Here is a 54268-nt window from a genome sequence, read left to right as displayed (position 1 = left end):
AATATATTAAAGCCGCTTTACGGGCTTATGACGTACAGGCAATTGATACCCTAATTGGAGATATTCAGCCACCCGCATCCTTAATGCAGACTCAAACAGACAGAAAGATTGCGGAAGAAGAACGCAAGACTTACGAAGTACAGCAAATGGCGCAAACCCAACGCCAACAACTGGTGCGGGAAACAGCCTTAGCTGATATTCAACAGGAAATGGTGAAATCTGAGCAAAGCGTTCACATCGCAGAACTCAAAGCTCAAGCGCATATTAAACAAGCGACTGGGGAAGCAGAGTCTACAAAACTCCGGGCGATGGCGGAAGCTGAAGGGATTCGCGCCACAGGTAACGCTAAAGCCGAAACCTACCGTACTGGTGTGGAAGCCTTGGGGACACAAGGTTATACAGCTATGCAACTGATGCAGATTATTGGCGATCGCAATGTCCGTTTAATCCCTGATATCTTAGTTGGTGGTAGCAACGGCAGCACCAACGGTTTAGTTGATGGTTTGCTGTCAATGATTCTATGGAATCAAACCAACAAAAATGGTGAAGTTACACCCACATACCCACAACCAGTGGTGACTCAAACCCCACCAACTAACGGAACTAGTCAATTTATCGTGGACTTACCGAAAGATAAATCGTTATGAACCTGAATGGGGAATAGGGGTTTCAAACAGTAAAAGGAGTTTGAGCATCTGTTAATTTTTTAAACACTTCGTTTTCTAGTAAGTAACCCCAGTTTTATTGAGAAAACTGGGGTTATTTATTGTTCAATATCAAATTTCAGGATAACGGCCGACTTTCAAACCTGTTCCCTAATTTACTTAAGGACAATACAAAGTATCTCTTGTATCACGCCCAGTAGTCGGGTTAGTCCCTTTAGCTACCTTACACAATTTTTTGACCTCATCTGGACGCAACAGCACATCAGTAAAATCTGCACCGTCAATAATTGCGCCATCAAATTTGGCGTTAGCAGCAAATGCTCCTTCTAAAATTGCATTTGTCAAGTTAGTTTTAATCAGACGAGCTGAATCTAGGGTGGCATTTGTTAAGTTTGCACCTTCCATATTTGCCGATTCTAAATTGGCTGCAAAGAAACTCACACCCTCTAAATTAGAGTTACTAAAGTTACTCTGACGCAGATTTGCTTTGGTAAAACTAGAGTCTGTTAAATCACGCCCGGAAAAATCAGCCTCAATTAAAATTTCTTTGTTGTACTCCAATGCGGAAGCTGGAAGGGAAAAACCGACAATTGTCGTCATTCCCACTACTCCCCACAGCAATAAACTGAGTATACTAGCCAAAATGCGCCGATATTTTTGACACCCTAATCCGTTGTAAGTACGGCATAAATTGGGTATAGAAGCTAATATGCGATCGGCTACACTGGGGCGTAGCCCATCATTTAACTTAGAATTCATAACTATATCTTAGCCAATGGTGAATCCTCCTTCATCACATTATCCCGATATCGGCGACATAGGAGAAGAACTTGTAACTCAATGGTTACAATCTACAGGCTGGTTAATTTTACAACGTCGCTTCTCTTGTCGTTGGGGAGAAATTGACATCATCGCTCAATATCCTGATACCACAGAGAATGAGCTAACATCGACACTAGCTTTTATAGAAGTAAAAACTCGTAGCGGTGGTAATTGGGATAACTGGGGCAAAAGTGCCATAAATTCTAAAAAACAAGCGAAAATAACTCGCACTGCGGGGTTATTTTTAGCTAAATATCCTGAAAAAGCAAATTATTCTTGTCGATTTGATGTAGCGATTGTCAGTTGTCAGCCAATATCACAAAAAAATCTTAATTTCTCTGCAACTCAAACAGCCTTAGCGATCTCATCAGTTGCAGGCTATCAATTCCAGTTACAAGAATATATTGCAGGTGCTTTCGATGTAATTGATGAAGCTTAAAGATTAAGTAGTTTTACTATAGGCTTTGGGAATCATCCTTAAATAAAGGTTAGTAATCCCAAATCCAAAATCTAAAATCGCTATGTTCGGTAATTGGTCATGAATGAAAATTCGCGCTCAACCAAAGACCAATTACCAAAAATTACGTAACGTCTTTAGATACATAGGGTGTTAAGCCAGAGTTTCTGGACAGTAACCCAATCCTCGAACAAACTGTTGTCGAAAAGCTTCAATTTCCTCTTTTTCAGGACTGCCATGAGAAACTATCGCTACCTGATAGCGACGCATCACATCTACAGGACATTGCCCAGCTTCTAAACTCCAAAGTGCCATTTGCACGCGCATTGGTGGTTCATAGGTAATTCCCAATTCATTGAGGAAAGCCCGAATATCACCATCGTCTTGCGGCGAAATTTGCTCTTTTAGTTTGATCCTAACCACCCAACCATCTATTTGATGAATTACGGTGACGAAAGCAACGGGGATTCTAGGTCTAGCGTGCAGGTGTTGAACAACTCTGAGAGTTAGGCTGGCATTTGCCAGATAATACAAGTATTCCATCATGGTGCTTTTGGATCAAAGCCAATCCTACATCTCTATCTTCTTTAATTCCCCCACTTTCCGGTAGGGTAAATGCCCCCGTTTTGGCATGGGGAGTTTTACCCAATTTTGATTTTGTTGTGTATCTGTCACTAATTCTTGTAGTCTAGGCAAGGGATTGGGGATTGGGGACTGGGGATTGGGGATTGGGTACTGGGGACTGGGTACTGGGGAGTAATCAATACCAATATCTGAAATTAAAGATTTTGTTCCCTTTTCCCTGTTCCCTAATGACTGATGACTAATGACTAATGACTAATGACTAGTTAATCACAATCAAATGTCTAATCAAGGAACAAACGATACAAATCAAGAGCCAAACTTAGATTCTTCATTAGCTGGGTATGATTATGAACTACCTCCAGAACTGATTGCACAAAATCCTGCTGTTCCCAGAGATAGTTCTCGGTTGTTAGTAATCAATTCTCAGACTACGGGTAGTACAACAGCACCATTACATCACATTTTTCGTGATTTACCAGACATCCTGCGCCCTGGTGATTTGTTAATCATGAATGATACTAAAGTCATTCCTGCTCGATTGTATGGGCGGAAGTCAACTGGTGCAGAAGTAGAAATTTTACTTTTAGAAGAACGTCAACATAACAGTTGGTTAGCTTTAGTCAAGCCTGGAAAACGCTTTAAAAAGGGCAGTAAAATATTTTTTACACCTAGTGAATTAGGTCTTGCGTCACTTCCCAATTCTCAACTCACAGCTACGGTTTTAGAAACTGACAAAGATACAGGGGGAAGATTACTAAAGTTTGATTTGCCTGAACATCAATCTTTGGTGCAGATTCTAGATAAATTTGGAGAAATTCCGCTTCCGCCTTATATTACAGCCTCCCAAGCCGCAGATGAGCAGTATCAAACAGTTTACGCCCAACAGCCAGGAGCGATCGCAGCTCCCACAGCTGGATTACACTTTACCCCAGAACTAATTGCCAAGTTAGGCGATCGCAATATTCACCAAGCTTTTATTACACTGCACGTAGGTGTGGGAACTTTTCGCCCTGTGGAAGTAGAAGATGTCACCAGCCACCAAATGCACGAAGAATGGATTGAAGTTCCCGCCGATACAGTAGAGAAAATCCGTACCACTAAACAAAACGGTGGTCGTATTATTGCTGTAGGTACAACAGTAGTTCGTGCTTTAGAAGGTGCCGCCGCCGCTTCTGCTGATTTACAACCCTTTTGTGGCAAGACAAACCTATTTATTTATCCTGGCTACCAATGGCAAGTCGTAGAAGGTTTAATTACAAACTTTCACTTACCCCGTTCTAGCCTATTAATGCTAGTGAGTGCGCTGATTGGCAGACAAAGATTATTAAGTATATACAAAGAAGCGATCGCCTCTCGATATCGCTTCTATTCCTTCGGCGATGCCATGTTGATTTTACCAGAAGCGAAAGGAGTGATGAGTGCTGAGTGCTGAGTGATGAGTGCTGAGTGATGAGTGCTGAGTGCTGAGTGCTGAGTGCTGTTAGCGGAGGTGCGGCGTTTAGTCGGTGCTGTGTAAAAATCCCAGTCCCCAGTCCCCAGTCCCCAGTCCCCAGTCCCCAATACCCAATCCCTCACCTTCACAAATTTTTCTTCGGTGATTTTTAATTTTTCATGTAGTGGTGGGTACTCTGACTTATAAGGATTTAAACCTTCGTACAGAGATTCCATTATGTATAAACGAAATCTTGTTAGGCAGTGGTTCTGCGGTTTGTCTCCCATACCTCGCGATCGCGCTTCTCGTTGGCAAAAACCATCACTCGGAATTCTCTGTGTTGCTTCTGCTGCTGTGATGTTAGTTGCACCGACAGTTGTGAATCTACCTGCATCTCAGGTAATGGCACAAATGCAAACGCCCATTTCTCAAGATTTAGAAGCTGCTATTGCTTATCAACAGGGAGTAACACGCTATAACCGTGGTGATTGGCCTGGTGCGGAATTTGCTTTCCGTCAAGCATTACGGCGAGATCCAAGTCTGGGGATGGCGAGAAATTATCTTGGTAATATATTTCTCATTCAAAATCGCTTGGATGTGGCAGTACAAGAGTACAGTGAGGCGATTAGAATTAACCCTAGTTTGGGGGAAGCTTACTATAATCTGGGGCTGACATTGCAGCGTCAAGGACAAAAAGAAGCTGCTATTACAGCTTATCGTCAAGCTTTGGTAGTAGAACCAACCAGGGCAGCAACACAGTATAATTTGGGTTTATTGCTTTACGAACAAGGGCAATTACCAGAAGCGATCGCCGCTTACGAACAAGCGATTAATTTTGATAGTAGCGATGCTAACACCTATCATAACTTGGCGATCGCTCTGCAAGAATCTGGCAAAATGGAGGAAGCGATCGCCGCTTATCAGCAAGTTTTGAAACTAGACCCCAAAAACAGTGCAGCTTACAGTAATTTGGGTAGTTTAATGGCACTCCAAGGTCAAACAGCTGAAGCGATCGCCGTTTATAACCAAGCTGTGCGCCAAGACCCCAAAAATGCCTCAGCTTATTATAACTTAGGTGTAACTTTATACAATCAAGGCGAACTCAAAAAAGCCAGTAGTGCATTAAAACGCGCCCATACTCAATACCGTGAACAAGGGAATCTTGAACAAGCACAAAAAGCTGAACAACTAATGCAGCAAGTGGAGCAAAAAATTGCCCAACAAAAACTCCAACAACAACAAGCATCTAGTCCTCAGCCATCAACAAACCCCGCCAACAACACCGCAGAATCTAATTCACAACAACCAAGTCAATCAGATAATTCTGGCGGTACACCAGTTTCATCAGAACAGCCTGTGTCTCAACCAGATCAACCTGCTGCTACACCAGATCAAGCTGGTGGTAACGGCAAAGTTTAAAGTTGATAAAGACTTGAAGTATCCGTTTCTACTGGTCTGTCGCATTAATCTTAAAGTTTGTAGTTGGGCTTTAGCTCTTAACTTAAGCGATAAATCTCAATTACGAACTCATCATATAGGACTCATATTTGATTTTTGAACAGATACGTAGATGCGTAGGGTGTGTTAGCGACAGCGCAACGCACCTACCACCAAGGCCTTTGGTGCGTTACGGCTTACGCCTAACACACCCTACATATACTTAGATTTTTTCAGAAATCAAATCGGATTCCTATATTAAATGAGACAGACCACTAATTACGAATTACGTTAGCGTAGCGGGACGTACCACTTTGTGGAAGCAAGCTACGCGTTAGCGTCTCGGAGAGAAGTCCATTACGAATTACGAATTAGGTTGAGATTTTAAATCGGTAAGCGATTGATATCTTTATTACAACCAATCACTACCATTGCTGAACCCCGTTCCAAACGCTTATAGGGATCAGGATTAATTTGAAATTTGCCATCATTACTCACAGCTAGCAAATTTAAACCATAGCGGTTACGTAGTTGGAGTTCAGCAATAGTCTTGCCGTGAAATTCATCAGGTACAATGACTTCGACAATACTGTTATCTGGGTCAAGGTCAAATCTATCTAAGATAGATGGTTTAGTGAGTGTCCTTGCTAAAGCACAACCAGCTTCATATTCAGGAAACACCACATGATCAGCACCGACACGTTTTAACAACTTGTGGTGAACTTCACTAGAAGCCTTAGCAATTACATGAGGTACACCACCTTCTTTGACATTTAAAGTGGTGATAATACTTTCTTGAACATAGTTACCAATCGCTACAATTACTGTGTCAAACTCAAAGATTCCCGCTTCCTTTAAAGCAGCAGCTTCGGTAGAATCTAACTGGAGAGCATGACCAACTATATCTTCTGTCAATGCTGCACAGACGCGTTTTTCATCAACATCTGTTGCTAACACTTGATAGCCTAATTTATGCAGTGTTGAACAAACAGAACGACCGAAACGACCTAAACCAATTACGGCGAATTGGTGGTTATCTCTACGTAAAGAGCGAAAAAAGCCTAACGATGAAAGATTCACAATGTAATCCTTATTATCAATCCCTGTATGAGTTATTAGTCAACATTTTTACCCCTCATTACCCCGTACCCTTAACTAACCCACAAGTAAATTTTCTTCGGGATAGTGAATTCTGGTAGGTTTAGGGTCTCCTAATATAGATGACATCAGCAGTAAAACGCCTACTCTACCTATATACATGGTGATAATTAAAATGATTTTAGCTGCTGGAGTAACACTACTGGTGATGCCTGTGGAAAGTCCAACGGTAGCAAATGCTGACATGACTTCAAACAAAATTTGAATAAAATCTAGTTCTGGATCTGTCAGAGCTATCAGAATCGTGGAGATAATTACTGTAGCGATCGAACCTACCAGTACGCCTACAGCTTTTAAAATTAGAGAAACTGCTATTTTGCGGTCATATAATAATACTTCTTCTTTTCCTTGCAAAATTGATTTAGTACAACTTGTTAATACTCTGACAGTTGTGGTTTTAATCCCACCACCTGTTCCCCCAGGACTAGCACCAATAAACATTAGGGCAATTGTAATAAATAGACCCGCAGTAGTCATTTTGCCGTTGTCTATAGTATTGAATCCAGCCGTTCTAGGGGTAACTGATTGAAACCAAGCTAGCATTAATTGGTCGCCAAAACTTTTATTCCCAAGAGTTTCAGGGTTTCTCATTTCTATAAATAAAAAGGCAATTGTCCCTAAAACCAAAAGTATTAAAGTTGTGCTAGTTGCGACTTTAAAGTCTAGAGAAAAAACTAAAGTTGCCTTTTTTTTAAGAAAGCGATCGCGCAACCAAATATAGGTTTCTAAAATGACCTGATAACCAATCCCGCCAAAGATAATTAAACCAGTAATTGTAAATACAACTATGGCAGATGACTGATAGCCAATGAGATTATCTTTAAACAAGCTAAAACCTGCATTATTCCAAGCATTAATACTATGGAAAATTGCCAACCACAGCCCTTGACTCCAGCCATACTCAGGCACAAATGCAATTAGAAGTAAGAATACCCCTGTAATTTCAAAAATCAATGTTGTGGCAATAATTGAGCGGATAACTTGCGTACTACCACTCATTCCCGGCCTATCTAGGGCTTGTTGAATGGCGATTTTTTGTCTTAAATCAAACTTGCGTCCAATTAATAAAATCAAAAAGGTAGTGGTTGTCATGTAACCCAAACCACCAATCTGTGCTAACAAGGCAATAAATAGCTGTCCCCAAAAAGAAAAATAGGTACCAGGATCAACTACCGATAAACCTGTAACACAAACTGCGGATGTTGAAGTAAATAATGCCACAATGGGATCATTCCAGCTACCACTGCTAGTGGAAAAAGGCATCATCAATAAAATAGCCCCGATGGTGATGACAGCCAGAAATCCTAAACAAATAGTGCGAGAAACTGTCATAAATAATTCAAAACATCCTACGTGCAATCTTGTATCTAAGTAACATAAAACACCATTGTTATTTTAAGTAATTTGGCAAGGATTATCGTATGAGAAGATACAACGAGTTAGTTAACTTTTCCTGAGATGGTTGATGAACTTTAATTTCCCAAAAAATGAAAACTTTCTTATTTAATTAAAAGCCCACATGGTAGCCTACGGATATATTTTTTTTCATTTCTGTTTTGTCTTAACACTGATTTATTCATGAGTGCAACACTTTACCAGCGAATTCAGCAATTTTACGATACCTCTTCTGGCCTGTGGGAGCAAATCTGGGGTGAACATATGCACCACGGCTATTACGGTGTAGATGGCAAGGCTAAAAAAGACCGCCGCCAAGCACAAATAGATTTGATTGAAGAATTGCTGAGTTGGGCAGGGGTAAAAACGGCAGAAAACATCTTAGATGTGGGCTGTGGGATTGGTGGTAGTTCTTTATACTTAGCAGCTAAGTTTAATGCTCAAGCTACAGGTATTACATTAAGTCCAGTACAAGCCGCTAGAGCTACAGAACGCGCTCAAGAAGCGAATTTGAGTGATAAAAGTCAGTTTTTAGTGGCAGATGCTCAAGCTATGCCCTTTGATGACAATACTTTTGACTTGGTGTGGTCACTGGAAAGTGGTGAACATATGCCCGATAAAACTAAGTTTATGCAAGAGTGCTACCGGGTGCTGAAACCAGGCGGGACATTAATTATGGTGACTTGGTGTCATCGTTCTACGGAGGAATTACCCCTATCAGCAGATGAGCAAAAACACTTAGAAGATATTTATCAAGTCTACTGTTTACCCTATGTGATTTCCTTACCAGAGTATGAAGCGATCGCGCGTCAACTACCATTAAATAACATCCGCACGGCTGACTGGTCACAAGCTGTTGCCCCTTTTTGGAATGTAGTGATTGATTCCGCCATCACTCCCCAAGCCATATTCGGTTTACTGCGTGCCGGCTGGACAACAATTCAAGGGGCATTATCACTAGGATTAATGCGTCGTGGCTATGAGCGTGGGTTAATTAAGTTCGGCTTATTGTGTGGAAATAAATGATGGGCATTGGGCATTGGGAATAGGGCATTGGGCATTGGGCATCGGGCATTGGCTTAAATCTCCCCTGCCCCCTGCCCCGATCCCAATATCCAGTCCCCAGTCTCAATTCATACCAAATGCTGCAAACGACTTAAACGCTCTGAATAATTTTTAATCACCATCAAGGCGAACATAGGTGTTTCTTGAACAGCAAAGAGAAATCTTTTTTCGTCTAAATAGACTAACGTACAATTTGTTTTGGCGATCGCAGTATAAGTTCTCTCTTTGACACCTACTAGTACGCCAGTACCAAAAACATCACCAGTGCTAATGGTTTCTACAACCTTACCATTGACTAGTATTTCTATCTCGCCCTCCGCAATGCCATACATATATTCTCCAGAGTCGCCCTGAGAGAAAATTACTTGACCTGCGGCAAAAACTTGAGGGTCATGTTGTTTTTGAAATATACCAACTGTAATTACAGGATTTGACATAGTACATCTACATAGTTGTTAATTGTCAGTGAAAATCTGCGACTAAGCACAAAAATCACAGAGTAAAGTATACTACTTTACTGAAAGTAGGGTAGACTCCGAAAATATTATTAAGCACTTACCCAAAAACGAATTTTTGCCAATTTGGCAACCATAATATCGCTAATACTGGTATTATTTATTTAGTGCAAGGGGTGTAGCAAAAGTAGCCCCGACCGTAAGGTTGGGGTGACTTCTGCAAAAACTCCAGAAATCGATTCATCGATAACCCCTCGTCTTAGCTAGACTAAGCACTTATTTTTAGAGTCAGCAGCGATCGCCTTCCACAATACCGCTACAAGAGCCACCTAAATTCAGAATTTACACCCCAAGACCACAACCATCCCCCACACAGCATAGTTAAGAATTCGCTAAACTCTGGATATAAAGACGATCTAGGCGCAATTGGATCTAGGATCGATTTAATAAGTCCAAAAGATAACACTTTGGAGCATAGGTTTGTAGTAGACTTTAGCACTACAACATAATCTCTTATCACCATTGTTAACTTATCTAGGTATCACACGATGGAATTAACAGTTGAAAACGTTGAAAAAGTTTTGGATGAAATGCGTCCTTATCTAATGTCTGATGGTGGCAATGTGGAACTTGTGGAACTCGACGGGCCTATTGTCAAACTGCGTCTGCAAGGTGCTTGCGGTTCTTGTCCTAGTTCTACCATGACATTGAGAATGGGTCTGGAACGTCGTCTGCGGGAAATGATTCCCGAAATTGCCGAGGTTGAGCAAATCCTCTAACGGCAAAAACTCAAGGGAAATGGGACTGTGTTTTGAACGAATTATGAATACGCAGTTGAAATCATTCATAATTTATCATTATTACCCAGTCCCAAATCCTTAATCGGTTCCCATGTCTCACCCACTTTATGTAGCCTTTATTTGGCATCAACATCAGCCGTTATACAAATCTCCCAACGACGGCGTTTCGGAGTCTTCAAGTCAGAAATACCGTCTGCCTTGGGTACGTCTGCATGGCACAAAAGATTATTTGGATTTGGTGTTAATTCTGGAAAAGTACCCTAAATTACATCAAACGGTGAATTTAGTACCGTCGTTAATCTTGCAACTAGAAGATTATATTGCTGGTACTGCCTTTGATCCTTACCTGACAGCCAGCTTAACACCAACAGAACAGCTAACTCAGGCACAACAAGAATTTATCGTTCAACACTTTTTCGATGCCAATCACCATACATTAATTGACCCTCATCCCCGCTACGCCCAGTTGTATTATCAAAGACAAGAACAGGGACAGGCTTGGTGTTTAGCTAATTGGGGATTGGCTGAATATGGTGATTTGCTGGCATGGCATAATTTATCATGGATAGACCCCTTATTTTGGGATGATCCAGAAATTGCAGCTTGGTTACAGCAAGGACGTAATTTTACGTTAAGCGATCGCCAGCGCATTTACTCTAAACAGCGCGACATCCTCAGCCGCATCATCCCTCAACACCGCAAGATGCAAGCCGCCGGGCAATTGGAAGTCACCACCACACCCTACACACACCCCATTCTGCCCCTACTGGCTGATACCAACTCTGGAAGAGTTGCAGTGTCAAATATGACTTTGCCAGAGTACCGCTTTCAGTGGAGTGAAGATATTCCCCGCCATTTACGTAAAGCTTGGGAGCTATACACAGATAGGTTTGGGCAAGAACCTAGAGGTTTATGGCCTTCCGAACAATCAGTCAGCCCCGAAATTTTGCCGTATATTATTAAACAAGGATTTAATTGGATTTGCTCAGATGAAGCTGTTCTCGGCTGGACACTGAGACACTTTTTTCATCGAGATGGGGCGGGTAATGTCAAAGAACCAGAATTGATGTACAAGCCTTACCGCCTGACAACTCCAGCAGGAGATTTAGCCATAGTTTTCCGTGATCATAGATTATCAGATTTAATTGGCTTTACCTATAGTGCAATGCCAGCTAAACAAGCGGCTGCTGACTTGGTGGGACATTTGCAGGCGATCGCTAAAATGCAAAGAGAACGTCCCAGCGAACAGCCTTGGTTAGTTACCATTGCCTTAGATGGTGAAAACTGTTGGGAATATTACCCCCAAGACGGTAAACCCTTTCTAGAAGCTTTATATCAGAGTTTAAGCAACGAACCCCACATCAAACTCGTTACCGTCTCCGAATTCATTGAAAAATTCCCCCCACAGCCACCATCCCAGGAGAACAACTGCATAGTGGTTCTTGGGTAGATGGTAGCTTTACCACTTGGATTGGCGACCCCGCCAAAAACCGCGCTTGGGACTACCTCACCCAAGCTAGAGAAATGCTAGCCAGTCACCCCGAAGCCACAGAAGAAAATAACCCTGAAGCGTGGGAAGCGTTATACGCATCTGAAGGTTCTGACTGGTTTTGGTGGTTCGGCGAAGGACATTCCTCCAATCAAGATGCCATCTTCGACCAACTATTTCGCGAACATCTATGCGGTATCTACAAAGCCTTAAATGAACCAATACCGCCCTATCTCAGACAACCAGTGGAAGTCCACGCCGCACAAGTTGACCACTCACCCCAAAGTTTTATTCATCCCATAATTGATGGTAGAGGTGATGAGCAAGACTGGAACAAAGCCGGACGCATAGAAATCGGTGGCGCAAGAGGCACAATGCACGTTAGCAGTGCTATTCAGCGTCTTTGGTATGGAGTTGATCACCTGAATTTTTACCTGCGCTTAGATTTTAAAAATGGTTCTGCACCAGGGAAGGACATACCCACAGAGTTGAATTTATTGTGGTTCTATCCAGATAGAACAATGCACAATAGCCCCATTCCTTTAGCAGAAGTACCAGATACAGCCCCCTCAATTACCTGTATCATCATCACTTAGAAATTAACTTACTCACCCAATCAGTACAATTTAGGGAAGCTGGAGAAAATTATCAATGGCATCCCCGCAGCAGTCGCGCTCAAGTTGCTATAGAATCTTGTTTAGAATTAGCAGTACCTTGGGCAGATTTACAAGTTCCTCCCGATTATCCTTTGCGCTTGGTTTTAGTCCTCGCTGATGAAGGATGCTACAAAAAATATTTACCGGAAAATGCTTTAATTCCGATTGCAGTACCTTAGTTTTTTTCTTCTTAAATTAATGAGGGCTTTAGCCCTCACTACAAACATGAAAATCAACCTTTCACACAAACAACTTGCTTGAGTGTGGCTACAACTTCTACCAAATCGGATTGATTTTTCATGACTTCATCTATCGGCTTATAAGCACCAGGAATTTCATCTAAAACATCCTTATCTTTGCGGCACTCTACACCCTTAGTTTGCTCAATTAAATCATCGAGGGTGTAGACATTTTTAGCTTTATTTCTCGACAATAAACGACCCGCACCATGAGAACAAGAACAGAAACTATGTGCATTTCCTTTACCTTTGACAATGAAAGATTTTGCTCCCATTGAACCAGGAATAATTCCATAGTCTTCTTTATCAGCACGCACCGCACCTTTACGAGTAACATACACATCTTCGCCAAAATGTACTTCTTTTTCAGCGTAATTATGATGACAATTTACCTGTAATAAAGGTTTAGTTGGCTTTCCTCCTGCTAGATGTTTCTCAATGATGCGTTGGAAACGTGCCATCATCACATCACGGTTGAAACGTGCATATTCTTGCGCCCATTGTAAATCATTCCAGTAGGCTTGGAATTCTGGTGTACCAGCTACAAAATAAGCCAAATCAGGGTCAGGTAAATTATTATCTGCCATCTTTGCTAATTCTTTCGCTGTATTGATATGACACTGGGCAAGATTATTGCCAATGTTCCGCGAACCGGAATGTAACATCAGCCAAACTTGGTTCTCTGTATCTAGGCAAACTTCAATGAAGTGATTCAATTTGTTACTGATTGCTTGCTTAATTTGTTAAGTCTCCATAGTCTGAGTTCGATACTATTTCGACTTCTACTAAGCACTCTTATTGACCGTTATTGTGAGATTCCATAGAATCACAATATCACACATGAAAGTCGCAATCGATCAAGTCATTTCTGCTTGATTCTATACCTTCCTCTTCGGTATAGTTCGGAGCACACCTTCATCCTAATTTATTCTAGGATGCCCAAGTCCCTCTGCTCTCTACGGGGCGTTTTACCGCTTCCCTCGGTATTCGCAATCTCAGCTTCCACCGATTTGGACGAGTTTTGATTACTGTATTACTACAGTAAGGGGCAATCTTTTACCCCCGCCTAGAGAACCAATTTGTTTCATTGCTTTAGTTTGTAAATCTTGCACACCACGGTGCAAGTCTTGAAACTCTCGCCAATGCTGCCAATTAGTGACAGTTTTTTCTATCTCTTTATTTTCATTAAAACCTGTGGGAATGGCCGCTTCAATATCGAGTCGAATTTTTTTGAGTTTTCCTTCTAATTTATCACCTGTAAATGGTGTTTTGATTGCACACATACCACAGCCAACATCTACGCCCACAGCAGCAGGAATAATGGCTTCTTTCGTAGCAATTACAGAACCAACTAAAGCACCTTTTCCTAAGTGAACATCAGGCATTAATGCTACGTGTTTAAATACAAAAGGTAGCGATGCCACATTCTTAGCCATCTTGGTTTCTTCTGTACCCAAAGGGTGATTTGCCCAAGATAAAACAGGTGCTGGCGTATTAATTTCTAACTCTTCGTAGGGCATTTTTTTCTAAAATATTAGGAATCAAAAGTGGAAGAGAATCAGCTAACAAGTTTAAGTTACAAAATTACCTGTATTACAAATGTAATGCGTAAGGATTTGAGTGTCAACAGCAATCATCACTAGTTAAGTCTGCCAAAAAATCCAGGCATTTGCTAAATACACTACAATTTGTAAAGACCATGAATCAGCCGAAATCAAACCTATGGAGACACGTCAGAACACCATTTGGGAAAGCTTTTTATCGCCCGTAGTCCGATTTTTAATTGATGAAGAAAAATTGCAGCGTTACGCCAAAAGTATCGACTGGGAGAAAGAAAGCGAGAAGTTCCGGTGTGATGATGTGACAACACCGGCGTACTACATCAACCAAAACTTTCACGGCATCAAAAAAGGATATCTAAATCCTGGTGCTGCTGTCAGTTATGATCCCATTACCGCCTACGTCATCCCACCGAATGAAACTTGGGTGCGTCAAGCTGTAATTGATGCAGTTAAAGTCAAACCCAGACGCATACTCGATTTAGGCTGTGGTACAGGTTCTACAACTTTGATGCTAAAACAAGCTTTTCCCCAAGCTGAAGTCATCGGTTTGGACTTATCACCCTATATGCTAGTAAGGGCGGAAGATAAAGCCAAAACTGCTGGTTTGGATATCAGCTGGCGACATGGAAACGCAGAACAAACTGGTTTTCCCGATACTTCCTTTGATTTAGTGACGGCTACTTTACTTTTCCACGAAACACCAGTTGTAGTTTCCCAAACTATTCTTCAAGAATGTTTTCGCATATTGGTTGCTGGTGGACAAGTATTAATTCTCGACGGGAATCAGAAAACCTTACGTCAGCTAGACTGGTTGAATAATGTGTTTGAAGAGCCTTACATTCGTGAATATGCGGCGGATAGTGTAGATGCGCGAATGGGTGCGGTGGGGTTTGAGGCGGTGCGAACAGAAGAAGTTTGGTGGATAAATCAATTAAGTAGTGGTGTTAAACCTTTGCCTGTCACAGATGCAACTAATCAAGCAAAGGTGAGACAATATAGACCTGCAATGGATAATAATAATTTGGAGGGTTTAGAGTCTCCAGCTTTTGGCATAACGGCATGAGTTTAAAGGCAATTCTGTTTGATTTCAATGGCGTAATCATTAACGATGAACGCATTCACCTAAAATTAATCGATGAAATTCTGGTTCAAGAAAATCTGCAACCCCAAAAAGTTAAAGAGCGTCAAGCTTCTTTAGGACGTAGCGATCGCGCTTGTTTTCAAGAATTGTTCGCCAATCGTGGTAGAGTCGTGAGCGAAGAATACTTAACTCAGCTACTTCGCCGCAAAGCTGAAGCCTATGTATTGGAACTAGAGAAACTGGAAAAATTACCCATATATCCAGGTGTGGAAGACTTAATTTATCAAGCGCGCTCTCAGCATCTCAAATTAGCTATAGTTAGTGGTGCGCTCCATCAAGAAATACAGCTAGTATTAGAGCGAGCTAAACTAGCAGAGTATTTCCCTGTGATTGTTGCTGGGGATGATATCACTACCAGTAAACCCCAACCAGATGGTTATTTACTTGCACTCACACGCCTAAATCAAGAGTATCTTGATTTAAATCTAAAACCTCAAGAATGTTTGGCAATTGAAGATACCCCCGCAGGTATTCAAGCAGCCAGACACGCACAGATGCAAGTATTAGGTGTAGCGAATACTTACCCGTTTCATATGCTTCAGCGTTGCTGTAACTGGACAGTAGATTATTTAACAGAATTAGAACTAGAACGAGTCCAACAAGTATTTTCCGGCAAAGAACCACAGCCCACCGCCAGTGAATGTTAGAATGTTCTCTAAAAGCAGAGCGTTGATGCAATTGCTGATACTTTGATTAACTCAGCACGCGCAACTCAGCACTCAGCAATACTTTCAGGGGAATTAGCTCAGTTGGTAGAGCGCTGCGATCGCACCGCAGAGGTCAGGGATTCGAGTTCCCTATTCTCCATATGTACATTAAATTATTATTGTCAGTTTTAAAGAATTATTGTCCAGTTTTACAGGGTTGAACGACATAAGTTACGTATTTCCTTGGCTTTCAGCCATCGATCCAGTTTGAAAGAATTATTGTTCAGAGTTGAAACCAGTTTTAAAGAATTATTGTCCAAAATTACTAGGAAAATTATTAAGAAATATGGACTCTAATTAAAAATGTCACAAAGTCCTACATTAACATTGTTAGTCGAGAATATTTTTATAAGACTGGTGCGTTAAATCGTGCGATCGCAACGCTCCTTTCAAACCACCCTAATCAATAATTATACGATATAAAAAGGTAAAACTTAGCTCATACACAACTAAGTAACGGGACGTAAAAATTTTTGAGTAGTCAAAAAGCCTCAATCCTATAGAGCGTCAGCAAATAAGCTAGTAAGTTTATTAATCCACCGCCCACTGTGAGGGTTGTTGAAACATTCGGTACTTCTACCTCTTCGCCATCAATTACGGCACTTTCAACCCACCGCCCACTGTGAGGGTTGTTGAAACGCCCTTCACAGTTTTAATGTTGCGGTTGGCGTACACCCTTTCAACCCACCGCCCACTGTGAGGGTTGTTGAAACCCTGACTTGTCAAACGCTTATCCTCACCGTTTTCCACAGGAAATTTTGGCAAGTCTACTTAAAAGCATATTTTCTATCGCCAATAAATAAACTTTGATTCGCCTGGAGAATCATAAAATTCAGTCAAGATAAGAGTTTTAGCAATTTGGCGTATCCCTGGGGATTTTGCCCCCACTTTGACTTGCCAAAAATAAAAATTAGGGGGTGGAAGTTCGGTAGCCACCGTGACGGTATACCCGTACCCTTACTTTGTTATAAACTAAGAGGTATAAGTTCCTCGTACAACCAAAACCAAAGATTCTAGTCATACAGGCCGCTCTGTCACCCAACACCAAGCTAAAAGAGTCTGATGTCAAGAGCTAAGGTTCTGGGCTGTTTGAAACCCTAACACCTCATACTTCCCATGCGTCTCGGTGCGAGTCCTTTCTCATCTAACAGCAGCATTTGCTTACCCAAACAACTACTGCTAACAAACACTTAGATGAACGCATAGGTAGAGTTGGCAGCTACCAGGGCCAGAAAGAATACGCTGGTCAAAGCGTTAAACTAACCCATTCTGACAGTATCTAATCAAAGGGGTTGATACTGTAGCATCTTAATATGATGGCACCGATTTATTACACTTGATAATACAATATTTAGGTAGAAATTTATCTACCAACAGTATTAATTCTGCTTTGGTAAGTAAACAAGACTAAATCTCTGGCTTTCTCTTCCAGAGTGCCATAAGATGGCTGTACACCAAACTCAACACTGATTTTCAATTCGGCAGCTTTTGACTTTATAGATTGTTGAAGCCTTCTGTAGCTCCAATTGTGTATCTGGCGATTATATTCCTTGACATATAATTTTTGTGCATTGACATCACCGGGAAATTTGGTTTCTGCTTTTGCTCGAATTACACTGGTACGATTTTCCCTAATGCCTTGTAACCCAGGTAAGACAATGCTATCAGCCTGATATTCCTTAGCGACTTCCACGATTCTTTTTGCCAGTAATTTATCAACATATTCCCCTAGCTGTGACTCTCCTAGATGACATGGGGAATCTTTTTTCTGAGCTTTTTCCCTCTCCTTACGCAAATGCACTTGTTGTCTTCGTCTACGGCTTAATAGTGAAAAAGCATTGCCCAGTAACTGTTTGAGCGTTTTACATATCAGTATTTGTTGGTTAGTTACATCAACTACAGAAAGCGTTACTAACTCAACCGGATGAAAACTAACTCCAACAATTATGTTAGATTGACCTCGATAAATTGGCTTACTAGGACGAGTAAATGAATTATTAAGACGAGACAATGAAGCTATATTTTTACTGAGCTTCTTCTGTTCTTTGCTATCAATATCTTCATTGTTTCCTACTTTATCTACTTGTTTTTGAGCTTTCTTAGTTTTTTCCTGTCTTACTTCCTCTGTACCCTCTGCTGTCCATAAACGAGCATCATACGTACAATGTAGGGTTAGTTTATTTACTTTCCAGGGTTGACCTTTACCTTCCCCTTGTTGCCATAATAACTGTGCAGAACGTAGTGTAACCAAGCTACCAGAGAGTTTTTCTTCTCCCTTTTCACTTTCCTTAACAGCTTTGTAGTCTTCTAAAAAACGTTCAAAAAAATGAAGTTGGCGTTTATCACAACAAATTTTAAAATGATATTTAGACCAACCATTGAAGTAAACATAAATGTTTCCATTATCATCTTTATACCAACTTAAATCTCCATATAAATAATCTATAGGATAAGGTAATGATGCTTTTTTACTTAAAAAACAATTTATCCACTCTGAATATTCATTATTGTCTTTTGGAACTTGATTTATGAGATTATCAAATGCTTGATTATATATTTCTCCAGTTATATCTCTACCATGAGGTAATCTACTATTCTGTATCTGTTTGTTTAAGCGTTTAATCTCTACTTCTTTTTCTGTGCGCCGCGTTTGAAGCTCTGTGATATCTTCTTCTATCTCAGTAACATCATTCTGATTCTTTATCAGGTAGGTTACTGCACATCGCGTTAGAATATCCTGTGTTTCCCTATGAATTTCATACAAAATCTTAGTTACGCTTTTCGGAATGTTGTTATTGACGTTTACTTGAGATACTGAATTTTGGCTTTGTCTCAACAATTCTTCTGCTTGTCTCAGTATTTCTTGTGCTTTGCAACGTATTGTCTGTAAATCACAATTACTTTCTTCTACAAGTTCAACATCACTTTTAAGTATATTGTTGAGAAAGTATTCTTTACCTTCTTTCTGCTTCTGCCGTTTTTGGTATAGTTGAAGCCATGAGGAATAAACCTCTGTTACCAAAGAGTCTGCTGATGTGCGGAGACGACCTGACTGGTATTTCAAATCAGAATCTTCTATTAAAATTTTACGTAAATTAGTGATTTCCTTTTTAGTTATTGTGCCATTTTCTTTATAGGTTTCAAATTCTGGTTGCTCACTTACACATTTCAATAATTTAACAATTAGGGGCGTATTTTTTTGAGTCATTTCTTCCCATACTTTACGAAGTACATCTTCTGTAGCACATAAATCACAGCTTATAGTTCTTAAAATTGGGGTGGTATAAATTTTTTCAGTAGTGTGGCTCATAGTAACAACAAATCCATAGAATTAAATGTTTTTTATTTGTGCAATTAAAGTTAACTGGTGATTGACCTCCGCCAAGGCAAATTTTTGAACATGGAATTAATGTGTAGGAATGTTTTTAATCTATCACATGAACATTGCCACACATTGTTAAACATTATTTAGCCTTGTTACAAGGTTGTAAGGTTATGATGGATCGGCGACAAATCCTTTTAAAATTGATGAGCCAGAGCGATCGCGTACAAACTTCGATATACTTTCCCAAAGATATTCATGAGGCTTTGGTGAGATGGGCGCAGGAAGAAGACCGTCCCATCAGTAATCTTGTAGTGCGAATTGTTAGTAAAGCTGTTGAGGAGCGGGAGAAGCAACAAAACTCGCCGCACTAAAAGATACCTGTCGCAGATAGGACAATTTGCGAATTCCTGATATACGATATATCCTCAGCCACTACATGAGAAAAGTCTTGATGCGTGGTATGTTATTGATTCTTTGCACGATGTAAAAACTTCAAGGCAAAGTGTCAGACGGACTTAAGAACCTCTGGCAGAGTTGAGCAGGGGATATCTGTTGCAGGCTACACGAAATGGCGATTAAGAAAAGTGAACTTTATAGTTCGTTATGGAAAAGCTGTGATGAATTGCGGGGTGGTATGGATGCCTCGCAATATAAGGATTATGTACTGGTATTATTGTTTGTTAAATATGTATCTGATAAATATGCTGGTGTGGTAGATGCCCTGATTGAAGTGCCTAAAGGTGGAAGCTTTCAAGATATTGTTGCCCTGAAAGGACAGAAAAATATCGGGGAAGGTATTAACAAAATTATCGCCAACTTAGCTGAGGCTAATGATTTAAAGGGTGTTATTGATGTAGCTGATTTCAATAATACCGACAAGTTGGGCAAGGGACAGGAAATGCAGGACAGGCTTTCCAACTTAGTACGTATTTTTGAGAACCCAGCACTGAATTTTAGTAAAAATCGCGCTGATGGTGATGATATTCTAGGCGATGCCTATGAGTACCTGATGCGGAACTTTGCCACACAATCAGGTAAAAGTAAGGGACAATTTTATACTCCGGCGGAAGTCTCCCGTGTAATCTCTAAGGTTATAGGTATTAATTTAGCCAAAAGCTCAAATGATACGATTTACGACCCTACCTGTGGTAGTGGTTCTCTGTTGATAAAGGCGGCCGATGAGACAGATGTAAAAATAAGCATCTACGGCCAAGAAATGGACAACGCTACCCGCGCCTTGGCTCGGATGAACATGATTCTCCACGGACATGATACGGCCGAGATTTGGCAAGACAATACTTTATCAAGTCCTTACTTTAAAGAAGCGGATGGTAGTCTCAAAATTTTTGATTTTGCTGTGGCTAATCCTCCCTTTTCTTCCAAAGCTTGGAGTAACGGAATTGACCCGATAAAGGACAAATTTGAACGCTTTAAAGAATATGGCATTCCTCCGGCTAAAAATGGGGACTATGCTTTTTTACTGCACATGGTTCGCTCTCTCAAAAGCAACGGTAAAGGAGCAATCATTCTGCCGCATGGGGTGCTGTTTCGGGGGAATGCAGAGGCGGACATTCGGAAAAATCTGATTAGCAGGGGCATAATCAAGGGGATTATTGGGCTACCGCCGAACCTGTTTTATGGCACGGGGATTCCTGCCTGCATTATTGTTTTAGACAAGGAAGATGCTGAAAATCGCCAAGGCATTTTTATGATAGATGCCAGCAAGGGGTTTGTTAAAGACGGCAATAAAAACCGTCTGCGAGAGCAGGATATTCATAAAATTGTTGATGTCTTCAACAAACAGCTTGAGGTGGCGAAATATTCGCGGATGGTGTCGCTTCAGGAAATTGAGGCGAATGAGTATAACCTGAATATTCCCCGTTATATCGACTCTCAGGAAGAGGAAGATATTCAGGATATTGAGGCGCATCTGTTGGGGGGGATACCCAAGCCAGATATTGAAGCTTTGAGTGATTACTGGCAAGTTTACCCGACGCTGCAACAGGATTTATTTGCAGTGACGGATAGGCCAGGTTACTTGATGCTGAAAATTCCAGCTTCGGAGGTAAAATCTTGTATTTTTGCCCATCCTGAATTTATCAGCTATGGGGAAGAAATCCGCGCAGTGTTTGAAACATGGCAAGCGAAACACACACCTTTGCTGAAAGCCATCCAGGTGGGCGATAAGCCCAAGGCTATTATTCACTCACTTTCGGAAGATTTGCTGCAAGCGTTTGCGAGTAAAAGCTTGATTGATAAATATGATGTCTATCAGCACCTAATGACTTATTGGGTGGAGACGATGAAAGATGATGTTTATCTTTTGGTAGAAGATGGCTGGAAGGCGCAACTGACAGCAGTGACGAATAAAAAAGGTCATATTACAGATTATGTCTGCGAACTGATTCCGAAGGAGTTGATGATTAACCGCTATTTTCCAGCAGAACAGGCAGCAATTGAAACTTTGGAAACGAAAAAAGATGACATTGTTCGCCAGATGGAGGAATTGCAAGAAGAACATGGCGGTGAGGATGGTTTGCTGGAGGAAGTCACTAATGACAGTGGGAAAATTACTAAAGCGAATGTGAATGAACGCATTAAGAAAATTAAAAATGATGCAACTTTTGCGGATGAATTGAAGGTGTTAAAGGCTTATTTAAAGCTGATTGAGCAAGAGGCAGATATTAGTAAACAAATTAAAGTAGCGACTGAATTTTTGAATAATTATGTGTTAACAAAATACGGGGATTTAACAGAGGATGAGATTAAAACCCTGGTGGTAGATGACAAGTGGTTGGCGACGTTGAGACAGGCGATAAATTCGGAAATGGAGAGGATTTCGCAACGGTTAACACAGAGAATTAAGGAATTGGCAGAACGATATGATACACCTTTACCGCAGTTGACGAGTAGGGTGGATGAGTTGACAAGTCGGGTTGAGGGACATTTGCAGAGGATGGGTTTAGTGTGGTAACGGATCAACAGAGAGAAAACTATAAAATTTATCTTGATGTTTGTTGTCTAAATCGTCCTTTTGACGACTGGACACAAGAGCGAATCCGTTTAGAAGGAGAAGCTATTCTTAGCATTATGGAGCGCATTCGTACTGGAGAATGGCAGCTTGTTACTAGCGAAGCCATCAGCGTGGAGTTAGAGAGAATGCGTAATCTCGACAAATTGGAGAATATCTTAAAATTATTAGAATTTGCTGTGATTAGTATCAACATAGATGAAGAGGTGGATTTTCGCTCGCAGCAATTGGAAGGATTAGGTTTTGGTCTTTATGATTCTTTTCATATTGCTTGTGCAGAAGTCGCTCAGGCAGATATTTTACTTTCTACTGATGACCGATTACTGAAGAACTCACTACGGCATCAAGGTTTGTTAAAAGTGTCTGTAGATAATCCTGTAACTTGGTTGATGAAAACTTTTTTGAATTAGGAGGATAAATAAATGATGACACCAATTGAATTGAGAAAAAAAGGTTATCAGGTTTTAGTAGAAAATTTGGGTCAAGTTGACGCTATTAGGTTTTTACAACAAGCTGGATGGGGAAGCGGTGACTATACACAAGAAAGAAAGGAAATTTTAGATCAGGTGACAAGAGAGGAGTTTTGGGAAGACATTAAGCGGATTAGAAATAGAAAGGTTAATTAAGATTTTTGAATGATTAATACAGAGGATTCAGGAGTTAGCGGAACGGTATGATACGCCTTTGTCGCAGTTGACAAGTAGGGTGGATGAGTTTACGAGTAAGGTTGAGGCACATCTGCAAAAAATAGGGTTAGTGTGGTGATAGAAGAAAACATACCAGAGGGCTACCAAAATACAGAGTTAGGGATTATTCCTGATGATTGGAATGTTAGGGAATTAGGTAGTATTTCCAAAGTTGTGAGAGGTGGATCTCCAAGACCAGCAGGTGATCCAAAGTTTTTTGGTGGAATCTCTATTCCTTGGTTAACTGTAGCAGCATTGACTAATATTCCAGAGTCTTCTATATATGTTTCACAAACAATCGGATTTTTAACAGAAGAAGGTGCCAAGTATAGTAGAACATTAGAAAATGGAACACTAATCATTGCAAATAGCGGTGCAACTCTAGGAGTTGCCAAAATTCTTGCAGTAAAATGCTGTGCTAATGATGGCATTGCTGCATTTATAGACTTAAATAAAGACGCTGACAAACTATTTTTATACTATGTTTTGAATGCCAAAACCAGAGAGTTTAGGGAAGTAGTAGCAACAGGAAACGGTCAGCCAAACTTAAATACTGCTTTAATTGGTTTAACAAAAATATCTCTCCCTCCAACAATAGAAGAACAAAAAGCGATCGCCCAATCTCTCAGTGATGTCGATGCCCAGATTACAGCGTTGGAGCAACTCATCACCAAAAAGCGCAACATCAAGCAAGGTACAATACAGCAACTACTCACGGGCAAAAAACGCTTGTCCGGTTTTAGTAAGGTAACTGACACAAATGTATCAGACAATTACAATAATACTGAGGTGGGTATTATTCCAGATGATTGGGACGTAAATACTCTTGCCTCTATTACACCTCAAAATATGAAATATGCCATTGTAGATGGCCCATTTGGTTCAAATCTTAAAACAATACATTATCGCAAATCAGGTATTCCCATTATTACAAGTGGATACGTTACTGATGGATTTTTTAAGGCTGACAATTACCTCTATGTAGATACAGATAAATTTAATCAAGAAAAAAGAAGTTCTGTCAGTGGTGGTGATATTGTAATGGCAAAAATAGGAGCAAGATGCGGTGCAAGTGCCATCTTTCCAATTCATCATGAAGTAGGAATATTATCTGGAAATGCTTTAAAAATATCTGTTGATAAAACAAGACATAATACATATTTTGTATGGCAATTACTATGGAATTTATATGTAACTGGAAAAATTGAATTACTAAGAACAACAGGCGCACAACCAGCAATTTCAATTGCAACCCTTAAAAAATATAAAATACCCCTTCCCTCACTTCCAGAACAAAAAGCGATCGCCCAAGTCCTCAGCGACATGGACGCAGAAATTGAAGGCTTAGAACAAAAGCGCGATAAATACAAAGCCATCAAACAGGGAATAATGCAAGAACTACTCACCGGAAAAACGAGATTGCTATGAACCAAGTCGGACAACCAGAACGCCAAACCCAAAACCGCATCGTGCAACTATTCCAGCAACAACTAAAATATCGCTATCTGGGTAATTGGCAAGACCGACCGAACAACAGCAACATCGAAACCGACATCCTCACCGCCTTCCTGCGCGACAAACAAGGCTACAGCAACAGCCTCATCACCAAAGCCTTGTATGAACTCAACAAAGTCGCAGGCGACCAAAGCAAAGGTCTTTATGACATCAACAAAGAAGTTTACAGTTTCCTGCGCTATGGGGTGAACGTCAAAGAAGAAGCTGGCGAAAACTCCCAAACTGTTTGGTTAATTAACTGGGACGAACCCCTAGAAAACGACTTCGCCATAGCCGAAGAAGTCACCGTCAAAGGTGAAAACACCAAACGCCCAGACATTGTACTGTATGTTAACGGCATCGCCCTTGGTGTCCTGGAACTCAAACGCAGCACCATCTCCGTTTCCCAAGGTATCCGCCAGAACCTCGACAACCAAAAATCAATTTTTATTAAGTCCTTCTTCCACACCATGCAGTTTGTCATGGCAGGTAACGACACCGAAGGACTCCGCTACGGCACTATAGAAACCCCAGAAAAGTATTACCTCACCTGGAAAGAAGATACTCACAGCGATATCCCCAACCCCTTAGATAAAAATCTGTTGCAACTGTGTGAAAAACAGCGTTTTTTAGAACTCATCCACAACTTTACCGTCTTTGACTGTGGTATCAAAAAACTCTGCCGTCATAACCAGTATTTTGGCGTTAAAGATGCCCAAGATTACATCCGCCGTCAAGAAGGTGGCATAATTTGGCACACCCAAGGCAGTGGTAAAAGCCTGACGATGGTTTGGCTCACCAAATGGATTCGGGAATATAATTCTAATGCGCGTGTCTTAATTATTACTGACCGTGATGAACTCGACCAGCAAATTAAAAGCGTGTTTCTAGGGGTAAATGAAAACATCTATCGCACTAAAAGCGGTAGAGACTTAATTACCCAACTGAATAATACTACTCCTTGGTTGCTCTGCTCCTTAATCCATAAATTTGGCAGAAAGGACGGTAAAAAAGGTAAAAAAACTCAAACCCACTACGACAACTACATAGCCGAACTCAAGCGCAGTTTACCCCAAGATTTTCAAGCCAAAGGCGATCTTTATGTCTTTGTCGATGAATGTCACCGCACCCAATCAGGTGATTTGCACAAAGCCATGAAGCAAATTTTACCCAATGCTTTGTTTATCGGTTTTACTGGCACACCCCTACTTAAAAAAGATAAGAAAACAACTATAGAAGTTTTTGGTGATTACATTCACACCTACAAATTTAATGAAGCAGTAACCGATAACGTTGTCTTAGATTTGCGCTATGAAGCTCGCAACGTTGACCAATATATTACCTCACAAGACAAAATTGATAAGTGGTTTGAAGCCAAAACTCAAAACTTAACTGAATCTGCCAAAACGGAACTAAAAAGACGCTGGGGTACGATGCAAAAAGTCCTCAGTTCCAAATCACGACTAGAAAAAATTGTTGCAGACATCATTCTAGATTTTAATACTAAAGACCGCCTGCAAAGCGGTCGGGGTAACGCCATACTCGTCAGTAGCAGTATTTATGAAGCTTGCAAATATTACGAATTATTCCAAAATACTGGCTTTACAAAATGTGCAATTGTCACTTCCTATGATGCCTCTCCCCAGAGTATTAAAGGTGAAAGCACCGGAGAGGATGAACTCACCCAAAAGCTAAAGCAGTACGAAATTTATCAAAAAATGCTCAATGGTAAAACGCCAGAGAAATTTGAGGAAGATGTTAAAAAGCAATTTATCGAATCACCCGCCCAAATGAAGCTATTGATAGTAGTTGATAAACTGCTGACAGGCTTCGATACTCCCCCTACCACCTATCTTTATATTGATAAATCCATGCGTGACCACGGATTATTTCAAGCCGTTTGTCGCGTTAATCGGCTAGATGGGGAAGATAAAGAATATGGTTACATTATCGACTACAAAGACCTATTTAAAAGCTTAGAAAAATCAGTTAAAGACTACACATCTGAAGCCTTTGAAGATTATGAAATAGGTGATATTGATGGATTATTAAGCGACAGATTAATCAAGGGTAAGGAACGCTTAGAAATTGCTAGAGAAAGCATCAAAGCTCTGTGTGAACCAGTAGAACCTCCCAAAGATACAGATGCTTATGCACGTTATTTCGGTGGCGCGAACGATGAGCCAGAGCAGCGCACAGACAACCAGCAAAAACGCCTTGCACTCTATAAATACACAGCAGCTTTAATTCGAGCCTACGCCAACCTAGCTAATGACATGGAAGAAGCTGGATACACCCCAGCAGAAATCACAATTATTAAACAAGAAGTTAAATATTACGAACAGGTACGCGCCGAGGTAAAACTACGCAGTGGCGATTATATCGACTTAAAAACCTATGAACCCGCCATGCGTCACCTGATTGATAGCTATATCGGTGCAGAAGAAAGCGAAGTTATTTCCGCCTTTGACGATATGACACTGATTCAGTTAATTGTCGAACGCGGAGCTAATGCAGTTGACGCATTACCCAAAACTATCAAGCAAAACAAAGTAGCCGTAGCCGAAACCATCGAAAACAACTTACGCAAAGTCATTATTGATCAACAACCAACCAACCCCAAATATTTTGAAAAGATGTCCACCCTGCTGGATGAATTAATCCAAGTCAGGAAAGCTGCTGCTCAAGACTATCAAGCCTACTTGCAGCAAATTGTTGCATTAAGTAAACAAGTTGTTGAACCTAGCAACTCATCACAGTATCCTCAATCATTGAACTCTCCCGCTAAAAGAGCGTTATACGACAACCTAAATCAAAATGAAGTATTAGCTCTAGCGATAGACGCAGCGATTCGCAAAACCAAAAAAGATGGTTGGAGGGGAAAGACAATCAAAGAACGCGAAGTAAAAAATGCCATTAAACAACATCTAGATTCCCCAGAAGATTTAGAACGCATTTTTGAAATAGTCAAAAGCCAAAGCGAGTATTAAAATGCACCCAATAACAGTCGGTGAACTCGTCATAGACGTTACCAGAAAAGACATTAAAAACCTACACTTGGCAGTACATCCCCCAGATGGTCGAGTACGTATTGCTACCCCATTACATCTTGATGACGAAGCAGTGCGTTTATTCGCCATCTCCAAACTAGCCTGGATTAAAAAGCATCAAGCTAACTTTGCAGCACAAGAACGCCAGTCACCAAGAGAATTTGTCTCTGGTGAAAGCCATTATTTTCAAGGTAAACGCTATTTACTGAATGTAATTTATTACCAGGGAACTCCCAAAGTAGAAGTTAGAAATAATACTTATATTGACCTGTATGTGAGAGAAGGAAGTAATCAAGCGCAACGCCAACAAGTCATGATGTCCTGGTATCGACAGCAACTAAAACAGGAGATTCCCCCATTAATCGCCAAATGGCAAAAAAACATAGGCGTTCAGGTTGAAGACTGGGGGATAAAACTGATGAAAACCAAATGGGGTACTTGCAACATTCAAGCCAAACGCATCTGGCTCAACCTGGAACTAGCGAAAAAAGACAAGCACTGCTTGGAGTATGTTGTAGTTCACGAAATGGTACATTTGTTAGAACGTCATCATGGCGATCGCTTCGTAGCTTTGATGAATAAATTTATGCCCAATTGGAAATTTTACAAGGATGAGTTAAACCGTTCTCCCCTCAGCAGTTACTAAGTGCCATTGCTTGGGGGGGAGGGGATAGTCAGGGATATTTTATTTCAATTTATATTTTTAATACCCAGCCTGGGTTTGAGCTTCGATAGCAGCTAGAATATTTTGTACTTCAGCATATATTGGGGCTGATTGAGTTGTGTCTTCTAAACGAACAACCACTGCATAAGGAACAGGATTAGCATTTTCTCGACCCCACTTTTCGTATACTGCTATAGCCAGAGTGTAGAAATTTTCACTGTGTTCTTGACGATGAATCTTCCACTCAAAAACATCATGTTGTACTGTGCCTCTAGAACGTAAAGTCACGCCTAGTTGAAACCTTAACTCTTTTGGTGAATCAGCTTCACCTTCGTCTACAGATATCTCATTATTAATATCCTCAAACCCTAATTCATCTTCTTCTAAAGACATTTCCTTTTTAATATCTTCACGCTCCACATCTCCCCTAAACATACGCCACTTTAATGTTGTGCCTAAATATCTTTCTAATCCCCAACGTTGTACTTCAGGGGCATGAACTACAGTGACTGTCAAACGTTTAGTACCCCTGTCTGCTTCTACCAAGCAAACAGGTACGGGGATATCAAAGTAAGCAACAGTGTTAGGAATTATTTCTCCTTGAAAAAAAAGGATAGCTGAGTATGGGTCACAATAGGTAGCTCGATTATGATCTGGCATACCATAACCAACAATATTTAGCCAGTGTTTAGGTTGAATACTATTCATTTCGCTACGGAAATACTCAAAACTTGGCTCTTCAGGATAAGACGCTGAATTTACTATAAATGCTTTAAGTAATGGTGCAGAGATGTAGTCTAAACCAAGAGATTGCAGGTCACTAAGTATTTGTGCCAATTTATGAACTACACGAGGAGCAGCGAAGCTAGTTCCTGAGTTATGAGCAAGTGCAGGAGTAATTTGATTACTTGCCATCACTATATTAGTACCTAAATTTGTACGAATAGAATTATTTTCATCAATCAAATAGTTACCACCGAGTTCAACAAGTTCGGGTTTTATTTCTTGACTAATTCCTGGCCCACAACGGGTAAAAGGAGATGGTTGTTTTTGTTCAGCAATTGCCATTGCAGTTGCTACATTACCTGCGGCTAAAGTTGTGGCAGCTAAAGAACCAACAGTAAGTGATAAAGCAGATTGAGCAGGATCAAGAATACTTGCTTCTTCATCAACAAAGTATTTTGGGTAAGTTATTCCATCTTGCCAGTAATATCGGATTTCATTTGTAAGAATATTTCCTGCACTAATAACGAAAACTATATCTTTTTCCCTTGAAAGTCTATCAATAGTCCTCGCTATCCAAGACCGCCGAGGAACTGTTCTTTTGGCTTCCGCATTCCATTTCCTATTAATTATGCCAACTGATAGATTAAAAATTCGCACTCCTAGCGGAGCAAATGTATCCACAACTTCAATTATTATTTTGGAGAAAAGACGCTCATCTTCTAACGAATTTTCGTGATCAAGAACCCTAGCACTTGCAATCCAAACTTTTCCTTCGTTATCAGAGCCAGGATAACCATTTAAAGCATAATAAGAAGCTAAAGATGCTACTCCAGAACCATGTCCATGTTCATCATAGGGATTATCAAGAGCAGATTTTAAGAATGAACGAACAAGATCCTCACGTACTACTGGCTGGAGAAATGGATTCCCAGGAGTAACACCTGAATCAACAATACAGACAATTGGAGCATTGTCTGGTGGACTGATAAATTGTCCTAAGCTTTGAATATTGAAATTGTTATAAGTTTGAATAAAAGTCTCGAACTCTGGACGAGCATCAAACCAAAATATTTTTGTTTGCCATTTTTTATCTTCTACTAGCTGTTGAAACACTTGTCCCGTACAGCGAATCACAGCACGACAAGTTCCTTTTATTTCCTCATGTTCAAAAATATTTCCATAGGGAGGTTGTCTCAACAATTGTTCTAATTCAGCACGAATCGCTATAAGTTCTTGTCTTTGCTGATTTCTACCCTTTTCTAAAGACATTATTTCTATTTCGCAAATAATCCATTCTTGCTTAATTAGTTCATCATATTGCTCGAAAAATACTTGGCATAAACGGTCTTTAGGTTCTCCTTGCTGTATCTGATTAATAGCAGCTAAGTATTCGTTAGGAGCTTGACCTTTATTCAAATCTCCTGTGCCAAAATCTTCAACTTTTTTGAGTAAATTATCAAGCCTATCTATTTCGGGGATTATTGCTAAAGTTATGTTTTCTGTTGGCTCTGCTACAGGTTTTATTCCAATAAGTTTAACAGGTCTTTGATGCTTAATTTTTACAAATACTGACTTTCGCTCTTCATCCGGCATTTCTCTAAGCAAGTTTGCCAAAGGTTCAATTTGATTTCTTAAAATGTAAGCTATTTCTTGCCGACGAGCTAATACTTCTGGAGGTAGAGGAGGAAGACGACGACTTTTCTCAGAACGACGTTTAACTATTTCAGGTTGAATCAAAGAAAAAATCGGGAAGTCATTATTCATTAATTACTACCTCAAGTTTAGACTTCGCAGCACTTGTAGCCTTTTTATAAGCTTTGATTTGTTCCAAAATATCACTACTTTTTAGACTTTCTCTACCTTCAAGAATCATAGTCTTAACACCTTCAACAGTCACAGTTTTAATCTCAGCATATGAAAAAGAACTCATATTTTTCGATAAGTATGCAACTGAACCATCAAAATTAACTCCGTTTAGGAGAGTTTTCAGATATAATTCTCGCTCTGTTTTATCTGGCAGAGGAAAGTGAATAATGTCATCAAAGCGTCGCCAAAGTGCAGGATCAAGGAGATACTGATGGTTACTTGCAGCAATAATAACACTTTCAGTAGACTGAAATGTATCCATAGCCTGTAACAAACTGTTCACAACCCGCTTTAGCTCACCTACATCATTTGGATCATCACGGTTTTTCCCAACTGCGTCAACCTCATCTAATAACAGAACCATAGGTGTATTGTTCGCAAGGTTGAATACACGCTGAAGATGAGATGCGGTATCACCTACAAAACTAGAAATAACCGCACTCAGTTGTAACATTCCTACAGGCAACCCAAGTTCATAAGCCAGGTAATTGGCTGTAAATGTCTTTCCGCATCCGGGAGACCCCCAAAATAATAGTTTAGTCTTCGGCGTATAACCGTATCTCGCAAGTAATTTGCGCTTTCGATGTTCTTCTAGTACCCGTTCTATCTTTGCTTTAGTCTCTTGACATAAAATAATCTTTGTTGCGTCTACTGAACTTTCATGAAGAGTTATGAGTTCTTCTCCACTACGTTTATCCTTGGGTACTAATGTAAATAAGTTGCCAGAATTTTTAGCCAGTTCTCGATACGACCCCAAAGCTTTTTTTAAATCACTAGCCAAAGAATGATGGTTAGCTGCCAGTTCTTCTGCAATTAATGCCTCTGCTGCTTGATAGAAAGCAGCGTCATTGCGATTGCGAAAAGCCTGAAAGAGTTTTTTCAGTTGTTCATTGGCTACCACCATAATCATGTTAAGTTTATCAATTAGATTTTTGAACAGGTATATTTGCTCTAAGAACAATTACTTCAAATTATGTTTACTTGTTTGGATAATATACTAATTTATATTTCTTTTAATAAAGTCTTATAAAAAAGAGATTTTTTAATGAAAAGGTTTGATGATTCAGTTACATATAATTATGCCTGAATTTTAATTGAATAGTGTAATTTGCCTTAAAACATAAAAATTATAGACATTTATAAAATAATTTTCAGAATCAAGTTTCAAACACTAGGGATAAAGGTTTTTATTGGTCAGCGATGCTTTTCAGCTAATTTATAGACTTATTTAGCATCATAATTCATGAAGACGTAAAGGTTTTAAAGTAAAAGCTTGACTGAAACATAGTGAACGTCTTTGTATGGGTTCAAAATTCTAGTGATGCACCAATAATAGAAAAACTAAACACTAACGTTAACTTTAATAGTACAATTATACTATTAAAATGCTAGATACATCCCTAACCTGGGGTGTGAACTTTAAAACCTTTAGCTCATAAGGCTTCATGCAAAATATGTGCTGCTTTCTTGTCCTGGGAATCGAAACACTAGGTTCAAGAGATAAAAATTGAACAAAAGTATTATCTAATAACCTTTTTGTCGCTTTTTCATACTCCTAAAAGGCGCGTGACATTTTTGACATTCTCCATCTTCCCATAAAGCTGGGATAGCAAAACGTTCTTTGCAAAAGGGACATTCTGAAAGCAACCGTAGCCGATGTCGCTCACAGCCTGCCGTAGATTGAAACTGCCACTCTAATCGATGATATGGTTGCTCTGCATAACACGCAGCACACAAGCGTATTGGCTCTAGTTTCATTTTTTCACCCTTGGGTGGGAGCATTTTAGCAATTCGGTCGGCATCCAAGCCGATTAATTTACCAATAGCTTCTAATTCCTTTTGACTGGGAAAGGGATTAAACCGAAATTTCTCCCATCTTGCTAATACTGGGCCAATTCCTGCGGCTTTACTTAAAGTTCCAGGCGACGATACGCAAACAGCTTCGTGTCGCCTAAATCGACCGAAATAGTGACTGATACTCTCTCCCTCCTGGGGTTCGATGTACCAAGGTGGATGTACAACAACTTCTCGCTCCATAACTTACATTTAATCACTTCAAAGTCTGCCATAAACGAAGAAAACAAACCTTTTGACCAAGTACCAATGCCATCAAAGTTCAGTCGGGTATCTTGGCAGCAAGCTGGTTAAAATCTGAATGCTTAGATTTATATTCGGTAAACCGAACCTAAATATTCGGTTTACCGAATCAACCAAAGCAAGAACGCACCCAAGAACTTCAGGAATCTTTTCTCAGAGTTACCAGATATTTGCTTCTCAACAGTTGTGCTAACTAGCCCAATGTTTAACAATGTTTAATAATGTGTCACAATGTTTGTTTGCTAAAGTAGCAATACTCGAAAAAATTAATTTACTGAAGAATGCTTGATAGTTTTTGAGATATAGGAAAGTCTCTATGTCTGATATCCTCACCCAAATACCGCCAGTCGCTTTACCAGAAGTAATTCCAAGTAATTTACCTCAGCAGAAATTTTATATTGGTGAATGGGTGCGCTGGTTTCAAGTACCCAATGGCGACTTTGGTTGCATCATTGGAGTTATCTACACCCACCAAGCTAGTTGTATGGCCACTGGGTTACACTACTTGATTCTTTTAGATGAACACAGTCCTTCTCGTGAAATCTGTACCTGCGACTTCGCCTTTGAGGAAGATATCGAACCCCTAGACCAGTCATCCTTGGAACAGCTTAGGGGCAATTATGTCTGATACCGAAAAATCCCAGAAATTGCTAGAACTGCACAACCAAATGTTCATGTCCCCCCAAGACTTTAGCTACCGTTGGGGATTCGGTTATGAAGAACTAGCCAAAATCTGCTCCATCTCAAAATCCACCACATATCATTGGCTAGGTGGACAAGCCAGCCGCCGTGCTGCTGGATTACCTTACCAGAGAATTATGGCTGTCGCTGACTTTTTACTTGCCAACACGGAGGTCATTCAACCTCTGTTGGAACAGTGGCATCAGTCTCAACCGCCAAATTAATCAGTCAGTTTTTGCAAATTGACAAAACTTTTCTCTATCTCCTTGACCCAGCCAAAAAACAGATAGTAGGGTGCTTGTTATCGTCACCAGCTACCAACTGATTCATGAACCGCGCCACTCAGGACTCTTACTATCTGCCCTCTAGTATTGAAATCACAGAGAATCATGTCCTGATTTCTCGCATGGCTCTCCCGCTTCAGAATGCCATCAGCTACCTCAAACAATTTCCCCAGTCAGAATATGAAGATATTTGTCTCGATGCCTTTGAGTTGGGATTTCTCTGCTTGCAAACTACTCAAGCTCGTAACGGCAACGAATTAGTCAAGCAGCAGATGGAATCTTTATTGGTGGAATTTCACCAAGCCGTCAAAGTGATTGCTGAATCTTTCCAGCAAGAATTGGTTAGTCAGATTGGCACAGATAATGGTCAATTATTAGCCCCACTGCAATCCCAAATTAGTCAAACTTCAGCTATTCTCACAGAGAAACTCAATAGCGTCAGCACTTTGCTGACACAGGACATCGACCCTGCCAAGGAAACCTCTGTTGTTGGTCGCTTCCTTCAAACATTACGTCATTTATTAGATGCCAAACGCTCAGATTCTATTCAAGGGGCATTCAAAGCAGCATTAGCAAATGTCACTACTGAAAACGGTACTTTGGCAGTGACAGTGAGAAATGTAGTTGCTGAGTCTATCAAACCCTTGATTGAACAAGTGGAAAAACTGACTCTAGAAATCCACGACACCCAGGTGACACAACAGGTACTTCAACAGACAACAGCAAAAGGTACTAGCTATGAAGAATTAGTTGTTGGTGAATTACAAACTTGGTCAAAGTCTAATGGCATAGAGGTAGAGCATATTGGTAACGATAAGGATACAGGTGATATTCTCGTCAAGTTCACTAGTAAATCCCTAGCGGCAATAGAACTATCAATTGTAATTGAAGCGAGAAACAGACCTTCCAAGCCGTTTGGTCGCCAAGCAATTGCTCAACATTTACAGCAGGCGATGCTGCGGCGTTCTGCAAATGCAGCAATTTTTTTAAGTTATTCCCGTGAGGGACTAGCACAGGAAATTGGTGACTGGGCAGAGGGTGTGACTGAAGCTGGTTGCTGGATTGCGACAACTCAGCCATTTTTGATTATTGCGATTCGGTTTCTAGTCATTCAACAACGAGTGACTCAACTGCGTACTTATCAGTCAAAGATAGATGTGACTGTTATTGAACAGCAGCTTGAGCAAATTCGCACAGCTTTGGGACGCATCAGAACTATCAAAAAATCCCTCACAGATATTGGTAAGGGTGTGACCTTAATTCAAGCTGAGGTGGATGCTCTCAATAGGGATATTCAATCGGCGTTAAAATCTGTTGAGCAAACACTGAGTTTTGTTGGCAGTAACAGTATGGACTAAAGTCTTAGTGTTAGCCTGTAGTAAATATAGTAGTCTACAAAATAAGTGCCTCTCATCCAAAGATAAATTTTAGCTTTTGTTCTGGAATTTAACTTTCGGATTTTTGCGTCTACCAAACTTTTTAATCAAATTATATTGATTCAGTTCAAAATGTGGCTCATCTATTTTTAGTATTGCAATCTTACGAAGTAAATCATACAAAGGTTCAATCAATCCTCCAGACTTTATTCGTAAATAAGAGATTGCACTATCAATTTGCGTAAGACTTAATCGACGATTTTCTGGCAGAACTTGTCTCTCCCAATCGTCCACAACTTCAATTATCTCCTCTTCAGTTAAATTAGGAAATTCATATGACTCTAAAAATGAGTCATGAACGCGCACGTATGGGAGACTTTTCCGTTCAAGAATATTTTCACCTAAATAGTAAGTCCCAACTAAGATAACGGGGATTCGTAGTTTCGTGAAAATATCAATTAGCTCATTAAATGATTCTAAAGTTAGATAATCAGCATTACCAATGATGAGGATTTTAACACCGTAGCCTCTAAGCGTTCCCCATGCACGCGATCGCAAATCTCGCAGTGTTCCCACATGAGCAAGGGGATGACCAATTTCTTCCATAATGGAGCAATATAAATCTGTTGGGCCTCCATGCTGTGCTATTTCGGCGTAAATTACTGTCGCTGGGACTTCTAATAACGTTCCTCTTCGCTTTACATATTTTGTCCTGTACAGTTGACAGGCTTTTAGTAAACCAGAACCTGTGGCTGATGTAACATAACCACAGAGTTTGGCATCACGCTGATCATCAAGCCAGTCAAACAATTCTGTATCGCGGTCTAGGGGATAGTAAGTGTTAGCTTTACCAATTCGCTCAACCTCAGCTTGTGCTTGGGGCGATCGCCGTTGTTCCTCAGCAGGTTGAAAACTTCCAGCTACCTGTGGCTGAAATTCTAAATTGGCACGAGCTAAGTTTGTCTCTGGCATTGCATTCACCAATGATCCCTCATGAATTGATTCCAATCATTAACACCAACTCTGGGTCGTCGTTTAGCCTTTGCTGTTTGACTGGTATCAGTTGTACTCTGCTGAATTGGCTCGTCTATTGAATTTACATTGTTGTGTGTATCAGAGTCAAAGTTAGTATATGTTACATTTTCTTGTGAAATTAAGATTTCTTCGGCTGGTTTATTTTCGGGAAATATCTCATATACTTTTGATTTATTAGTCTTAACCTCATGTTCTTGCTGGGCTTTTTTACGGCGTTGCCTGCGTCTTCCCTCACGAGTTTTTTGAACATCCTCGAATCTAGCCAAGCGTTCGTTTAAAATGGATGAATTATCAACTTGTTTACCTTCATCTCGCAATTTCTTCTTGATGTAATTCAATTCACCCAGAGATACTTTTTCTCGCTCACAGTCTCTAGCCTGTATAGTACCAATAAACTCTCCTGGTTCACCATTAACAGGTCGAGTATAAGCAAGAACAGTTGTAATATTACGCTTGTCATATCTTAAAGAAACTTTGTTTCCTACATAATTTACCAAGCAATTACCCTGATATATCCAACCAAGAAAGTTTACAGAACCATATTTTTCTACATTGCGGATCGCAATTTTCATTAAACAAATATCTAATTCGCGTTCATCAATAAGCTCAGGTTCTTCTAGTAAAAAGCCTGATTTCCATCGTTCAATACGTTTTTGATTTTTGACTCTTGGATAATCGTGATAATTATAATGGTCTACAAAATATCTCACTAATATTTTCTCTAGCTCATCCAGCGTCAAACAGGCAGTTCTTTCTGCTTCTGGAGGACGTTCCTCAATACTAGAACCAGTGTATCCACCATATAAGGATAAAATTTCTTTATTAATTTTGTCAAATATCGACTCAATTAAACCTCCAGCTTGAGGAAAAGCACGTAAACGTCGTGTAAAATCCAATTGTAGTGAAATTTGTCTTAAATGCCCTGACTTAAATTCTTTAGCACGGTCTGTCACTACATATTCAGGAATTCCATAAATCTCCCATGTTTTTTCAAGCTGATATTCTTTCGTGTAGTGTTTTGGAAGAATTGCATGACGCAGAGCCAAACCAACTTCATGTGAGCCGGCAGGTTCAAAACCTAAATGAAATCCTGTGACACACCCAGAATAACTATCCATTACCAACGTGATATATGGACGACTAATAACTTGTTTTTCTTCCTCATCAACTAACAAAATATCTAATTTAGTATGGTCTATCTGCCAAATTTGGTTACTGTGAGTAATTTCTAAAATCCCATCTGTTGTTTGAATAATTTGTCCTTTTATCGGGGAACCAGGATGGCGAACTGTCTTATTTTTTGCTTCTAGATAAGAATTTATGACTTTATAAACAGTGACATGAGAAGGATGCTGTCCTACAATTAAATCCTTCCTTACTTGAGAGTAGCCCTTAAAGCTCTCATCATAATTCTTGTTTTGCAGTTCTATTCCTTTAGAAGCTAAAGATTGTAAGAACCCAAAAATCTGATTGTGATTAATCCGGGAACCTTCTCTGTTACCCCATTCATGAAGTTTTACAATAAAATCATGCCACTGTTTGGAAATACGATATTGTCCTTTATCCTTGCGCCCAACAGCTAGAGTTGCAACTCCTACCTGCTCGACTTTCTCTACCATGCGCTTAATAGTTCGAGTGCTTTTACCCAAAGCTTTCGCTGCATCTGCGATCGCATCCTTACGAGCTGCTTTGTTAGGTGCTTGACAGATGGCATCTATCAATTCCACCTTTTTGAGATATTCTGGTGATTCTTCGTTAACTAGCAGATACTCTGTTTCTTTTTCTTCACTTTGGGCTGTATCTTCAGTCTCAAATGCTGAAAAGACTTGACTGGTAGACTTTCTGGGCATAATCTACTCCCAAAAAAATATGACATCATTTACTTTAAAAGTTTACAGGATTTATGACATCATTTGATTTAAACTTCACCAGAGAATAATTTTAGAATCGAAATACCATAACCCTTATATATCAAGGATTATGGCGATTGGGTGTGTATTTGCAGAGATGACAATAATTCTTTAAATTGGACAATAATAATTTAATGGACACCATATGTACATTAAATAATTATTGTCAGTTTTAAAGAATTATTGTCCAAAATTACTAGGAAAATTATTAAAAGATGTGAAATCCAATTACAAATATCACAGAGTCCTGCATTAACCTTGTTAGTTGAGAATATTTCTATAAGGCTGGTGCGTTACACAGTGCGATCGCAACGCCACTTTCCAACCACTCTAACCAATAAAAAAGCCTCAAGCCACATTTTGCACTCAGCACAAAAATGTGTGTACACCTTAGCCTAGAAGGAGAGAGGCTTTAATTTTCCCCCTTCCCTACTAGGGAAGGGGGTTAGGGGGTTAGGTTTTACGATAACTGTTCACTGACTCGCATCTAATAAACGCTGAATTTCCTCCTTGGTGAAAGGATTTTTACCAGCACGGAGAGCATTAACCCAACCTTTGACTTGTTCATTATCATTCGACTTCAGAAATACCTCAAAATCTTCAATTGCTCCTTGAGTATTGCCAGTCAACGCCCTAGCAACACCACGACTCTGACGAATTTCTGTATTTTCAGGCTCAAGTGCCACCGCTTTATCACAGGCAAACATGACATCTGCGGCATATTCCCTCAAACTGCCATCCCAACAGAGATTATTCCAAGAATTAGCAGATATTTTCAAGTTGGGGTCGAATTTTTGTGCATCTGCGTAGGCTGCAAGAGCTTCCTTGACTTTACCATCTTGAACGAGCTTTTCTCCCTGAGTAACCAGAGCCGGGGCAGCTAACTGTCTGACTTCTGTTGTGCTAGGGATAGCTACGTTAGAATCCAATTTTCGGGCTTGATTAAACTTAGCTTCCGCAGTTTTGATATCTCCATCTGCTGAAGCTATGGCTTGACCTTGATTAACCAGAAACTGAGCTTTTTCGCTGTTGCTCCATTTGGCAAGGTCGAGACAGGTTTGCGCTGCGGCTTTTGCCTCTTCAGTTTTAGCTTCTACAAGTGCAGGATGCTCGTATAACCTATCGCATCCCACTTTTAGCCAATCTTGCCAACCACCACCAAGCCACACCCGTAGCGTCTTGTCATAACTGCCACTGACAATGTACTGACCATTGGGACTGAACGCCAGTGCCGTGACAGGTTCTGTATGACCGTTGAAGGTGTGGAACAACTTGCCTTTTGTATCCCACAACCGTAGCGTATTGTCTGAACTGCCACTAACAATGTACTGACCATCGGGACTGAACGCCAGCGTCCAGACAGTAGATGTATGACCGTTGAGGGTGTGGAGCAAGTTGCCTTTTGTATCCCACAACCGTAGCGTGTTGTCATAACCGCCACTGACAATGTACTGACCATCGGGACTGAACGCCAGCGCATTGACACTTTTTGTATGACCGTTGAGGGTGTGGAGTAAGTTGCCTTTTGTATCCCACATCCGTAGCGTCTTGTCATCACTGCCACTGACAATGTACTGACCATCGGGACTGAACGCCAGCGCATTGACAGTACCTGTATGACCGATGAGGGTGTGGAGCAACTTGCCTTTTGTATCCCACATCCGTAGCGTCTTGTCCCAACTGCCACTGACAATGTACTGTCCATCGGGACTGAACGCTAGCGCCGAGACATATCTTGTATGACCGATGAGGGTGTTGAGCGACTTGCCTTTTGTATCCCACAACCGTAGGGAATTGTCAAAACTGCCACTGACAATGTACTGTCCATCGGGACTGAACGCTAGCGCCTTGACAGTACCTGTATGACCGATGAGGGTGTGGAGCAACTTGCCTTTTGTATCCCACAACCGTAGCGTATTGTCTGGACTGCCACTGACAATGTACTGACCATCGGGACTGAACGCTAGCACCGAGACATATCTTGTATGACCGATGAGGGTGTTGAGCGACTTGCCTTTTGTATCCCACAACCGTAGCGTCTTGTCCCCACTGCTACTGACAATGTACTGACCATTGGGACTGAACGCCAGCCCCGTGACAGTAGATGTGTGACCGTTGAGGGTGTGGAGCAACTTGCCTTTTGTATCCGGGGTATCCCACAACCGTAGCGTCTTGTCCCAACTGCCACTGACAATGTACTGACCATCGGGACTGAATGCTAGCGCCGTGACAATACCTGTATGACCGTTGAGGGTGTGGAGCAAGTTGCCTTTTGTATCCCACAACCGTAGCGTCTCGTCCCCACTGCCACTAACAATGTACTTGCCATCGGGACTGAACGCCAGCGCGTGGACAGTACCTGTATGACCGTTGAGGGTGTGGAGCAAGTTGCCTTTTGTATCCCACAACCGTAGCGTCTTGTCATCACTGCCACTGACAATGTACTGACCATCGGGACTGAACGCCAGCCCCGTGACAGTAGATGTGTGACCGTTGAGGGTGTGGAGCAACTTGCCTTTTGTATCCCACATCTGTATTGTATTCTCATAACCACCACTGAGAATGTACTGACTATCGGGACTGAACGCCAGATCCAAGACAGCAGATGTAGCTTTAAGGGTGTGGAGCAACTTGCCTTTTGTATCCCACAACCGTAGCGTATTATTCTCACTACTACCACTGACAATGTACTGACCATCAGGACTGAACGCCAGCGCCGAAGCACTATCGGTATGAACGTTGAGGGTGTGGAGCAACTTGCCTTTTGTATCCCAAATTCGTAGCGTCTCGTCCCCACTGCCACTAACAATGTACTTGCCATCGGGACTGAACGCCAGCGCGTGGACAGTACCTGTATGACCCTTGATGGTGTGGAGCAACTTGCCTTTTGTATCCCAAATTCGTAGCGTCTTGTCTGAACTGCCACTGACAATGTACTGACCATCGGGACTGAACGCCAGCGCATTGACATTATCGGTATGACCGGAAAAAATATTGCGCTCACGCACAGCTTCTATTGCTTTTAATAAACTAAATTGAACTTCATTCAAAACTTCCCCCAGTTGTGACTTACTTTCACCCGTTGCCGCAATTGCTGACATTAATTGCTCTACATTTGTTGATATTGGCAGTGTATATTGGATGTTTGTAGCTTTCTCTCGCAGATTGGCAATAGTTGCTTGTTCTTTGGCTATGCTTGCTTGTTTGCGAGACTCAAATCCAAAAATTGTTGAAGCAACTGCGCCTATAGCTACCACGCCTACAAAAGCAGCAACTACGCCAAACCTGAGCCATTTACTTGTGTTACGTTGCTGAATACTTTTCTGAACAAATTCCGATGCTAAATGCGACAGCAAACCGAGATCCCCATACTCTTGTAAGTAATTCTCTGCCTCTGCCAATTTTGACCCGGTAAAAAGATAATCTTTGGACTTGTTTTTACTTTCCCACTCCTCTGATGCTGCCTCAATCTTGCGCTCAACGCGGATGGCGGCTCGGTTTTCACTCACCCAAGCACGCAGTCTTGGCCAATGGCGAATCAGTGCTTCATGGGCGACATCCACCACTGTCACTGTCTTTTGACTCTCTCCCCGTGCTTGCAGTTCCGATGTTACAACTAATCTGGCATCTGTCAACTTCATCAGCACTTGTTCCACCACTTCAGCCGATTGCTGGGGGTTGACTAAATCTGTCTTAAACACCTGTCTGCGGGTGTCTTCTGTTCCTTCTCCCAACTGAGTTAACTCGATGAATATCCGTTTAGCAGTCGGTTGTTCTTCTTTGGAGTCAAGTGCATCATAAACTTCATCAGCCCGTTTTTGTAGCGTGCCTTTGACTCCACCAAGTCTGCTATATTCTGCCAAAGTTAAGCGATTTACCTCTCGCTTACGCCACAATTCTGTTAGGGTATATTGCAACAAAGGTAAACTACCAGGGCCTTCGACATCGGCTAACATTTGTTCTACTAGTTCCCGTTGCACTTCTAACCCGACTTGATAGGCGGGTTGGGTAATGGCTTGGGTCAACTCCTTTTGATTCATTGGGGTGACAGTAATCAGATTCTCTTGAATTTTCTGTGCTAATCCTGCATATTCCTGTTCGGCACATTTGCCAAAGAAATCTGCCCGCATCGTTATGACTACAGTCAACCCAGAATTATTTAATGCCCCTAATAAACACTCAAAAAACTGCTGTCGCTCGTTTTCATCTTGACAGAGAGTGAAAACTTCTTCAAATTGGTCAATAACGAGAATGAGACGCTGGTAAACTTGATTTTGTAAGGGTAGAGTGTTGGCATCAGGCTCTAGCTCATGCGGTACTTCTACTGATTGCAATGTGGCTTGAACTAATTGAGTTAATCCGCTTGTACCCTTGTTGAGTAATTCTTCTGTCTTTTCTAATTCAGATTTCGGTTTATCTGTCTGCGTTTGGGCATCCTGAACCGGGCGGGGAGTTATGTGATCTGCAAATACTCTAGCTAAACTTTTGAGGGGATGCTCTCCGGGGCGAAAAATCTTGATTGCCCATTGGTCACTTCCTCCCAATCTTTTGCCTAACTTCAGTTGATGCAGTAAACCTGCCTTGACTACACTAGACTTACCACTTCCAGAAGCTCCGACAACCGCCAAAAAATTCCCTTGCCGAATCTTCTCCAAAAGCAAATCAGTTAAAGCGGTGCGTCCATAGAAATATTTGGGGTCTGATTCGTTAAAATCAAAAGCTGCTAGACCCTTGTAAGGACATAACTCTGCCATTAAAACAGCACGGTCAATTTTTTCTTTTTGTCCCGTAAGGATAATTTCTCCGCCAGTGTTATGAAAGATGGGGCGCTGACGGGCAGTTTTTAACTGCTGCTTGATTAAGTCAACCAGCGAGTAATTTGTCACCCAGCCTTCAGCATGACTTTCAGGTTTTAGTGCTTCTACTAATGCGCCACTCAAAATCCCATGATTGCCACTCAGTTCTTCATAAGCGACTTCAAATCCACGAGAAGCGGTAATTAAACATCTATCCTTTGTCTCAAAACTGCCAGGATCGGCATCATCGAAACTCAATAACTCACCGCTATAACAACAATCTAACCAAACAATTTGCTGCCGCACTGGGGAAGATTGTAAGAGTTTGCGTAACCAGTCTAGAGAAAGTCCCCACTGTCCAATCACAGGACAAGTATCGCTGGCAGCTAAAAAACCTTCTGTGACTCCACCGATATCTTTGCGTAAACCATGCCCCGCAAAAAACAGCAACGCTGTATCAGGAATGCTGCGTCCAGGGGGATTGAAAAGTTGAACAATAGCTGTTTCTAAGTCTTTAAGTGTTAGCTGCTGCTGAGGATCGACAAAACAAGACCCATCCTGATTATAAGCTGCTGGTAAACGCTCGACATGGAATTTACCATAAGTTTCTAAAATTTGGGCTATGGCTTCGGCATCAGTAGCTGGGGCTTTGAGATGCGGCGGGCGATCGCTAGGTTTTTCTATCAACGTCGGATAACGATTAATCCCGATCACCAATGCTTCTCTTTCCATAACCACAAATTAATTTAAGTATTTACGCTAGGCTAGTTAATCATGTAACCAAAAAATCCTAGTAATTTTCCTTATGGAAACTACCAATCTTAACAATACTTTATTAGCTCTGTTACTAGCCCTGAAAGATTTAGAAACTCCTCTAAGTGATACGGAACAATCAGACTTATCCCAAGTTGCTGAACAACTGTCTGTCAACCCAAAAGCTTGGGAGATACTCATCAAACCCCGCTTGTTAGCGATGCTCGAAGCTAACGAACCTTTAAATCAACGGTTTCAAGCCGCTAAATCTCTTTTAGATAATTTAGGCGATACCATGCCCCTCAATTTACTCCCTAGTGAGGCTGAAGTAGAACAAATTGCACCACAGCAGAAACTTCAACCAACAACCCGTGCTATTCCACAAGTTAGCTCATCAGACTTGAGAAGCAATGAAATTACCAACATGGCTATCAGGGTTATGGCAACTCCCAATCCTTCTGAAACTGCTAAAAAATTAAGTCGCTTTGAGCAATTTCAACAATTTTTAAACCAAAATCTTGCACAAAAATAACGCTATCCTCATTCATCTATAATTTGCCTTAACCATAGCAACTTTATTCTCCTTAACCCCACCTTTGAATAAGGGGGGTTAATTCATCCCTTCCCTTGCGTAATTATCAATAGACTACTAAACTAATGGCAAAACATATCATCATGGGTTAAAACTATGACTGATAATCTATTTCAATAAATTTGATTTCTCAGGCAATCAATTTATTTGTTCGCTGACTAACTAACAAGATAATAGCCTCATGTTTTAACAGATAAAAAATTATCTGTGTTGACCATCCAGAATCCAAAATATAAATTATTTCTTGGAATGACTGACCTTATTTATCCCACCATTGACCTTTTTCTTTATGACTTGAAGTATAGTTTGGGTGATACTCCAGAAGAGATTCAGCAGAATCAACAATCTTATTACAATAAAATTCCTGAATACATTCACCCATTATTATTAGAAAATGAGCAAGATTTTCCAGGCGAATATGTACATCTTCTCAAAGATGTATACGCACTGACAAAACATCATCATGAACAATATGAAGGCTATTTCTATCCTGTGCTACTCGGTGATAGTTATGGCTTACTTGTAGAGTGTGCTTTCAAAAATAAAACTAATGCTCAACCTGCTAAATGCTTTGCAGATATCAAGGCTGAAATTGAGCGAATCTTAAATAGTCAAACAGCTACTATTGGGCAAACCTGGATGCTCTCTGGCTGGCTACCTCCTGCTCAACCCAAAAACTCTGAAGAGATTGCCCAAGCTTGTTATCAAGCATTAATGCCCGGTTTAGATTGGGAAGGAGATTTGCAAGGTCAAGGACACTTTCTCGGAGCAAATATTTTTGAACTAACTCAAAACAATCAGCATTTTATTATCATAATATATCCTGATGAAGCTACTTTAAACGAATCTGGCAAATTTTATTCTGACTGGATACGGTTATTTTATTATCGGCACAAAATAGTTTGGGCTTATAGTCAAAGTCGTCTATTAAAACATTCACTACAAACTTATTTTACTAAAATTAGAGTTGGAAGTGATGCTATTGAGCAAGCTAGAAATAAAGGCAGCGAGTTAAATACATTATATGAAACATTAGTTGATGTGCAGAATACACTCAATGAATACACAAGGGAATTAACTATACTTGATTTTCAAGGCGGTACAATTGATATTAATTTAAGTAATTATGAAAAACGCTTAGGCAGAATTAAACAAAAGTCTCACAAAATTCAATCAAATCAAGAAACAGAAGTTAAGTTTTTAACAGAATTTAGTAAATTAGTTAAAGATAAATATCGCCTACAGATAACTAAAGACTCGGAAAATCTGGAGCGAGGTTTAAAATTACTATCAGATACCATTAACGCCGTTCGTAGTCGAGTTGAAGTAGAAAAAGCTGAACGCGATCGCAATTTTCAAAATTTCGTTACCCTCCTAGCTGGAGGATGGGCTTTTGGCTCATTTGTTGCAGGGCTACCAGGATTAGGAGAAAAGAATAATAACCCTGTTAGGTCTACCTTAATCAAATTAAGCGATTTAAAGCTGAGTGTACCACCAAAACCAAACGAACAAGAACCCTGGTGGTTAATGCCAGCAACTAAAGGGATATATACCCTAAGCGGATTTACTATTGCTATTTTAGTGTTGTTAATTTGGCGGCGTTTCTGGAGAAAATATAGTTCACCCGTAAAATAAGAAATCAGTTCAAAATATCTATTAAATTAGCTAACGTCGTATTGTTTATTCATTAGCTGTCAATGTACATTTGAGAACTTGTTGCTTCTGGTTCATCATCATTATTTTCAAAAAGCAGAGCTATTCGACAGTTGCAATGACACCAATTCTAAGATAACTAAATACACAATTCTCAACTAAAATCAACAGTATATAGTTGGTTTAATTAATTACTACAGGTTATCATGTGCAGATATTTAATTACAACAGATTTCCCCAGGAGTTACAGTATCAATGAATAAGATGGTCTTAGTGATTGCCGCAGCGATCGCTTTATCCCCTTTCACTTTAGCCAGCACACAAAATATTTCCTTGGGTAATGAACAAATAAAACAAACTCAAGGCCATCAAGCTGAACAATCAGCACAAAAAGCTTTTACAAATCTCATTAAGGCGATTGAGGAAAACAATTACGATCAATTTATTTCTCAAGGAGAGACTGCCTTTAAAGCAGGTATAAACAAGGAACTATTTACAAAAGTTCATAGTCAGTTTGCTCCGCGAATTAAGAAAGGATATTCAGCAGCTTTCTTAGGAAAACTAAATCAGCAAGGGTATCAAGTATATTTATGGAAACTGACATTTAAAGACCGCAGTGATGATGTGTTAGCTAGACTTAGCATTAAAGATGGCAAAATAGGCGGTTTTTGGCTGAATTAATAAATGTAATTGCATCCTGATTTGATTTTTTGATGGCAACAATATTTACTATAAGTGCAGAAAGCGGTGTGGATGTTCCTCCCGCTTTGTTTTTTGATGTGCTTGTACTCGATATCCAGGATTGAGGCAAAAGCTAAAAAATATAGTTACTAACTTCAGGGATGAGTGGTAAAAGTACCCATTCCTAGTAAAGTAGTGAAGGTTATGCAGCTAATAGCCATACCAACGAGGTTTTTGGTGCGATCGCCTGCTGTTTTTGTCATTCATAGATTTGATCGTTAAGTTCTAAAATCGAAAATTTTTCCGTATTTTGGCAACCATATTCCTGGGAGTAGATCAACATGAAAGCAGTCCAACCATTTTTGTTTGTTACTGACTTAGACCACACCTTTGTGGGTAATGATGCTGCTTTAGTGCAGTTGGCTCAAATTTTAGAGGAGCATCGCCAAGAATATGGGACGAAGATAGTTTATGCTACTGGGCGATCGCCTGTTTTGTACCAAGAACTCAAAGAGGAAAAAAATCTCCTCCACCCCGATGGGTTAGTGCTTTCTGTGGGTACGGAAATTTACTTAGATGGCAATGCTACCCCTGATCCTACTTGGTCGGAAATTCTCTCCGTTGGCTGGGATAGGGAAATAGTATTATCTGTTACACAGAAATTTGCACAACTCACACCACAACCAGACTCAGAACAGCGTCCCTTTAAACTCAGCTTTTTTCTGGAACAAGAATTAGCTATTGATGTCTTACCACAACTTGAGTCAGAGTTAGAAAAATATGAAGTAAATGTAAAGTTAATTTATAGTAGCGGTATTGACCTTGACATTGTGCCGCGTAGCAGCGATAAAGGTCAGGCAATGCAGTTTCTACGTCAAAAGTGGAAATTTGCAGCAGAACAAACAGTTGTCTGTGGTGATTCAGGTAATGATATTGCTTTATTCGCTGTGGGCAACGAACGGGGAATCATAGTCGGAAATGCTAGACCAGAGTTGTTGGAATGGCACAGCGAGTATCCCGCAGATCATCGTTACCTAGCACAAGATTTCTGTGCAGGTGGAATTATTGAAGGTTTAAAGTATTTCGGTTTCCTAGAATGATTAGCTATCTCAAAGGTATAGTCGCCGGTATTCAAAATGTAGGCAGTAATCGCGTGCTGTTGACGCTCGAAGTCAACGGTATGGGTTATGATTTACAAATTCCCCAACGGTTAGCCAAGCAATTACCCACCACTGGCGACCTAGTACAGATTTTCACCCATTACCAAATTCGGGAGGAAGTACCCCTACTTTACGGTTTTGCTTCCCCAGCCGAAAGAGATTTATTCCGCCACTTATTAACTGTCAGTGGTGTAGGTGCAGCTTTAGCGATCGCCCTGTTGGACACCCTGGAATTACCAGATTTAGTCCAAGCCATCATTGCAGCTAACACCCAGATATTAATTCAAGCCCCTGGTGTGGGTAAAAAAATCGCTGAACGCATTTGTTTAGAACTCAAAGCTAAATTAATCGAATGGCGCAAATCAGCAGGCTTCTTCGTCGCTACCGAAGGGCCAGCCCCTGGGATTCTTGAAGAAGTGCAAATGACTCTATTCGCCTTGGGCTACACCGCCCACGAAGTTAGTCACGCCTTACACGTAGTCAGTGAAGATATTGGTTTACCCAAAGATGCCTATGTAGAAGACTGGATTAAACAAGCGATCGCTCATCTTAGCAGTAGCGAACAAGTTAGTTAATAGTCATGGAATTTTGTTCTTTTTATTGAAAAGAGTTGTCTATTCTTAGAAGTTTGCAATTATTTTTATGTTTTGAAGATAGTCTCAATACGGTTTTTCAGAGTCTGATAAAATAAGAAAATGTATTGAAGTATCAACTCAGATATGGGTACTTTGCCAGAGATTGAAGCCGCGATCAAACAATTACCAGAAAATGATATTCGTCAACTAGCTGCCTGGCTGGAAGAATATTTAGAAAAAATGTGGGATCAGCAAATAGAAAATGATTTAACATCAGGAAAATTAGATCGACTAATTGCGAAAGCTGAAGCTGATATTGCAGCAAACCGCGTGCAATAATTTAAGTCATTCTAGCAAGAGAAAAAAGCCTCAAAAATACGATTTATTAATATGCCCAATCCCTATGATTGGTTACAACAATCTCTTGAAACGATTCATCGCGCTGATTGGTATCGGGCGGTAAAAACTATACATGGTCTGTCAGGCGCGACTGTCATATTAGATGGGCAGGAAGTTATTAATTTTGCTAGTAATGACTATTTGGGATTGGCTGGGGATGAACGTTTGATTGAGGCGGCGGTGGCTGCTACAAAAGAGTTTGGTACAGGTAGCACTGGTTCTAGATTACTCAGTGGACATAGAGAATTACACAGAGAATTAGAACAGGCGATCGCTAATTTAAAACAAGCCGAAGATGCTTTAGTATTTAGTTCGGGGTACTTGGCGAATCTGGGTGCGATCGCGGCTTTAGTAGGTAAGCGAGATTTAATCTTATCTGACCAGTATAATCATTCCAGCCTGAAAAATGGCGCGATTCTCAGTGGGGCAACAGTTATAGAATATCCCCATTGTGATGTGACACAACTGCATACCCTCTTAGGTGAACATAGAAAAAACTATCGTCGCTGTCTCATCTTGACTGATACTGTTTTTAGTATGGATGGCGACTTATGCCCGTTACCGCAACTTTTAGACTTAGCTGATGAATTTAGTTGTATGCTGCTAGTTGATGAAGCTCATGCGACTGGGGTAATGGGTGAAACTGGTGCGGGTTGTGTGGAATATTTTGGTTGTAGTGGGAGGGAATTAATTCAAATCGGCACATTGAGTAAAGCTTTGGGTAGTTTAGGCGGTTATGTGGCTGGAAGTGGTAAATTGATTGATTTTTTGCGAAATCGCGCCCCTAGTTGGATTTACACCACTGGACTCTCACCCGCAGACACAGCAGCAGCTTTAGCCGCAGTGAATATAGTTCAACAAGAACCACAACGCCGCACTCAGTTGTGGAATCAGATCAATTATTTAAAACAACTGCTACAACAGCAATCACTCAAGCTGAATTTATTACCATCAGAGTCACCCATTTTATGTTTGCAGCTAGCCAGTGCAACAGCAGCATTGCAAGCAGGTGAAAAACTCAAAGCCTCTGGGATTTTTGCCCCTGCTATTCGTCCCCCTACTGTTCCCACCAGTCGCATTAGAATCTCTCTCATGGCCACTCACCAAGCAACACACATTGAAAAATTAGTAGCAGTTATCCAAAGTTTGTCAGTCTGGGAATGCTAGAAAGTAGAAATTTTTGTGCAAACTGTTGCATAAGTTAACTTTTATTTCACGCTTTTTCTAATTATTATTAAGTTTTAAAAATCAAGTTAGTAACCTGTTATAAAGCTGGATAATTTAAATAAAAAGTATGATAAATTTTGCTTTTTAAATCTCATTTTCGCACGAATATTCAACTAAATTAAAACTTAGCATCTAGCTAAAGAAGTCTTTTTTGATCATGAGAGAATCTATCTAGAGATAAGTTACAAAAGTATGCAAACTAGCTTAGGTTAAATAAATCATCTGCAATCAGTATTGGTTGTTCTAAATATCCATGCCCTACACTGCTCTTTCTTCTTTGTTACGCGTTGGCATTGTCGTGGTAACAGTAATGTTGGCACTCATATTCATGCTAATGCTAGAACCTTGGGTAGAAATGAGTAGCACTCCGTTTCTACTATTTTTTAGTGCTGTTGTCCTAAGTGCTTGGAGTGGCGGCTGGAATTCAGGACTATTAGCAACTGGCTTATCTGTTGTCATCAGTGACTACTTTTTTCTGCTGCCGAAATTTGAGCTATCTTTTGATATGGCTCATCTTGTCAAACTTACCTTGTTCATTTTACAAGGGTTACTTTTGACTGTTTTGTTTGTGGTTTTAAGAAATGCCAAACATCGAGATGAGGTCAATTTACAGAAACTCAAAGCTAGTGAGGCTAGGTTTAGATTAGCATTAAGTAACTCGGATATTATAGTATTTCAGCAAGATCAAAATTTGTGCTATCAGTGGATTCATAATCTCCAAGGCACTACGGCGGATGAAATTTTGGGAAAGTCTGATGATGAATTATTTCCCCCTGAAATAGCAGAGCAGTTAACAAGTATTAAGCGCAGAGTTTTAGAGAATGATGTTGCTGCTCGTGAAGAAGTGCGTGTAATTTTGCGGGGACAAGTTCTTTATTATGATTTATTGGTAGAAACTCTGAAAATCAATGAGCAAATTCAGGGGATTACCTGTGTAGCCATCAATACTACTCAGCGTCAACAGGTAGAACAAGAAAAAGCAAAATTGCGACAGAGTTTGCAAGAAGCTATTCAAAAAAAAGAAGAATCTTTAGCATTAATGAATGCTTGGTTAGCCAGTTCTCCCGTAGCCCTGGCTTTTTTAGATACAGAACTCCGCTATGTTTATGTGAATGAAGCACTAGCGACGATTAATGGTGTGCCACAAAGTCAACACATTGGACGTACTTTCCGAGAAGTTTTACCACAGTGGGCTGATCAAATTGAGCCAATTTTATCTGGAGTTATGTCCACAAAAGCACCCTTACTGAATCAAGAAGTTAAGGGAGAAACATATCCATCAGGGGTTTATCGTTGGGGGTTGGTAAGTTACTATCCTGTTTGTTTACCTGATGGGCAATTACTCGGTGTGGGTGTGACTGGTCTGGATATTACACAAAAAAAGCTCACAGAACAAGCACTCAGCAAGAGTGAAGCTTTATTTAGGGCGATGTTTGATCAGGCGGCTTTAGGTATAGCCCTCATTTCTTTAGATGGGCAATTTCTGCAAGTCAATCCAGCTCTTTGTAGACTGACTGGTTATAGTGATGAAGAGTTAATTCAAATGAGATTTCAGGATATTACTTATCCTGATGATTTAGTCAATGATTGGAATCATGCTCAAAGAGTTTTGACGCAGGAGATTAGCAGTTATTCTCTAGAAAAACGATACATTCGCAAAGATGGTTCGATGATCTGGGTAAATTTGACCTCATCGGCAGTTTGTAATGATGAGGGAGAGGCACAATATGCTTTTGGGATTGTAGAAGATATTAGCGATCGCCAACTTGCACTCCAAGAAACTCAGCAGGCAAAACAAGCCGCAGAAATGGCTGCAAATCGCACAGCCAGGTTACAAAGCATTACTGCTGCTTTCTCAGAAGCCCTGACTCCTCAACAGGTGGCTGATGTGGTAGTTAATCAAGGAATTGGGGCTTTGGGTGCTGTGGCTGGTTCTGTGGTGTTAATCGAAGCGGGTGGTAAGTCACTCAAGATTATAGAAGCTATCGGTTATCCTGATTCGATTAGAGAAAGTTGGACGAGTTTTCCCATCACAGCCAATGTTCCCATCGCAGTAGCAGCAAGAACAGGAAAACCCATTTTTTTAGAAAATATCGCCGCCTTAGCCAGTCAATACCCAGCTATTGCTAATGTCCCCTATCTTACAGGTAATTGTGCCTTTGCTTGTATTCCTCTGATTGTCGAACAGCAGACAATTGGAGTTCTAGGATTAAGTTTTGCTCAAGAGCAAGAATTTACGGACGAAAACCAAAGATTTATGTTGACGTTAGCACAACAAGCCGCCCAAGCGATCGCACGCGCTCAACTTTACGAAGCCGAAAAAAACGCCCGTGCAGCCGCCGAGTCAGCCAACCGCGTCAAAGATGAATTTCTCACCGTCCTTTCCCACGAACTCAGAACCCCCTCAATCCGATTTTGGGATGGGCAAAGTTACTCCGCACCCGCAAGTATAATGAAGCCACCATCACCCAAGCATTAGAAACCATTGAACGCAACGCCAAATTACAGACACAATTAATTGATGACTTACTCGATGTCTCCCGCATCTTACAGGGTAAGCTCAATTTAAATATTCGCCGAGTAGATTTACGTAGCACAATTTTAGCGGCACTAGAGACAGTACGCCTAGCCGCAGACGCTAAATCAATTCCCATTCACACCTTACTCGATGAGAATATTAACCCAGTCATAGGGGATGGCGATCGCTTACAGCAGGTAGTCTGGAATTTACTCTCCAATGCCGTAAAATTCACACCCCCAGGGGAGAGGTGGAAGTCAGATTAGAAAAGATAGAAGAGGAAGCCCAAATCCAAGTAATCGACACTGGTAAAGGCATTACACCCGAATTTTTACCCCATGTCTTTGAATACTTTCGTCAAGCCGACTCAAAAACCACCAGAGTGGAAGGTGGTATCGGGCTAGGGCTAGCAATTGTTCGTCATTTCGTCGAAATACACGGTGGTACAGTCAAAGCTGAGAGTCCCGGCTTAGGGCAAGGGGCAACTTTTACGGTGAGATTGCCTTTGGCGAAGACTTAGGGAATGGGGCATGGGGAATGGGGCATGGGGCATAGGGCATGGGGCATAGGGCATTGATAATCAAGTCTATTTCTTACTATTTCCCAGTCCCCAGTCCCCAGTCCCCAGCGAAGCACTGAGCTTGTCGAAGTGTCCCCAGTCCCCATTCCCCAATAACTATTGACTAACTATTAATTTTTCAAACAGGAACTTTATTTTAAGGATTAATAACTATAAAGTTATATAAGGATGTGTGGATAAATGGTAATTTATCGTTCGATTAGCATCCTCATCATAACTTTTCATCAATATACGGAGTGGTTAGCGTTGATTAAGATCCGCGACTTTTTTCAGGAAGTCGGGGAAGCAACCTATCTGACTTTTCACGTTATGTCGAAAAGTTAACTTAAAACCTAACCCCCTAACCCCCTTCCCTACAAGGGAAGGGGGAAATTTAAAGCCTCTCTCCTTGTAGGGGAGAGGTTTGGAGAGGGGTTTTCTAGATACCAGTGAAAAGTCAGAGAAAACTACAGGATAGCACTAGCTTGACGGTGCTGTTAGCTGGGCATTGAGCAGTGTAAAAATCCCAGTCCCTAATCACCAGTCCCCAGTTCCTAATTAGGAGGTAGATTATGCGGATCATGATGATTCAACCCAATTATCATTCTGGTGGTGCGGAAATTGCCGGGAATTGGCCACCAAGTTGGGTTCCTTATGTGGGTGGAGCGTTAAAGACAGCAGGCTTTAATGATATTCGCTTCATTGATGCGATGACAGATTATATTGCTGATGATGCTTTAGCCAAGATGATTGCTGAACATCAGCCGGATGTGGTGTTAGCAACAGCTATCACCCCCATGATTTATCAATCGCAAACCACTTAAGGATTGTGAAAGAGGTTTGTCCCCCAAGCGAAAACCATCATGGGTGGGGTGCATCCTACTATATGTATAATGAGGTGTTTCAGGAAGCTCCTTGGGTAGATTATATTATTCGGGGTGAGGGCGAAGAAATCACGGTGAATTTAATTACCGCGATCGCCAATGGTACAGATGAGCGCGATCGCCGTAATATTTTAGGTATCGCCTTCATTGAAAATGGACACGTTATCGCCACACCCGCCCA

At 40.7% G+C, this 54268-nt stretch carries 38 protein-coding genes, 1 tRNA gene and 6 pseudogenes; 29 read left to right on the top strand and 16 right to left on the bottom strand.

The window, feature by feature from the left end; genetic code table 11:
• A pseudogene (locus tag CV014_RS21380) lies at positions 1–647 on the top strand (flotillin family protein); the annotation flags it as partial.
• A gap of 177 nt (positions 648–824) precedes the next feature.
• Here CV014_RS21380 and CV014_RS21375 read toward each other — a convergent pair.
• Positions 825–1424: a pentapeptide repeat-containing protein gene (locus CV014_RS21375; protein WP_236143871.1), complete on the bottom strand. Its 600-nt coding sequence runs from the start codon at positions 1422–1424 to the stop codon at positions 825–827.
• 16 nt (positions 1425–1440) lie between these two features.
• Here CV014_RS21375 and CV014_RS21370 point away from each other — a divergent pair, with 16 nt between their 5' ends.
• Complete coding sequence (locus CV014_RS21370) at positions 1441–1926, top strand: YraN family protein (protein ID WP_236143870.1); 486 nt, start codon at positions 1441–1443, stop codon at positions 1924–1926.
• Positions 1927–2097: 171 nt separating this feature from the next.
• Here the strand turns inward: CV014_RS21370 and CV014_RS21365 are convergent, their stop codons facing one another.
• On the bottom strand, positions 2098–2487 hold the full coding sequence (locus CV014_RS21365) for a hypothetical protein (RefSeq protein WP_236143872.1): 390 nt from the start codon (positions 2485–2487) through the stop codon (positions 2098–2100).
• A 319-nt stretch (positions 2488–2806) separates the two neighbouring features.
• Here CV014_RS21365 and queA point away from each other — a divergent pair, with 319 nt between their 5' ends.
• A complete protein-coding gene (gene queA, locus CV014_RS21360) occupies positions 2807–3961 on the top strand; it encodes a tRNA preQ1(34) S-adenosylmethionine ribosyltransferase-isomerase QueA (RefSeq protein WP_236143869.1) in 1155 nt (384 codons plus the stop codon).
• Here the strand turns inward: queA and CV014_RS21355 are convergent.
• Entirely contained in the window at positions 3895–4197 is a 303-nt protein-coding gene (locus tag CV014_RS21355) for a hypothetical protein (RefSeq protein WP_236143868.1), read from the bottom strand. The genes queA and CV014_RS21355 overlap by 67 nt on opposite strands.
• A 1-nt stretch (position 4198) precedes the next feature.
• Between CV014_RS21355 and CV014_RS21350 the strand changes: the two genes are divergently transcribed.
• On the top strand, positions 4199–5380 hold the full coding sequence (locus CV014_RS21350; RefSeq protein WP_236143867.1) for a tetratricopeptide repeat protein: 1182 nt from the start codon (positions 4199–4201) through the stop codon (positions 5378–5380).
• Positions 5381–5782: 402 nt separating this feature from the next.
• On the opposite strand, the gene CV014_RS21345 is transcribed toward CV014_RS21350, so the two are convergent.
• A complete protein-coding gene (locus CV014_RS21345; RefSeq protein WP_236143866.1) occupies positions 5783–6478 on the bottom strand; it encodes a potassium channel family protein in 696 nt (231 codons plus the stop codon).
• 75 nt (positions 6479–6553) lie between these two features.
• Entirely contained in the window at positions 6554–7888 is a 1335-nt protein-coding gene (locus tag CV014_RS21340) for a TrkH family potassium uptake protein (protein WP_236143865.1), read from the bottom strand.
• Between the two features lie 246 nt (positions 7889–8134).
• On the opposite strand from CV014_RS21340, the gene CV014_RS21335 reads away from it, so the two are divergent.
• Positions 8135–8977 carry a methyltransferase domain-containing protein gene (locus CV014_RS21335; RefSeq protein WP_236143864.1) on the top strand — a complete coding sequence of 281 codons (843 nt, stop codon included), beginning with the start codon at positions 8135–8137 and terminating at the stop codon, positions 8975–8977.
• A 107-nt stretch (positions 8978–9084) separates the two neighbouring features.
• Here the strand turns inward: CV014_RS21335 and CV014_RS21330 are convergent, their stop codons facing one another.
• Entirely contained in the window at positions 9085–9453 is a 369-nt protein-coding gene (locus CV014_RS21330) for a cyclic nucleotide-binding domain-containing protein (protein ID WP_236143863.1), read from the bottom strand.
• A gap of 566 nt (positions 9454–10019) precedes the next feature.
• Between CV014_RS21330 and CV014_RS21325 the strand changes: the two genes are divergently transcribed.
• Together CV014_RS21325 and CV014_RS21320 are read left to right on the top strand one after the other, a co-directional pair.
• Positions 10020–10250, top strand: coding sequence for a NifU family protein (locus CV014_RS21325; protein ID WP_103135570.1), 231 nt, complete (start codon positions 10020–10022; stop codon positions 10248–10250).
• Between the two features lie 112 nt (positions 10251–10362).
• Positions 10363–12595, top strand: a pseudogene (locus CV014_RS21320) (glycoside hydrolase).
• A gap of 53 nt (positions 12596–12648) precedes the next feature.
• Here CV014_RS21320 and CV014_RS21315 read toward each other — a convergent pair.
• Together CV014_RS21315 and CV014_RS21310 are read right to left on the bottom strand one after the other, a co-directional pair.
• Positions 12649–13368: pseudogene (locus CV014_RS21315) on the bottom strand (RtcB family protein); the annotation flags it as partial.
• A gap of 345 nt (positions 13369–13713) precedes the next feature.
• Positions 13714–14175 (bottom strand): annotated as a pseudogene (locus CV014_RS21310) (RtcB family protein); the annotation flags it as partial.
• A 202-nt stretch (positions 14176–14377) separates the two neighbouring features.
• Between CV014_RS21310 and CV014_RS21305 the strand changes: the two are divergent.
• The 3 genes from CV014_RS21305 (at position 14378) to CV014_RS21295 (ending at position 16165) form a co-directional block, all read left to right on the top strand.
• A complete protein-coding gene (locus CV014_RS21305; protein ID WP_236143862.1) occupies positions 14378–15280 on the top strand; it encodes a class I SAM-dependent methyltransferase in 903 nt (300 codons plus the stop codon).
• A complete protein-coding gene (locus tag CV014_RS21300) occupies positions 15277–16005 on the top strand; it encodes an HAD family hydrolase (RefSeq protein WP_236143861.1) in 729 nt (242 codons plus the stop codon). The genes CV014_RS21305 and CV014_RS21300 overlap by 4 nt, the downstream gene beginning before the upstream one ends.
• A gap of 87 nt (positions 16006–16092) precedes the next feature.
• Positions 16093–16165, top strand: a tRNA-Ala gene (locus CV014_RS21295).
• A gap of 1263 nt (positions 16166–17428) precedes the next feature.
• On the opposite strand, the gene cas12k is transcribed toward CV014_RS21295, so the two are convergent.
• Positions 17429–19375, bottom strand: a complete 1947-nt coding sequence (gene cas12k / locus CV014_RS21290; RefSeq protein WP_236143860.1) for a type V CRISPR-associated protein Cas12k — start codon at positions 19373–19375, stop codon at positions 17429–17431.
• A 134-nt stretch (positions 19376–19509) separates the two neighbouring features.
• Between cas12k and CV014_RS21285 the strand changes: the two genes are divergently transcribed.
• The 7 genes from CV014_RS21285 (at position 19510) to CV014_RS21255 (ending at position 28297) form a co-directional block, all read left to right on the top strand.
• Positions 19510–19761 carry a ribbon-helix-helix domain-containing protein gene (locus CV014_RS21285; RefSeq protein WP_236143859.1) on the top strand — a complete coding sequence of 84 codons (252 nt, stop codon included), beginning with the start codon at positions 19510–19512 and terminating at the stop codon, positions 19759–19761.
• Between the two features lie 197 nt (positions 19762–19958).
• Positions 19959–22364 (top strand): type I restriction-modification system subunit M, encoded by a 2406-nt coding sequence (locus CV014_RS21280; RefSeq protein ID WP_236143858.1) that lies wholly within the window; start codon positions 19959–19961, stop codon positions 22362–22364.
• Positions 22358–22831 (top strand): hypothetical protein, encoded by a 474-nt coding sequence (locus CV014_RS21275; protein WP_236143857.1) that lies wholly within the window; start codon positions 22358–22360, stop codon positions 22829–22831. Before CV014_RS21280 ends, CV014_RS21275 begins: the two co-directional genes overlap by 7 nt.
• Positions 22832–22843: 12 nt before the next feature.
• Complete coding sequence (locus CV014_RS21270) at positions 22844–23047, top strand: hypothetical protein (RefSeq protein WP_236143856.1); 204 nt, start codon at positions 22844–22846, stop codon at positions 23045–23047.
• 132 nt (positions 23048–23179) lie between these two features.
• Positions 23180–24535, top strand: a complete 1356-nt coding sequence (locus CV014_RS30470; protein WP_236143855.1) for a restriction endonuclease subunit S — start codon at positions 23180–23182, stop codon at positions 24533–24535.
• Positions 24532–27591, top strand: a complete 3060-nt coding sequence (locus CV014_RS21260) for a type I restriction endonuclease subunit R (RefSeq protein ID WP_236143854.1) — start codon at positions 24532–24534, stop codon at positions 27589–27591. The genes CV014_RS30470 and CV014_RS21260 overlap by 4 nt, the downstream gene beginning before the upstream one ends.
• Position 27592: 1 nt before the next feature.
• Positions 27593–28297: a M48 family metallopeptidase gene (locus CV014_RS21255; protein ID WP_236143853.1), complete on the top strand. Its 705-nt coding sequence runs from the start codon at positions 27593–27595 to the stop codon at positions 28295–28297.
• 57 nt (positions 28298–28354) lie between these two features.
• Here the strand turns inward: CV014_RS21255 and CV014_RS21250 are convergent, their stop codons facing one another.
• From CV014_RS21250 to CV014_RS21240, 3 genes are all read right to left on the bottom strand, one after another.
• Complete coding sequence (locus CV014_RS21250) at positions 28355–30805, bottom strand: S8 family peptidase (RefSeq protein ID WP_236143852.1); 2451 nt, start codon at positions 30803–30805, stop codon at positions 28355–28357.
• Positions 30798–31811, bottom strand: a complete 1014-nt coding sequence (locus CV014_RS21245; protein WP_236143851.1) for an AAA family ATPase — start codon at positions 31809–31811, stop codon at positions 30798–30800. The genes CV014_RS21250 and CV014_RS21245 overlap by 8 nt, the downstream gene beginning before the upstream one ends.
• A gap of 620 nt (positions 31812–32431) precedes the next feature.
• Positions 32432–32944 carry a TniQ family protein gene (locus CV014_RS21240; RefSeq protein ID WP_236143850.1) on the bottom strand — a complete coding sequence of 171 codons (513 nt, stop codon included), beginning with the start codon at positions 32942–32944 and terminating at the stop codon, positions 32432–32434.
• 376 nt (positions 32945–33320) lie between these two features.
• Here CV014_RS21240 and CV014_RS21235 point away from each other — a divergent pair, with 376 nt between their 5' ends.
• From CV014_RS21235 to CV014_RS21225, 3 genes are all read left to right on the top strand, one after another.
• Positions 33321–33632 (top strand): hypothetical protein, encoded by a 312-nt coding sequence (locus CV014_RS21235; protein ID WP_236143849.1) that lies wholly within the window; start codon positions 33321–33323, stop codon positions 33630–33632.
• Positions 33625–33909, top strand: coding sequence for a helix-turn-helix domain-containing protein (locus CV014_RS21230; protein WP_236143848.1), 285 nt, complete (start codon positions 33625–33627; stop codon positions 33907–33909). The genes CV014_RS21235 and CV014_RS21230 overlap by 8 nt, the downstream gene beginning before the upstream one ends.
• 104 nt (positions 33910–34013) lie before the next feature.
• Positions 34014–35327, top strand: coding sequence for a hypothetical protein (locus CV014_RS21225; protein WP_236143847.1), 1314 nt, complete (start codon positions 34014–34016; stop codon positions 35325–35327).
• Positions 35328–35396: 69 nt separating this feature from the next.
• Here CV014_RS21225 and CV014_RS21220 read toward each other — a convergent pair whose 3' ends face one another.
• From CV014_RS21220 to CV014_RS21210, 3 genes are all read right to left on the bottom strand, one after another.
• Entirely contained in the window at positions 35397–36317 is a 921-nt protein-coding gene (locus tag CV014_RS21220; protein WP_236143846.1) for an ATP-binding protein, read from the bottom strand.
• A 5-nt stretch (positions 36318–36322) separates the two neighbouring features.
• Entirely contained in the window at positions 36323–38230 is a 1908-nt protein-coding gene (locus CV014_RS21215; protein ID WP_236143845.1) for a Mu transposase C-terminal domain-containing protein, read from the bottom strand.
• A gap of 533 nt (positions 38231–38763) precedes the next feature.
• Positions 38764–43818 carry an nSTAND1 domain-containing NTPase gene (locus tag CV014_RS21210; protein WP_236143844.1) on the bottom strand — a complete coding sequence of 1685 codons (5055 nt, stop codon included), beginning with the start codon at positions 43816–43818 and terminating at the stop codon, positions 38764–38766.
• A gap of 73 nt (positions 43819–43891) precedes the next feature.
• Between CV014_RS21210 and CV014_RS21205 the strand changes: the two genes are divergently transcribed.
• The 8 genes and pseudogenes from CV014_RS21205 to CV014_RS21170 all read left to right on the top strand — a co-directional run.
• Positions 43892–44371, top strand: coding sequence for a hypothetical protein (locus CV014_RS21205; protein WP_236143843.1), 480 nt, complete (start codon positions 43892–43894; stop codon positions 44369–44371).
• A gap of 309 nt (positions 44372–44680) precedes the next feature.
• Complete coding sequence (locus CV014_RS21200) at positions 44681–46066, top strand: hypothetical protein (protein ID WP_236143842.1); 1386 nt, start codon at positions 44681–44683, stop codon at positions 46064–46066.
• 273 nt (positions 46067–46339) lie between these two features.
• On the top strand, positions 46340–46765 hold the full coding sequence (locus CV014_RS21195) for a hypothetical protein (RefSeq protein WP_236143841.1): 426 nt from the start codon (positions 46340–46342) through the stop codon (positions 46763–46765).
• 341 nt (positions 46766–47106) lie between these two features.
• On the top strand, positions 47107–47865 hold the full coding sequence (locus CV014_RS21190; RefSeq protein ID WP_236143840.1) for a sucrose-phosphate phosphatase: 759 nt from the start codon (positions 47107–47109) through the stop codon (positions 47863–47865).
• Complete coding sequence (gene ruvA / locus CV014_RS21185; protein WP_103139414.1) at positions 47862–48500, top strand: Holliday junction branch migration protein RuvA; 639 nt, start codon at positions 47862–47864, stop codon at positions 48498–48500. Before CV014_RS21190 ends, ruvA begins: the two co-directional genes overlap by 4 nt.
• 144 nt (positions 48501–48644) lie before the next feature.
• On the top strand, positions 48645–48839 hold the full coding sequence (locus CV014_RS21180) for a hypothetical protein (protein ID WP_236143839.1): 195 nt from the start codon (positions 48645–48647) through the stop codon (positions 48837–48839).
• A 51-nt stretch (positions 48840–48890) separates the two neighbouring features.
• Complete coding sequence (bioF, locus tag CV014_RS21175) at positions 48891–50066, top strand: 8-amino-7-oxononanoate synthase (protein WP_236143838.1); 1176 nt, start codon at positions 48891–48893, stop codon at positions 50064–50066.
• Positions 50067–50379: 313 nt separating this feature from the next.
• Positions 50380–53158: pseudogene (locus tag CV014_RS21170) on the top strand (PAS domain S-box protein); the annotation flags it as partial.
• 2 nt (positions 53159–53160) lie between these two features.
• On the opposite strand, the gene CV014_RS21165 reads toward CV014_RS21170, so the two are convergent.
• A complete protein-coding gene (locus tag CV014_RS21165) occupies positions 53161–53310 on the bottom strand; it encodes a hypothetical protein (RefSeq protein ID WP_236143837.1) in 150 nt (49 codons plus the stop codon).
• A gap of 465 nt (positions 53311–53775) precedes the next feature.
• Between CV014_RS21165 and CV014_RS21160 the strand changes: the two are divergent.
• Positions 53776–54268 (top strand): annotated as a pseudogene (locus CV014_RS21160) (B12-binding domain-containing radical SAM protein); the annotation flags it as partial.

This window comes from Nostoc sp. CMAA1605 (assembly GCF_021596505.1).
In the GTDB taxonomy this organism is placed as follows: Bacteria; Cyanobacteriota; Cyanobacteriia; order Cyanobacteriales; family Nostocaceae; genus Trichormus.
Note: the sequence above shows the minus strand (reverse complement) of the source record. Positions and strands in the feature narration are given on the sequence as shown.

Excerpts from the sequence above, each read along its gene's own strand:
- CV014_RS21335 (WP_236143864.1), top strand. The coding sequence starts at position 8,135 with ATGAGTGCAACACTTTACCAGCGAATTCAGCAATTTTACGATACCTCT.
- CV014_RS21165 (WP_236143837.1), bottom strand. The coding sequence starts at position 53,310 with ATGGGGACTGGGGACACTTCGACAAGCTCAGTGCTTCGCTGGGGACTG.
- CV014_RS21190 (WP_236143840.1), top strand. The coding sequence starts at position 47,107 with ATGAAAGCAGTCCAACCATTTTTGTTTGTTACTGACTTAGACCACACC.
- CV014_RS21210 (WP_236143844.1), bottom strand. The coding sequence starts at position 43,818 with ATGGAAAGAGAAGCATTGGTGATCGGGATTAATCGTTATCCGACGTTG.
- CV014_RS21225 (WP_236143847.1), top strand. The coding sequence starts at position 34,014 with ATGAACCGCGCCACTCAGGACTCTTACTATCTGCCCTCTAGTATTGAA.
- CV014_RS21240 (WP_236143850.1), bottom strand. The coding sequence starts at position 32,944 with ATGGAGCGAGAAGTTGTTGTACATCCACCTTGGTACATCGAACCCCAG.
- CV014_RS21325 (WP_103135570.1), top strand. The coding sequence starts at position 10,020 with ATGGAATTAACAGTTGAAAACGTTGAAAAAGTTTTGGATGAAATGCGT.
- CV014_RS21330 (WP_236143863.1), bottom strand. The coding sequence starts at position 9,453 with ATGTCAAATCCTGTAATTACAGTTGGTATATTTCAAAAACAACATGAC.
- CV014_RS21180 (WP_236143839.1), top strand. The coding sequence starts at position 48,645 with ATGGGTACTTTGCCAGAGATTGAAGCCGCGATCAAACAATTACCAGAA.
- CV014_RS21205 (WP_236143843.1), top strand. The coding sequence starts at position 43,892 with ATGGAAACTACCAATCTTAACAATACTTTATTAGCTCTGTTACTAGCC.
- CV014_RS21200 (WP_236143842.1), top strand. The coding sequence starts at position 44,681 with ATGACTGACCTTATTTATCCCACCATTGACCTTTTTCTTTATGACTTG.
- CV014_RS21305 (WP_236143862.1), top strand. The coding sequence starts at position 14,378 with ATGGAGACACGTCAGAACACCATTTGGGAAAGCTTTTTATCGCCCGTA.
- CV014_RS21375 (WP_236143871.1), bottom strand. The coding sequence starts at position 1,424 with ATGAATTCTAAGTTAAATGATGGGCTACGCCCCAGTGTAGCCGATCGC.
- CV014_RS21280 (WP_236143858.1), top strand. The coding sequence starts at position 19,959 with ATGGCGATTAAGAAAAGTGAACTTTATAGTTCGTTATGGAAAAGCTGT.
- CV014_RS21255 (WP_236143853.1), top strand. The coding sequence starts at position 27,593 with ATGCACCCAATAACAGTCGGTGAACTCGTCATAGACGTTACCAGAAAA.
- CV014_RS21195 (WP_236143841.1), top strand. The coding sequence starts at position 46,340 with ATGAATAAGATGGTCTTAGTGATTGCCGCAGCGATCGCTTTATCCCCT.
- ruvA (WP_103139414.1), top strand. The coding sequence starts at position 47,862 with ATGATTAGCTATCTCAAAGGTATAGTCGCCGGTATTCAAAATGTAGGC.
- CV014_RS21260 (WP_236143854.1), top strand. The coding sequence starts at position 24,532 with ATGAACCAAGTCGGACAACCAGAACGCCAAACCCAAAACCGCATCGTG.
- CV014_RS21235 (WP_236143849.1), top strand. The coding sequence starts at position 33,321 with ATGTCTGATATCCTCACCCAAATACCGCCAGTCGCTTTACCAGAAGTA.
- bioF (WP_236143838.1), top strand. The coding sequence starts at position 48,891 with ATGCCCAATCCCTATGATTGGTTACAACAATCTCTTGAAACGATTCAT.
- CV014_RS21230 (WP_236143848.1), top strand. The coding sequence starts at position 33,625 with ATGTCTGATACCGAAAAATCCCAGAAATTGCTAGAACTGCACAACCAA.
- cas12k (WP_236143860.1), bottom strand. The coding sequence starts at position 19,375 with ATGAGCCACACTACTGAAAAAATTTATACCACCCCAATTTTAAGAACT.
- CV014_RS21355 (WP_236143868.1), bottom strand. The coding sequence starts at position 4,197 with ATGGAATCTCTGTACGAAGGTTTAAATCCTTATAAGTCAGAGTACCCA.
- CV014_RS21300 (WP_236143861.1), top strand. The coding sequence starts at position 15,277 with ATGAGTTTAAAGGCAATTCTGTTTGATTTCAATGGCGTAATCATTAAC.
- CV014_RS21250 (WP_236143852.1), bottom strand. The coding sequence starts at position 30,805 with ATGAATAATGACTTCCCGATTTTTTCTTTGATTCAACCTGAAATAGTT.
- CV014_RS21220 (WP_236143846.1), bottom strand. The coding sequence starts at position 36,317 with ATGCCAGAGACAAACTTAGCTCGTGCCAATTTAGAATTTCAGCCACAG.
- CV014_RS21270 (WP_236143856.1), top strand. The coding sequence starts at position 22,844 with ATGATGACACCAATTGAATTGAGAAAAAAAGGTTATCAGGTTTTAGTA.
- CV014_RS21215 (WP_236143845.1), bottom strand. The coding sequence starts at position 38,230 with ATGCCCAGAAAGTCTACCAGTCAAGTCTTTTCAGCATTTGAGACTGAA.
- CV014_RS21350 (WP_236143867.1), top strand. The coding sequence starts at position 4,199 with ATGTATAAACGAAATCTTGTTAGGCAGTGGTTCTGCGGTTTGTCTCCC.
- CV014_RS21340 (WP_236143865.1), bottom strand. The coding sequence starts at position 7,888 with ATGACAGTTTCTCGCACTATTTGTTTAGGATTTCTGGCTGTCATCACC.
- CV014_RS21365 (WP_236143872.1), bottom strand. The coding sequence starts at position 2,487 with ATGGAATACTTGTATTATCTGGCAAATGCCAGCCTAACTCTCAGAGTT.
- queA (WP_236143869.1), top strand. The coding sequence starts at position 2,807 with ATGTCTAATCAAGGAACAAACGATACAAATCAAGAGCCAAACTTAGAT.
- CV014_RS21370 (WP_236143870.1), top strand. The coding sequence starts at position 1,441 with ATGGTGAATCCTCCTTCATCACATTATCCCGATATCGGCGACATAGGA.
- CV014_RS21245 (WP_236143851.1), bottom strand. The coding sequence starts at position 31,811 with ATGGTGGTAGCCAATGAACAACTGAAAAAACTCTTTCAGGCTTTTCGC.